This window comes from Vibrio sp. 9-16B-A1 (genome assembly GCF_056726165.1).
Window position 1 is genome coordinate 173,015 of sequence record NZ_JBSDZD010000010.1, and the last position, 55,417, is coordinate 228,431.

At 50.3% G+C, this 55,417-nt stretch carries 44 protein-coding genes; 22 read left to right on the plus strand and 22 right to left on the minus strand.

The genetic code is table 11. The features are described 5' to 3' along the window. Window positions 1-935 precede the first annotated feature (935 nt). The 8 genes from ACVB80_RS16710 to ACVB80_RS16745 all read right to left on the minus strand — a co-directional run bounded on the left by ACVB80_RS16710 (window position 936) and on the right by ACVB80_RS16745 (window position 12,418). On the minus strand, window positions 936-1,064 hold the full coding sequence (locus ACVB80_RS16710) for a hypothetical protein (RefSeq protein ID WP_481082422.1): 129 nt from the start codon (window positions 1,062-1,064) through the stop codon (window positions 936-938). Window positions 1,065-2,304: 1,240 nt separating this feature from the next. Beyond that, entirely contained in the window at window positions 2,305-5,799 is a 3,495-nt protein-coding gene (locus ACVB80_RS16715; RefSeq protein ID WP_481082423.1) for an EAL domain-containing protein, read from the minus strand. Between the two features lie 128 nt (window positions 5,800-5,927). Continuing rightward, the gene (locus tag ACVB80_RS16720) at window positions 5,928-7,034 is read right to left on the minus strand and encodes a response regulator (protein WP_481082424.1); all 1,107 of its coding nucleotides are present in this window, start codon (window positions 7,032-7,034) and stop codon (window positions 5,928-5,930) included. Then, window positions 7,031-10,159 (minus strand): response regulator, encoded by a 3,129-nt coding sequence (locus ACVB80_RS16725; RefSeq protein WP_481082425.1) that lies wholly within the window; start codon window positions 10,157-10,159, stop codon window positions 7,031-7,033. The genes ACVB80_RS16720 and ACVB80_RS16725 overlap by 4 nt, the downstream gene beginning before the upstream one ends. After that, the gene (locus ACVB80_RS16730) at window positions 10,152-10,742 is read right to left on the minus strand and encodes a SpoIIE family protein phosphatase (protein ID WP_481082426.1); all 591 of its coding nucleotides are present in this window, start codon (window positions 10,740-10,742) and stop codon (window positions 10,152-10,154) included. Before ACVB80_RS16730 ends, ACVB80_RS16725 begins: the two co-directional genes overlap by 8 nt. Further along, entirely contained in the window at window positions 10,739-11,176 is a 438-nt protein-coding gene (locus ACVB80_RS16735) for an anti-sigma regulatory factor (protein WP_481082427.1), read from the minus strand. Before ACVB80_RS16735 ends, ACVB80_RS16730 begins: the two co-directional genes overlap by 4 nt. Continuing rightward, complete coding sequence (locus ACVB80_RS16740) at window positions 11,166-11,522, minus strand: STAS domain-containing protein (protein WP_481082428.1); 357 nt, start codon at window positions 11,520-11,522, stop codon at window positions 11,166-11,168. The genes ACVB80_RS16735 and ACVB80_RS16740 overlap by 11 nt, the downstream gene beginning before the upstream one ends. Further along, the gene (locus ACVB80_RS16745; protein ID WP_481082429.1) at window positions 11,519-12,418 is read right to left on the minus strand and encodes a protoglobin domain-containing protein; all 900 of its coding nucleotides are present in this window, start codon (window positions 12,416-12,418) and stop codon (window positions 11,519-11,521) included. The genes ACVB80_RS16740 and ACVB80_RS16745 overlap by 4 nt, the downstream gene beginning before the upstream one ends. 460 nt (window positions 12,419-12,878) lie before the next feature. Between ACVB80_RS16745 and ACVB80_RS16750 the strand changes: the two genes are divergently transcribed. The 3 genes from ACVB80_RS16750 (at window position 12,879) to ACVB80_RS16760 (ending at window position 18,768) form a co-directional block, all read left to right on the plus strand. Next, window positions 12,879-14,438 (plus strand): methyl-accepting chemotaxis protein, encoded by a 1,560-nt coding sequence (locus ACVB80_RS16750; RefSeq protein WP_481082430.1) that lies wholly within the window; start codon window positions 12,879-12,881, stop codon window positions 14,436-14,438. 162 nt (window positions 14,439-14,600) lie between these two features. Beyond that, window positions 14,601-15,824 (plus strand): hypothetical protein, encoded by a 1,224-nt coding sequence (locus ACVB80_RS16755; protein ID WP_481082431.1) that lies wholly within the window; start codon window positions 14,601-14,603, stop codon window positions 15,822-15,824. A gap of 118 nt (window positions 15,825-15,942) precedes the next feature. After that, window positions 15,943-18,768, plus strand: a complete 2,826-nt coding sequence (locus ACVB80_RS16760) for an AMP-binding protein (RefSeq protein ID WP_481082432.1) — start codon at window positions 15,943-15,945, stop codon at window positions 18,766-18,768. Between the two features lies 1 nt (window position 18,769). Here the strand turns inward: ACVB80_RS16760 and lhgO are convergent, their stop codons facing one another. Continuing rightward, the gene (gene lhgO / locus ACVB80_RS16765) at window positions 18,770-19,978 is read right to left on the minus strand and encodes an L-2-hydroxyglutarate oxidase (RefSeq protein WP_481082433.1); all 1,209 of its coding nucleotides are present in this window, start codon (window positions 19,976-19,978) and stop codon (window positions 18,770-18,772) included. Window positions 19,979-20,058: 80 nt separating this feature from the next. Beyond that, window positions 20,059-20,454 (minus strand): (deoxy)nucleoside triphosphate pyrophosphohydrolase, encoded by a 396-nt coding sequence (locus ACVB80_RS16770; RefSeq protein ID WP_481082434.1) that lies wholly within the window; start codon window positions 20,452-20,454, stop codon window positions 20,059-20,061. Between the two features lie 203 nt (window positions 20,455-20,657). On the opposite strand from ACVB80_RS16770, the gene ACVB80_RS16775 reads away from it, so the two are divergent. Next, the gene (locus ACVB80_RS16775; RefSeq protein WP_481082435.1) at window positions 20,658-20,945 is read left to right on the plus strand and encodes a GIY-YIG nuclease family protein; all 288 of its coding nucleotides are present in this window, start codon (window positions 20,658-20,660) and stop codon (window positions 20,943-20,945) included. Between the two features lie 457 nt (window positions 20,946-21,402). Here the strand turns inward: ACVB80_RS16775 and ACVB80_RS16780 are convergent, their stop codons facing one another. From ACVB80_RS16780 to ACVB80_RS16810, 7 genes are all read right to left on the minus strand, one after another. Then, on the minus strand, window positions 21,403-22,290 hold the full coding sequence (locus tag ACVB80_RS16780) for a S1/P1 nuclease (RefSeq protein ID WP_481082436.1): 888 nt from the start codon (window positions 22,288-22,290) through the stop codon (window positions 21,403-21,405). Between the two features lie 183 nt (window positions 22,291-22,473). Then, complete coding sequence (locus ACVB80_RS16785) at window positions 22,474-23,286, minus strand: tetrahydrofolate dehydrogenase/cyclohydrolase catalytic domain-containing protein (protein ID WP_481082437.1); 813 nt, start codon at window positions 23,284-23,286, stop codon at window positions 22,474-22,476. 568 nt (window positions 23,287-23,854) lie between these two features. Continuing rightward, on the minus strand, window positions 23,855-25,816 hold the full coding sequence (locus tag ACVB80_RS16790; protein ID WP_481082438.1) for an EAL domain-containing protein: 1,962 nt from the start codon (window positions 25,814-25,816) through the stop codon (window positions 23,855-23,857). A gap of 179 nt (window positions 25,817-25,995) precedes the next feature. Beyond that, on the minus strand, window positions 25,996-26,610 hold the full coding sequence (locus tag ACVB80_RS16795) for a CDP-alcohol phosphatidyltransferase family protein (protein WP_481082439.1): 615 nt from the start codon (window positions 26,608-26,610) through the stop codon (window positions 25,996-25,998). Then, window positions 26,603-27,250, minus strand: coding sequence for an ATP-binding cassette domain-containing protein (locus ACVB80_RS16800; protein ID WP_481082440.1), 648 nt, complete (start codon window positions 27,248-27,250; stop codon window positions 26,603-26,605). The genes ACVB80_RS16795 and ACVB80_RS16800 overlap by 8 nt, the downstream gene beginning before the upstream one ends. Further along, the gene (locus ACVB80_RS16805) at window positions 27,216-28,943 is read right to left on the minus strand and encodes an ABC transporter permease (RefSeq protein ID WP_481082441.1); all 1,728 of its coding nucleotides are present in this window, start codon (window positions 28,941-28,943) and stop codon (window positions 27,216-27,218) included. The genes ACVB80_RS16800 and ACVB80_RS16805 overlap by 35 nt, the downstream gene beginning before the upstream one ends. A 27-nt stretch (window positions 28,944-28,970) precedes the next feature. Continuing rightward, complete coding sequence (locus tag ACVB80_RS16810) at window positions 28,971-30,134, minus strand: ABC transporter substrate-binding protein (protein ID WP_481082442.1); 1,164 nt, start codon at window positions 30,132-30,134, stop codon at window positions 28,971-28,973. 312 nt (window positions 30,135-30,446) lie between these two features. Between ACVB80_RS16810 and ACVB80_RS16815 the strand changes: the two genes are divergently transcribed. The 7 genes from ACVB80_RS16815 (at window position 30,447) to ACVB80_RS16845 (ending at window position 36,963) form a co-directional block, all read left to right on the plus strand. Then, complete coding sequence (locus ACVB80_RS16815) at window positions 30,447-31,268, plus strand: hypothetical protein (protein ID WP_481082443.1); 822 nt, start codon at window positions 30,447-30,449, stop codon at window positions 31,266-31,268. Between the two features lie 255 nt (window positions 31,269-31,523). Next, the gene (locus tag ACVB80_RS16820; RefSeq protein WP_481082444.1) at window positions 31,524-33,476 is read left to right on the plus strand and encodes a methyl-accepting chemotaxis protein; all 1,953 of its coding nucleotides are present in this window, start codon (window positions 31,524-31,526) and stop codon (window positions 33,474-33,476) included. Window positions 33,477-33,607: 131 nt separating this feature from the next. Beyond that, window positions 33,608-34,270 carry a DUF2726 domain-containing protein gene (locus ACVB80_RS16825; RefSeq protein ID WP_481082445.1) on the plus strand — a complete coding sequence of 221 codons (663 nt, stop codon included), beginning with the start codon at window positions 33,608-33,610 and terminating at the stop codon, window positions 34,268-34,270. A gap of 183 nt (window positions 34,271-34,453) precedes the next feature. Beyond that, window positions 34,454-35,083 (plus strand): chemotaxis protein, encoded by a 630-nt coding sequence (locus tag ACVB80_RS16830; RefSeq protein ID WP_481082446.1) that lies wholly within the window; start codon window positions 34,454-34,456, stop codon window positions 35,081-35,083. Continuing rightward, a complete protein-coding gene (locus tag ACVB80_RS16835) occupies window positions 35,061-35,798 on the plus strand; it encodes an oxygen-binding di-iron domain-containing protein (protein ID WP_481082447.1) in 738 nt (245 codons plus the stop codon). The genes ACVB80_RS16830 and ACVB80_RS16835 overlap by 23 nt, the downstream gene beginning before the upstream one ends. 47 nt (window positions 35,799-35,845) lie before the next feature. Next, window positions 35,846-36,472: a diguanylate cyclase domain-containing protein gene (locus tag ACVB80_RS16840; RefSeq protein WP_481082448.1), complete on the plus strand. Its 627-nt coding sequence runs from the start codon at window positions 35,846-35,848 to the stop codon at window positions 36,470-36,472. A gap of 173 nt (window positions 36,473-36,645) precedes the next feature. Beyond that, complete coding sequence (locus ACVB80_RS16845; protein ID WP_481082449.1) at window positions 36,646-36,963, plus strand: hypothetical protein; 318 nt, start codon at window positions 36,646-36,648, stop codon at window positions 36,961-36,963. 53 nt (window positions 36,964-37,016) lie between these two features. Here the strand turns inward: ACVB80_RS16845 and ACVB80_RS16850 are convergent, their stop codons facing one another. From ACVB80_RS16850 to ACVB80_RS16860, 3 genes are all read right to left on the minus strand, one after another. Next, window positions 37,017-37,847, minus strand: coding sequence for a DUF481 domain-containing protein (locus ACVB80_RS16850; protein ID WP_481082450.1), 831 nt, complete (start codon window positions 37,845-37,847; stop codon window positions 37,017-37,019). Window positions 37,848-38,027: 180 nt separating this feature from the next. Continuing rightward, window positions 38,028-39,356 carry an anaerobic C4-dicarboxylate transporter gene (locus ACVB80_RS16855; RefSeq protein WP_481082451.1) on the minus strand — a complete coding sequence of 443 codons (1,329 nt, stop codon included), beginning with the start codon at window positions 39,354-39,356 and terminating at the stop codon, window positions 38,028-38,030. A gap of 309 nt (window positions 39,357-39,665) precedes the next feature. Then, window positions 39,666-40,772, minus strand: a complete 1,107-nt coding sequence (locus ACVB80_RS16860; protein WP_481082452.1) for an HD-GYP domain-containing protein — start codon at window positions 40,770-40,772, stop codon at window positions 39,666-39,668. Between the two features lie 107 nt (window positions 40,773-40,879). Here ACVB80_RS16860 and ACVB80_RS16865 point away from each other — a divergent pair, with 107 nt between their 5' ends. Further along, window positions 40,880-44,860 carry a PAS domain-containing hybrid sensor histidine kinase/response regulator gene (locus ACVB80_RS16865; RefSeq protein ID WP_481082453.1) on the plus strand — a complete coding sequence of 1,327 codons (3,981 nt, stop codon included), beginning with the start codon at window positions 40,880-40,882 and terminating at the stop codon, window positions 44,858-44,860. A 72-nt stretch (window positions 44,861-44,932) separates the two neighbouring features. Here ACVB80_RS16865 and ACVB80_RS16870 read toward each other — a convergent pair whose 3' ends face one another. Further along, window positions 44,933-46,039, minus strand: a complete 1,107-nt coding sequence (locus ACVB80_RS16870) for a M20/M25/M40 family metallo-hydrolase (protein WP_481082454.1) — start codon at window positions 46,037-46,039, stop codon at window positions 44,933-44,935. Window positions 46,040-46,289: 250 nt separating this feature from the next. Between ACVB80_RS16870 and ACVB80_RS16875 the strand changes: the two genes are divergently transcribed. The 3 genes from ACVB80_RS16875 to ACVB80_RS16885 all read left to right on the plus strand — a co-directional run bounded on the left by ACVB80_RS16875 (window position 46,290) and on the right by ACVB80_RS16885 (window position 47,885). Beyond that, window positions 46,290-46,949: an SH3 domain-containing protein gene (locus tag ACVB80_RS16875; RefSeq protein ID WP_481082455.1), complete on the plus strand. Its 660-nt coding sequence runs from the start codon at window positions 46,290-46,292 to the stop codon at window positions 46,947-46,949. A gap of 171 nt (window positions 46,950-47,120) precedes the next feature. Next, on the plus strand, window positions 47,121-47,447 hold the full coding sequence (locus tag ACVB80_RS16880) for a hypothetical protein (RefSeq protein WP_481082456.1): 327 nt from the start codon (window positions 47,121-47,123) through the stop codon (window positions 47,445-47,447). A gap of 189 nt (window positions 47,448-47,636) precedes the next feature. After that, window positions 47,637-47,885 carry a hypothetical protein gene (locus tag ACVB80_RS16885; RefSeq protein WP_481082457.1) on the plus strand — a complete coding sequence of 83 codons (249 nt, stop codon included), beginning with the start codon at window positions 47,637-47,639 and terminating at the stop codon, window positions 47,883-47,885. A gap of 21 nt (window positions 47,886-47,906) precedes the next feature. Here ACVB80_RS16885 and ACVB80_RS16890 read toward each other — a convergent pair whose 3' ends face one another. Beyond that, window positions 47,907-48,434: a YcxB family protein gene (locus tag ACVB80_RS16890; protein ID WP_481082458.1), complete on the minus strand. Its 528-nt coding sequence runs from the start codon at window positions 48,432-48,434 to the stop codon at window positions 47,907-47,909. Window positions 48,435-48,610: 176 nt separating this feature from the next. On the opposite strand from ACVB80_RS16890, the gene ACVB80_RS16895 reads away from it, so the two are divergent. The 7 genes from ACVB80_RS16895 to ACVB80_RS16925 all read left to right on the plus strand — a co-directional run bounded on the left by ACVB80_RS16895 (window position 48,611) and on the right by ACVB80_RS16925 (window position 55,401). After that, on the plus strand, window positions 48,611-48,805 hold the full coding sequence (locus tag ACVB80_RS16895; RefSeq protein ID WP_481082459.1) for a hypothetical protein: 195 nt from the start codon (window positions 48,611-48,613) through the stop codon (window positions 48,803-48,805). 938 nt (window positions 48,806-49,743) lie between these two features. Then, window positions 49,744-50,145: a hypothetical protein gene (locus tag ACVB80_RS16900; RefSeq protein WP_481082460.1), complete on the plus strand. Its 402-nt coding sequence runs from the start codon at window positions 49,744-49,746 to the stop codon at window positions 50,143-50,145. Window positions 50,146-50,148: 3 nt separating this feature from the next. Continuing rightward, a complete protein-coding gene (locus ACVB80_RS16905) occupies window positions 50,149-50,694 on the plus strand; it encodes a hypothetical protein (RefSeq protein WP_481082461.1) in 546 nt (181 codons plus the stop codon). An 85-nt stretch (window positions 50,695-50,779) separates the two neighbouring features. Then, window positions 50,780-51,349, plus strand: coding sequence for a hypothetical protein (locus ACVB80_RS16910; protein ID WP_481082462.1), 570 nt, complete (start codon window positions 50,780-50,782; stop codon window positions 51,347-51,349). Window positions 51,350-51,824: 475 nt separating this feature from the next. Continuing rightward, window positions 51,825-52,316: a deoxycytidylate deaminase gene (locus ACVB80_RS16915; protein WP_481082463.1), complete on the plus strand. Its 492-nt coding sequence runs from the start codon at window positions 51,825-51,827 to the stop codon at window positions 52,314-52,316. Window positions 52,317-52,787: 471 nt separating this feature from the next. Beyond that, window positions 52,788-53,918: a radical SAM protein gene (locus ACVB80_RS16920; RefSeq protein ID WP_481082464.1), complete on the plus strand. Its 1,131-nt coding sequence runs from the start codon at window positions 52,788-52,790 to the stop codon at window positions 53,916-53,918. A gap of 371 nt (window positions 53,919-54,289) precedes the next feature. Beyond that, window positions 54,290-55,401, plus strand: a protein-coding gene (locus tag ACVB80_RS16925) for an IS3 family transposase (RefSeq protein WP_481081072.1) whose coding sequence is annotated in 2 segments (ribosomal slippage) — window positions 54,290-54,542 and window positions 54,542-55,401 — 1,113 coding nt in all. Because the reading frame shifts where the segments join, the coding sequence is not laid out codon by codon here. Window positions 55,402-55,417 lie beyond the last annotated feature (16 nt).

Below are 55,417 nucleotides of genomic sequence, written 5' to 3' on the forward strand. Positions count from 1 at the left end.
AGCATATTCCGTCTGCACTCGTTGCGGTTGTTATTGCAGCAATAATCAAAAAAGCTCCGTTGCTTCTAACCCAAATGTCTAAGTGGCTTACAATTCGTGAACTAAAAAGGCTCAAACGGAAGCGGTTTAACTACAGTGCGGTTATGTATGAGATCACAAAATCTCATGCACTAATGCTTTTATTTGCAATCTTGTGTATGACTTATATATATACTTATAGTCAAGTTCCAAAGTCGAGCACAACGTGGTTAGTTGTCGCTATAAAAACTAGTCCTTTGTACATAGTTGAAGTTATGTATCTTTTTCAACGTGAACATACAAAAGGCTTAGTCAAGTCAGTGGGTAAAATACGTACAACAAACCGATAGTTTGGCTTATAAGTGCTAGCCTTATTGTAGGAGGTTTTTGGATGAAGAAGTAGTTATTGTAGTCCTGTTCATTGGATTGTAGTCGCCAACTGAAACTGGCCACGTTGTTGTATTCCTGCTAGAGCAACCTCTCTGATTCATTGGGGGAGGCTACCGTAATATTGATGTGGGATGATCTGACTGTAATAACCAAAAATGTAGTCAGCGATCTTTTTCTTGGGCTCTGAAAAACACCGATATCTCAAATTGGGCACCCAATCTGATTTTAAGCGTCTGAAAAAGCGCTCCATTGGACTCTTATTCAAGTAATTATCACGGCGGCTTGTACTCTATTTTAAACAGCAATGTCAGACTGTCTGCCTGAACTTACGGCTGATATAGTGGCTACCTTGAGCACTGTGGAACATCACTCCTTTTGGCTTTCCAGTTGATAAGCAGCTTTTTTCAGCGCCTTGCTTGTTAGTTCACTATCAAGGGAATAGGACATAGTAAAGCCAATAGGTGTACGAGCAAATAGGAATAGAACAACGGCAAGGTAAGCACATCGGCTACCCATCCAAATATAAGTTACATTACCATACCAACCTGATTTGGCTCCGTGACTGCAAACTGACGGTCGAGTAAAATCGGGATCTCGACATACTCGCTTCCCTGCTTCTTGTGAAGCTGGCCGCTTGCTAGGCCAAGTTCCTTCATCAGCTTTCCTGCTAGGTAGCGCCCGATCTTGAAGCCTTTGCCGTAACAATACCCGCGATGTTCCGGACATGGGATATGAGATTGTTTTTCTCGTTGTTATTCCTGTGCAGTGCTACGGCAGGTGAATTTTGCCCTTGTTGTTAGTAGATCCTGAATCGCGCTTTACCTTTTGTGGGAGGGGGTGGTTATGGGGAGCGCATTCAGGATGACTGCTGGTAGGGTGTTGGTTTTATTGGGGTTTTCGGATCGTTGTGCGAGGTCCCGGATGGCGCCTGCCTGTGTGCGTGTGGTTTTGTTTTGTGGAGCGCCTCCGGGATGACGGCGGTTATTTTTTGTTTTATTACAATGGGATAGCTTCTGGGGCTGGTTCTTTTTCGCTGGTGTTTTTGTGTGGTGCTACCGCTTGGTGAGTTTTGCCCATGTGGTGAGTAGATCCTGAATCGCGCTTTACCTTTTGTGGGTGGGGTGGTTATGGGGAGCGCGTTCAGGATGACTGTTGGCAGGGTGTTGGTTTTATTGGGTTTTTCGGATCGTTGTGCGAGGTCCTGGATGGCGTTTGCCTGTGTGCGTGTGGTTGGGTTTTGTGGAACGCCTCCGGGATGATAGTGATAATATTTCTTTTATAACAATGGGTTAGTCTTTTTCCCTTGTTCTTTTTCGCTTGTGTTTTTGTGTGGTGCTACCGCTTGGTGGGTTTTGCCCTTGTGGTGAGTAGATCCTGAATCGCGCTTTATCTTTTGTGGGTGGGAGTGGTTATGGGGAGCGCGTTCAGGATGACTGTTGGTAGGGTGTTGGTTTTATTGGGGTTTTCGGGTCGTTGTGCGAGGTCCCGGATGGCGCCTGCCTGTGTGCGTGTGGTTTGGTTTTGTGGAGCGCTTCCGGGATGACGGTGGTTAATTTTTGTTTTATTACAATGGGTTAGTTTCTTGGGCTGGTTCTTTTTCGCTGGTGTTTTTGTGTGGTGCTACCGCTTGGTGAGTTTTGCCCTTGTTGTTAGTAGATCCTGAATCGCGCTTTACCTTTTGTGGGTGGGGTTGGTTATGGGGAGCGCGTTCAGGATGACTGTTGTTAGGGGGGTGGTTTTATTGGGTTTTCGGATCGTTGTACGAGGTCCCGGATGGCGCCTGCCTGTGTGCGTGTGGTTTAGTCTTGTGGAACTCCTCCGGGATGACTAGTTCATATTTTCAATAAATAACAAATGGTTATCTGGATTGTTGATAGCCCGGGTTTCAGGAAGCACCTAAAACTTACTCGCAATCTTCTCCGCAATTTGAGTGCCCTGGAGGTAGAGGGATTCGAACTCTTTTGGGGGGACGGGTTTGCCCATCAGGAAGCCCTGTACTATGTCGCAGTTTTCGCCGCTGAGGAATTTCCATTGGGCCATGGTTTCGACGCCTTCGGCGATGACGCACAGGCCCAGGCTGTGGCCGAGGGCGATGACGGCTTTGGCGATGGCGCTGTCTTCTTCGTTGGGGAGATCCTGAATGAAGCTGCGGTCGATTTTCAGGGTGCTGACGGGCAGGCGTTTTAAGTAGCTCAGGGATGAATAGCCGGTGCCGAAATCGTCGATGGCGATGGTGATGCCGAGGCGGCTGAAGGATTCGAGCAGGTGTATGCTCTTGCGGACTTCGTGCATGATGAAGCCCTCGGTGACTTCCAGCTCCAGTTTGGTGGCTGGCAGGCCGGTTTCGTCCAGGATGCGTTTGACTGATTCAAACAGGCCCGCGCGTTCCATCTGGATGCCGGAGAGGTTAACGGACACGCCTTCCATTTCATAGCCCGCTTTCAGCCAGTGTTTGGTCTGGCAGCAGACGGTTTTCAGTATCCATTCACCCAGCGGTACGATAAGGCCACTCTCTTCGGCGAGCGGGATGAAGCGGTCTGGTGAGATGAGGCCGTGTTCCGGGTGTCGCCATCTTACCAGGGCTTCTGCGGCTACCGGGTCGCCGGTCTTCACGTTGAACTGCGGCTGGTAGTGCATTTCAAACTCGCCCTGTTCCAGGCCTCTCAGCAGTTCGTTTTCGAGGCTCAGCCTTTCATCTGCGCTTTTACCCAGTTCAGCGGTGTAGAACTGATAGTTGTTGCGGCCGTGATCTTTGGCTTTGTAGAGCGCCGCGTCAGCGTGTTTGAGCAGCTCTTCGTAGGTATTACCATCTGCCGGGTAAACCGCAATGCCGATACTGACGCTGCTCATGACTTTCTGGTCCGGCAGATCCACAATGCGGGCCATGCCTTTAACGATCCGGCTGGCCAAAATGGCGACGGACTCGCAATCGTCAAAGCCTTCTGCGATTACCGAGAATTCATCACCGCCCATGCGGGCGAGGGTGTCGCTGTCCCGAACCAGGCTGTGCAGGCGGGAAGCGACGCCGACCAGTACGTCATCCCCGGCCTGGTGGCCAAGGCTGTCGTTGATGATTTTGAAGCGGTCGAGGTCAATCGCAAATACCGCTATCAGGCGTTTTTCACGGTGGGCGACACGCAGTACGTGTTCAAGCCGGTCGCGGAACAGCAGGCGGTTGGGCAGTTTGGTCAAAGGATCGTGATAGGCGAGGTAGTAAAGTTGTTCCTGAGACTGCTTCTGAGCGGTGATATCAGAGAAGACGGCCACATAGTGAGTCGGGTTTTGAGCCGCGTCGTAGACGGTGCTGATGTTGAGCCACTGTGGATAGGCTTCACCGCTTTTACGCCGGTTCCAGACTTCACCACGCCAGTCGCCGTTTTGCTGCAGCGCCTGCCACATTTCTTTGTAGAACTTCTCTTCATGGCGACCGGACTGGAGCAGGCTTGGGGTGTTGCCTAATGCTTCCTCGCTGGAGTAACCGGTGATCTCTTCAAAGGCTTTGTTAACCATGATGATGTATCCGTTCAGGTCGGTGATCATCATGCCTTCGCTGGTGCTGTGAAAGGCCATGGCCAGTTGTTTCAGTTCTTCTTCCGCGGCGACCCGTTCGGTAATGTCGGTTGAGATCTGGCAGCTGCCGAAGGGTTTGAACTGAGCCGTTAAAGGGAACACGGACGTCAGATAAGTGTGGAGCGTACCGTCATTGTGCATCACGCTGGACTCGCCTGGCCGCGGGTGTTCTCCTGCCAGTTCGTCTAATCTCGGGGAGGCGACAATGCGTTTGCCGGCCTCATCGGAGATAGCGATGAGGCTGGGGGAATAATCGACAATCGCGCGCAGGCGCACGTAGGCGTGGCTTAGAGTGCGAAGAATAGGCGCGGTCAGCAGCAGGAACATGATTATCACGACGATCAGGATGGTAAAGCTTAACGCCAGTGCAATCAGGCCGGAGCGGATATAGGGAGCCTGAATTTCGTCGAGGTCGATTTTGGCGACGATACCTGCGTCAAGAATACGCACCGGCTCATGAGCGGCGAGTACGGTTACTCCCCGGTAGTCAAGGCCGATAAGGGTGCCGGAGCGGCCGGCGAGGGCACGTCTCATTGGTTCGGCATCCGGAGATTGCCATGGAATGTTTTTGGTCTCCATCGAGACTGAGTGGCGCAGCCGGAGGAAGAATACTATGTCGTCACCCTGTCTTTCGGCAAAGGTAAACTCACCAGTGTGGCCGAATCCTTTGAGGTTTTCATGGGCGGCTTTGACCTGAGAAATAGTGCCTGCATGGCTTTGTTCTGTCGTCAGGCCGAGTTTCTTACGGTTGGTGAGGTCGAAGTGGGCGACACTCTCAATCAGTCTGGCACGGCTCTGGGCGATGTTGACCAGGCGTGATTTCTGGCCTTCGAGCGCAACATCGTAGAGGAACCAGAGTGAGACGGAACTGGTGAGAATAATGGCAACAAAGAGGACCGCGATCAGGGTGGCCATACGCAGGGTGAAACGGTTCTGATAGACACTGCCGATGCGGGATTTGTGCAGCTGTGCCAGAGTGATGGCGATCAGGAATATGACGATGGCTGAAAACAGCCCAATATTCAGCCAGCTCAGTTGGGCAATGGAGATATGTTCATCAGGTACCGTTCGCCATGACTCGCGGGTATCTTTGAACTCATCGGACAGCAGATAGGCCGTCATGGCGGTATTGATGCGTTCGTAGAGTTCGGGTTTTCGTTTACTGACGGCAATTGCTCTTTGAAGTACCTGGAGTGGTGCCCCCGCGCGGACTATCTGATTACTCAGGCCGGTTTTTGTGCTCAGGTATGTGGCGACTATTTCCGGCATGATGACGGCGTCAAGCTCTCCCCGCGCAAGGGCGTTCACGGCTTGTTCTTTGTCGTCATAGTTGATGAGGCTGAGCCCGGCCAGCAGGCTGGTTGCGGTGTTGTTCATTACCGCGCTGACCCGCTTATCATTGAGATCGGCAAGGCTTTCAATGCCGGTGGTGCCCTGCCGGACGTAGATGGCCAGGGTTATGGACTCATACGAAGGTGTGAACAGTACCTCTTCTGAACGTTCCGGTGTGATGCCAAGGCTTGGTATCAGGTCTGCTTTGCCGCTGAGCAGCATTTTCCATGCTGTCTGCCAGTTTTCTGCCGGGCGATAGGTAACGGTGAGCCCTGCAATTCGGGCGACTTCATTGAGCACTTCGATGGCATAGCCGTATGGTTCGCCTTCTGTAGTTAACTGATACTGGTGCGGGAACTGGCCGGGGAATACAGCAACGTAGATCTGGTTATCGGGTGCCTGTTCCGCCTGACTTTGAGCAACCGCAGGCAGGCCCGCTGTAAAAAAAAGCAGGCTGAGAACCAGGAGTGTCTTAACCGTTAAAGCCATAGTTTTTGTTCTCAGTTAACACTAAAGGCCAGAGCGGGTAATGCCTGGCTGTAACTTCAGTTTAGCAGATGCAACCAGAGGCACATTATTATTGGTGATTATCTGAATAAGGCCCAAACAGTCCCGTATCATGACGCAGAGCTCTGCGGCTCCTGATCATCATCCTGGTATTTCAGGGCAACTTGTTCGAACGCACTTTCCACCTCCATAAAGGCGGCGACAATCCCCGGGTCAAAGTGAGAACCCGCTCCTTCATTAATGATTGCAACGGCTTTGCTGTGGGAGAAGGGCGGTTTGTACACCCGCTTTGAGATAAGCGCATCGTAAACGTCTGCAACGGCCATCAGTCTGGCGCTGAGGGGGATTTGCTCTCCGGCCAGGCCCTGCGGGTAACCGCTTCCATCCCATTTTTCCTGATGGGCGTGGGCGATTTCTTTGGCAAAGGTTAAGAACTCGCTTTCAAAATCGATCGAGTTTTCAACCATTTCGATAACATCCCGTCCGAGGACGGTATGGGTTTTCATGATTTCAAATTCGTCGTCAGTCAGTTTGCCGGGTTTCAGAAGAACCTGGTCCGGAATGCCTACTTTTCCTATGTCATGCAAAGGCGCTGATTTGTATAGTGCTTCAATGATGTGGGCGGGCAGTTGCTCAGCATACTTGCTGGACTCAGCGAGGCAGCTCGCCAGCAGGCGCACATAGTGCTGGGTTCGGCGGATGTGGTTACCGGTTTCATTGTCCCGGGTTTCTGCCAGTGAGGCCATGGCGTTGATGGTGGCATCCTGCAGTTGCTCAAGTTCGTGGGTGCGTTCACGGACTTTTTGTTCCAGCAGCTGGTTTTGCTGTTCAACGGAGTCGAGGGCATTTTTCAGCCGAAGCTGGGTGGCGACCCGGGCAAGCAGGATAGGCGGGCTGATCGGTTTGAGGATGTAATCCACCGCGCCGGTATCAAAGCCTTTCTGTTCATCTTCAATTTCGGATTTGGCGGTCAGAAATATTACAGGGATGCCTGCGGTATCGGGGTTGGCTTTCAGCCGGCGGCAGACTTCATAACCGTCCATTTCCGGCATCATGATATCGAGCAGGACGATGTCGGGCTTTTGCGTCTCACAGTATTTCAGGGCCTGCGGTCCGCCGGTTGCGACCATCACTTTGTAATGGCTTTTCAGCAACCCGGAAAGGACTGCCCGGTTCTCAGTGTTGTCATCAACAATCAATACAACGGATTGGTTCATGCGGCACCTCCCTGGACCTTATTCAGATCCAGCGGGTAGAGGTTAATCGAGTTTTGCAGTGCGTCTGCTGCGGCCCCGAAATCGTAATCGTTGATCAGTCTCGCGCATTGCTCAAAGTCTTCGCTTTTCAGTACTGAACTGAGCGTGAGGTAGTGGGTTTCAAGGTAATCGACAGCACTGGCATCCAGCTCGTTGAGCAGATTGCTCAGGGTATGCAGGATGGTAAGCACTTCATCGGAGACTTCCTGTACACGGGCTTTACCTGGCGATGGCCGGTTCAGTGCGTGGCAGATCTGGTCAAACAGCAGTTTCAGGTAGGAGTCGAGCTCTTCAATGAGAGCACTAACGTCACTGTCATCAAGCTGTGCAGCCAGTTTGTATTCCAGCCGTGAAGCCAGGTCGGAGAGCCGGACTGCGCCAAGGTTCGAAGAAGCGCCTTTCAGGGTGTGCGCATTACGGATCGCCAGCTCCCGGTCCCGTTTATCCAGTGCGATTTCAAGCCGTTTTCTGAAGTCGTATTCTTTGTCCACAAACTGGGAAATCAGGCGGTGATAGAGCTTCTTGTTTCCGGCGAGGCGAAGCAGGCCGTTTTTGTAATCAAATGAGGGGATGTGCTCAAGTGACGTCGGTTTGGTCTCTTCCGGGCTGTCAGCAGTGACAGGATTAGTATCGGGTTTGGTCCGGCACCATTTTCTGATGGTGGCGAACAGGATTTCCGGGTTGATGGGTTTGGAGACATGGTCATTCATGCCCAGCTTCATGCAGCGTTCCCTTTCCTCGACCATGGCGTGTGCTGTCATAGCGATCAGGGGAAGGTCATCATAGGCCCGGTTAGCCCGGATGAGCTTACTGGCTTCATAACCGTCCATCACCGGCATCTGCAGATCCATAAAAATGATGTCAAACAGTCTACCGCTGTTACGGCTCTGCTCAAGTTGTTCAATGGCTTCCCTGCCATTATTTGCCACGGTGACATCAATGCCCTGTGTCTGCATCAGCTCACAGGCGATTTGTTGGTTGATTTCGTTGTCCTCTGTCAGCAGTACTTTAAGCCCACTGAGGGTTTGGTTGTTGTCACTCGGTGTTTCATCTTCTTCAGTGGTTTCTGTTCTGGCGGTTTTTGGTACCAGTGTGTCCATCAGCAGGTCGTAAAGATTTGACTGACCGACTGGTTTGGACAGATAACCGGATATACCGGCTTCCTGCGGTGCGTCCTGAATGTAGTCTTTGTCATAAGCGGTAACCATGATGATTTTTGGCTGCGCCTCTGGTGGCAGTGTTTCCCGGATGCGTATTGATGCTTCAATCCCGTTCATGGCCGGCATGTTCCAGTCCATGAACACCAGATCGACGGGCTGCCGGTTATTGGCAGACTGCTGTAAAAACTCCAGCGCCTGAGCACCGGATTTGGCAAAACGCGCTTTGTTTGGCAGGAAGCTGAGCAGGTCTTCCATTACCATCAGGGCATTTTCGTTATCGTCTACGACCAGGCAGCGAACATTGTTTATAACCTCCGGCACTGCGGCAGGAGCCCGGTCAAGGGCAGAGGCGTTATCCAGCCAGATGTTAAATGTGAACGTGCTGCCGACATCCGGCGCACTGGATACGGTGATGTCACCGCCCATGAGCTGAACCAGCCGGCGGGAAATAGACAGGCCAAGCCCGGTTCCACCGTATTTTCGGGTGGTACTGCCATCGGCCTGGGTAAAAGCATTGAACAGGGATTTGGTCTGGGTTTCATTCATGCCAATGCCCGTATCCTGAACGCTGATCTCCAGTTCGGTACGGTTGTTCATGCTGTTTCGCTGCGCGACCGTGACCGATATTTCACCGCTTTCGGTGAACTTAACCGCGTTGTTGACCAGGTTGATGATCACCTGACCAAGGCGCAGCGGGTCACCGGAGAGTCTGGCCGGCAGGCTGCGGGGAACGTGGAATATCAGTTCCAGGCCTTTCTCAAATGCTTTTTGTCCGGTCACCATAGATACGTTGTGAAAGACTTCATCGAGTGAGAAGTCGACCTGCTCAATCTCCAGTTTGCCGGCTTCAATTTTGCTGAAGTCGAGTATGTCGTTAATGATCCCGAGCAGCAGCGTGGCAGAGTTGTGGATTTTGGATACATAGTCATGCTGTTTTGGAGACAGGTCTGTTTTCAGCGCAAGATGAGACATGCCAATGATGGCGTTCATCGGAGTGCGGATCTCATGGCTCATGTTAGCCAGAAACATGGATTTGATTTCCACTGCTTCTTCCGCTTTTGCTTTTGCCTGACTGAGCTCGTTCTCGACGATTTTCCTGGACGTGACGTCCCGGAGAAACAGCGCAGCCTGACAGGTGCCCTGGAGCTCAAAAATGGTAATGCCGAGATCGACCGGCACGAGTACGCCATGGCGGGTATAGGTTTCTGCTTCATAGAAACGGCCGCTCACTTTGCTTTGATCTTTTATATCCAGAGGTGGGGTCAGCACTTCACGCAGCTCATCGTGTATTTTCATTTTAATGAGATCGCAGATGAGTTTTCCGCAGGCTTGGTCGTGGGAAAAGTCATAGACGGATTCGGCTGCCTTGTTCCACATAGTCACTGCACCATGCTTGTCTATAATGGCGACGCCAGTTGGCGCGCCGTCTATGATGGTTCTGGAGAGTTTTTCGCTGGAGCGAAGGGAAGCGGTTCGCGACTCTATTTCTTTCTCCAGCCCCTGCTGGTGCATTTCGAGCGCCTGATTTTTGTTGTGCAGTTCTTCCATCAGTTCGTCACGGCTTTTTTCAGTCAGGCGGCTGATAAGCTGGCTCTGTGCATCGGGTGTAACAGGAGCAGAGGCGGTGATGCGCCAGATAAAGCACTCTTCAGTGAGGGTCATTTCCGGGTGTTTGTGCATGATGCCCGGCAACGGACCGGCAGGCGGAGCGGTGATCACCACACCGGATGGAGATACCGCCACACTCAATGTGGCGCTGTTGTTATCGTTAAGCAGGTAATTGATCACTTCGCCGGCGTGAAATACAAATACGTCGAGCTCCAGCGATGAGCATCCGCAGCACCTGGCGATTTCGATCAGCTTGTAACGGGCGCTGATCACGCCGGTATCGCTGGCAAAGATAGTCAGATTGACGGTCTCAGTCATGGTTACACCTCACAACGATTACCGTGGCGTCATCATGGTGTTTGCCAAAATTATCAATCAGGAAGTTGGCGATTTCATCGACAGACTGATAGCTGAGTGACGGGGAGTCTGACAGGTTAATGTTTTCGCTGATACCGTCTGTCGTTAATACGATGACGTCACTGGCATTAAGGGGCGCTTCAAAAGGCCGAAGGGTAGGCAGCAGTTCACCGATAACGCCAGGCTGAGCATGAAAAGACTTCCAGCTGCCGTTGTTTTTTCGTATCAGGGTATTACCGACGGCGATTCCCCGCAGTAACTGGTGGTTGAGGTCGAGAAAGACCATGCTGACAGCAGCGCCGATCGAGCCTTTGAACTGCTGGTGAAGTTGTTCCATCATCCAGGTCAGGTCTGTACTGGCGTTCTGACTCAGCCAGGACTCCATCTGTCTGGCCAGTACCGATGCATTGTAACCGTGTCCAAGGGCATCAATGATGGTGATCAGTAATCCTTTATCCATTTCGACGATAACGCTGCCATCACCTGATACGGTTTCACCAAAGAATGGCCGGTTACGAATGGTGTAACTGAAATGTCCGTTCATTGCCATCTCCTTGCCGTAACGGTTGTGCCTTCACCCGGTGACGAGGAGATTTCAAATTCGTCCATCATGCGTTTCACACCGGGCAGGCCAAGGCCCAGGGATTTCCCGGTACTGTAAGAGTCTTTGAGCGCAAGGCTGATATCCTCGATACCCGGGCCGTTATCCCGTGAAATGATTTCCACGCCAATACGGTTATGGCCGGAGCACAGACCTGAAATTTCGATTGTACCGTTGCCCGCATACTTGATGATGTTACTGGCCAGCTCTGAAAAGGCGGTGGTCACTTCGCTGGCGGTGACTTCGGTCAGGTCCAGCTTTTTGCAAAAACAGTAGCAGAGCATCACTGCGTGCGTGGCATCGCTCTCACTGGCGATATAGAACATATCACGTGAGGTGTGATGTAAACGTTCGTGAGTGTGGCTTTCAGTCTTCATTGAGCTTCTCCAGCCCCTGTTCCAGGCTTGCCACGGAAACTACGCCTTCCAGATCGGCATCCACTTCAATCAGGCCAAATACGACGCCTGGCCGCATTCCGACAAATACGGCCTTTGCACCCATAACGGCAATCATCCGGGTTACGCCAATCAGTTTTTCAAAGCTGGCCTTGTCGAGGGTCTTTACGCCCGAAAGGTCGATAAGCACCCCCTGCAGCGCAGAGCGTTGAAGGTGGTCAAGCAGTTCATTGCTGAAAGAATCGAGAACCTGAGTGGTAAGGTCGACCTGTACCGAGGCTATCAGTACATTATTGAGCCGGTTAATGGCGATCTGATTCGTATTCATCGTAAGTCATTGACCTTCAAACCGACGGTACAAAATGCGTTTTCAAGCGCATCGCGTAACGTTGAACTGGTTCTGACTTCCCCAACATTGATGCCCAGCTGCACCATGGTTTGTGCTATCGCAGGGGAGACACCTGATACCAGGCAATCGCAGCCCATCAGTTTGGTGGCTTTGGTTATTTTGATGAAGTGGTTGGCAACAGCGGTATCAACGACAGCAACACCAGAGATGTCCATGATAAACACCCGGGCCCGGCTTTCGGCTATCTTGCTCAGCACCGCGGTCATGATGTCCTGGGCCCGTTTGGAATCGATGATCCCAACGATGGGCAGCATCAGGATGTCCTGCCATATCATGGTCACCGGGGTGGACATCGCCAGCAGGGCTTCGCTCTGTTCGGCGATACGGCGGTTGATGAGTGAAGAATAGGTTTCCACTACGATAGTGGTATCGAAATGCAGCAGTTTGGTAAAGGCGGTGACCAGAGAGCTGTATTCGTCACTGTAGAGACTGCCGTCATACAGCTTCTTGGTGAATATCACCATCGAGATGTTCATACCGGCAAAGTAAGTTGGCAGGCTCAGACCAACTCTTGCGTGAACCTCACCCACATCCTTTCGGGACTGAACGTACTTTTCGCTGATTTCTGCTTCAAAAAATGTAGACCAGTAGTGGGTCTGGGCGTTTTGTACCCGTTTGAGCTTCTGGGTATCACTGAAAAACTGCTTGTACTCGGGAATGTTTTCCATCCAGGTATAAAAATGCTCGACATACTGGTCAAGCTTCGGGGTGACCAGTTGACCAAATTTGCGGATCAGCGCCAGGTCGGCCTCTGTCAGATCATGCAACTGAAGAAGCGATTGAACATCGACAGGTATGTTTGATGAATTGGCCATGTCTGCAACTCTCCGGTTTGTGGCGTAATAAGATTCATTACTGTTTGTGTGGTTAAAAAAAAGCTGAACCAGCGATACATTAAATATAGTTGTTGTTGCCAAACATGCCTGGAATTGAGCAGGAAGCCGGTCCTGAAAAAGTAACAAAACGTATGAAATACTCGCCAAATTGTTGAGAACAATAACAAAAATTACCGGGAAGTCTTTTGGTGCGGTCTGAAACGTAAATAATCGCTTGAAAAAAGATATTAACCTTACAAGTAGTGCTTATATGGCAGTAAGTTACTGAATTCTCGTCGCTGTAATTCCATGCAGAAATCAGGGTTTATAAAAGAGTGTCGATTTATGTGTCGGGCCGGTTGTGAAGGCGGTTTATAAAGCCTATACCTTATATAAAACAGATATTCAGTTGGTCAGGCTTTTCAGGGTGTACCCGGTTAAATTAAAGGAAAGGTCCATTATGCGAGTTAATCAGCCTGTTACCCAAAAAGAAGTGAAGTACCCTCCAAGTTATAACCTGCTTTCGGTCACGACACCGGCCAGTCATATTACATACGCCAGCAAGGAGTTTTGTGAGGTGGCAGGATACACGCTCGATGAACTGAAAGGGCAGCCGCACAACATTGTCCGTCATCCGGATATGCCACCTGAAGCGTTTAAAGACATGTGGCGCGTTCTGAAGGAAGGCAGTTCATGGATGGGAATGGTAAAAAACCGCTGTAAGAATGGCGATCACTACTGGGTAGATGCGTTTGCGTCCCCGATTCGTGAAAACGGTAAAACAATCGAATATCAGTCAGTACGATTGTGTCCGTCCCGCGAAAACGTCGAGAGTGCGGAGAAAGTCTATGCGCAGATCCGGGCCGGAAAAACGCCCTGGCAGCTGAAAGTGCCCCGAACCCGTTTATGGCAGCGTATAGCGGTTGCCTTATTTGGTGCCGCTGTTCTTTCCAGCCTGTTCAATTCTCTGTTGAGTGGTGCAGGCGTTTGGCTGATGCTGTTGCTGGGCTCCGCCGCCGCGTATGTATTAACCCGGCGACTTGAAGCGGTTACAGTGCAGGCGCGTAAGGTGTTTGATAATCCGTTGATGGAACTGGTTTATACCCGGCATGTAGACGATATTTCCGAAATTCAGCTGGCGATGAAAATGAGGCAGTCAGAGCTGAACGCGGTGGTAGGACGGATCCAGGACTCGAATGAGCAGATCGGTATGTCTGCGAAAAATTCGTCTGAAAACTGTGATAAAACCGCCGGTAACCTGGAAGGTCAGACTCAGGAAACGGAGCAGGTGGCCGCCGCTGTCAATCAGATGAACTCTACCGCGTCCGAAATCGCACACAATGCTGCCAGTGCTTCCGATGCGACAGACCGGGCACAAACAGCCGCAAACGAGGGGCTGGACGCCGTTAAGCAAACTGTGGCATCGATTCAGATGCTGGCCACACAAATGGATGAAGCATCCGAAGTCTTTGAAAAGCTGGAAGAGCATGGCAAAACCATTGGGCAGGTTTTGACTGTTATTCAGGGCATTGCTGAGCAGACGAACTTGCTGGCACTGAATGCGGCTATTGAGGCGGCAAGGGCAGGAGAGCAGGGACGTGGTTTTGCGGTTGTAGCTGATGAAGTGCGTACGCTTGCGCAGCGCAGCCAGACGTCCACCGAGGAGATTCACTCTGTGATCAGCGAGATCCAGGCCAGTACTCAGCATGCGGTTGGTGCGATGCAGGAAGGGAATGAACTGACCCGGGTGTGTGTTGACAGCGCAGAGGTTTCCGGTGAAAAACTGCAGGCACTGATGGGTCAGGTCGAGGATATTTCAGACCGTAATTCGCAAATCGCGGCTGCGGTAGAAGAGATGGCCAGTGTGACTGAAGACATGAACTCCAGTGTTCAGTCGATCAGCGAAGTCTGCGCGGCGACCAACATACTCGCCAGTGATACCCGGGATGAATGTGGTGAACTGGTTGAGAACCTCGACTCTCAGGGAAAACTGGTGAAACAGTTCCGCCGGCTTGAATAACGGACGCGAGAAATATAATACTGTCTGGCAGTTTGCTGTTTTTCTGCCAGACAGGCTGCCTCAGCAGTCTGGCTAAGGACGGACAAAGGGTGACATGGCTCTGACAGAATCATCCGCATAAATGTGTCATGATTAATCTATAAGGAATTTCAGGGCTTATGGATGAACAAAGACACTATTCTCAATAATCTTCTCAATCCTGCGGAGCTTGAACGGCTCTACCGCAGCTCCCCCCGCGAGTTTGAAACCGCTTTTGAACAGAGCTTTAAGCAGATGCCGGAAAGCGAGACGCTTCAGGTCTGGAATGCGCGGCTGAGTTACCGCTCTGTACGAACGGTAATGCTGCTGCCGGTGCTGATTGCTACGTTACTTGCCGGGCTGTTTGTTCAGCTTCCGGAGGTCATTCCCGGTATCGAAAGCTGGTTCTGGGACCGTCTGCCACTGCTGGCGGTGTTTGCCCCGGTTATCGCGTATTTCTGTGGGTTCTCCCTGGCCGACAGGCGCGCAAGGTGGCTGGCGGCGGCACTGGTTGCTTGGCTGGTGTACATGGTGATGCTGCCGGAAGGGTATAGTTCGGATTCGGTGACCATGGCGCTGGTACACTCGCCGCTGGTTCTGATTTCGCTTACTGGCGTCAGCTTTATCGGTGCAAAGTGGCGTTGCCCCGGTGTACGGCTTAACTATATCCGTTACCTGGGGGAAGTCTGCATTTTGTCTGTGCTGATCCTGATTGGCGGGGTGATTCTGACCGGGCTGACCATTGGCCTGTTCGAGCTGCTCGGCTGGCGGATTGCAGACTGGTATCTGGAGCATATTGTTCCGGCTGGTCTGGTTTGTGCGCCGGTGATTGCGACCTATTTGTATGACCAGGTGCTGCAGCGCCAGAGCCGGTTTGCCAGTGTGCTGTCGAATGTGTTTGCTCCGTTGTTTCTGCTGACGGTAACGGTTTATCTGCTGGCGTTGATCATCGAAGGGGAAGATCCGTTTTCAGACCGGGATTTCCTTATTCTGCTCAACGGGCTGGTGCTGGTGGTATGGGCGATTACTGTGTTTGCCGTTGCGGGGAAAGGGGAAAACAAAACCAGGATGGACTGGCTTAACGTGGCACTGATTGTGGTGACGCTGATATTCAATGCCCTTGCGCTGTCTGCAATACTGTTCCGCTGGTATGAGCATGGCATGACGTACAACCGCATCATAGTGACCGGTGCGAATGCGCTGATGTTTGCTCATCTGGTCGTGATTTTGCGCAGCTATGCCGGGTATCTTGCTGGGCGGTCAGAGTACCGAAACCTGAGCGCGGCTGTGGCCGGATTCCTGCCTGTCTATTCGGGCTGGTCTGTGATTGTCACGTTTGTATTGCCGCTGCTGTTTGGGTTTGAGTAGAGCAGGTCAATACACCCAGAGACCGGGAGGATTAACTACACTTAACAGAAGTGCAGCGGCCGGTCAGGGAAAGTGAAGTGATAAGGCCGCAGGCGCCCGTAAAAAGGAGGGACCTGTTATGCCGGACAAACCATCCCGTCACAAACACGATGATCCTGAGCAAACTGCCCTGCAGGTGCTGGAGATGGTCAGCGGGCTTTATACTGAGCTTAATCAGCAGCACCAGGCGGGGCGAAAGGTTGAGCCAGACAGCGACTTTGACCATGATCTGGGCTTTGACAGCCTTGCCCGGGCTGAGCTGGTTATGCGGGCCGAGAAGGCCTTCGGCGTGTCTTTGCCTGAACAGACGCTGGCGCTGATCGCTACCCCGCGTGATTTGATCCGGGAGATCCTTGAAGCTGAACACGCAGTCAGCCGTGACGAGTTTGCGCAGTTTGCAGCGGATATAAAGCTGGATAAGGCGCAGTCCGCACCGGATAAAGTCAAAACCCTTCAGCAGCTGCTGGACTGGCATGCAGAAATGCACCCGGACAGGCCCTGTCTCTATGTATATCAAAACGCGGATAACATCGTTCCGGTCAGCTTTAGTGCCCTGCAGAAAAAAGCCCGGGAGATCGCTTCAGCGCTTCAGGCGCAGGATGTCGCTCCCGGCGATTGCGTGGCGATCATGCTGCCTACCTGTGAGGATTATTTTTACAGTTTCTTTGGCATTCTCTATGCGCGGGCCGTGCCTGTGCCTATCTATCCGCCAGCGCGGGCCTCGCAGATTGAAGACCATTTAAAGCGCCATGCCAATATTCTGAACAACGCGGACGCCCGGCTGCTTATTACTGTAGAACAGGCGAAGCCTCTGTCTCAGTTGCTCAGGATGCAGGTACCCGGGATCCGCGCAGTGGTCACCGCAGATGATTTACGCGGTGGCGGCAGTACCGAGAACGTGGGCGAAGCGCATCCCTCCGATATCGCCTTTATTCAATATACCTCTGGCAGTACCGGTCAGCCGAAAGGGGTGGCGCTGACTCATCATAACCTGTTGTCTAATGTGCGGGCGATGGGCGAAGTTGTAAAAGCATGCCCTGAGGATGTGTTTGTCAGCTGGTTGCCGGTTTATCACGATATGGGGCTTATCGGCGCCTGGTTTGGCAGTCTCTATCATGCTATTCCACTGGTGATCATGTCGCCGCTCCTGTTTCTCTCCAGACCTTCGCGCTGGCTGTGGGCGGTGCATCATCACCGCGGAACCCTGTCTCCTGCGCCAAACTTTGCCTATGAGCTGTGTATTAACAAGATTGAGGAGAGTGAGCTGGAGGGGCTGGATCTCAGCAGCTGGCGTTTGTGCTGGAACGGGGCGGAGCCAGTGAGCCCGTCGACTATTCGCCGGTTTACAGAGCGGTTTGAGAAATACGGATTTCGGCCGGAAACCATGTCGCCGGTTTTTGGCCTGGCAGAGTGCTCGGTAGGACTGACATTTCCGTCTGAGGTGAGGGTACCGAGAATAGAAAGGATCCAGCGGGAGGCGATGACGCGTTATGGCCGGGCACTGGAAGCCGGGCCGGATGATGAAGACGCGATTGAGATCCCCGGGCTGGGTCAGCCTTTGCCGGGTCATCAGATCCGGATTGTGGATGAGCTGGGCCGTGAACTGCCGGAGCGGGAAGAAGGCGGGCTGGAGTTTAAGGGACCATCGGCCACTCTGGGTTACTACCGTGACCCGGATAAAACAGAGGAGCTCTACCACGGTGACTGGCTCGATACCGGAGACCGGGCGTTTACCATTGATGGCGAGCTGTTTATTACCGGGCGGCGTAAAGACATCATTATCCGGGCCGGGCGAAATATCTATCCACACGAGCTGGAAGAGGCGGTGTGTAACATCGAAGGGATCCGTAAAGGGTGTGTAGCGGTGTTCGCCAGTACAGATGAGCAGTCCGGTACCGAGCGCCTGGTGGTGCTGGCCGAAACGCGCATTACCGACACCGCGAAACGAAAACAGCTCAGGAATCAGATTAAACATCTGTCGGTCGACCTGCTGGCAAGCCCGGCAGACGATGTGGTACTGAGCCCTCCACATACGATTCCAAAAACCTCCAGCGGTAAAATTCGCCGGGCTGCGTGCCGGGAGTTGTATGAAACCCACTCGCTCGGAGTACGTGAGCGGGCAGTGTGGTGGCAGGCAGTCAGGCTGATGGGAGCCGGATTATTGCCTCAGCTGAGGCGGTTCTGGCGCACAGCGCTGGATCTGGGTTATGCCGCCTGGATGTGGCTGGTGATGGGGATTCTCGCCCCGCTGGTATGGTGCCTGGTTGCCGCAGTGCCAAACCGTAACTGGTGCTGGGCCGTGACCCGTTTGGGTGCCCGCAGCCTGATTTGGCTGACCGGGACCCGGATGAAAGTCACCGGGCGGGAAAATCTGCCGGATAAAGACATTTCGTGCGTAATGGTGGCGAATCATGCCAGTTATCTTGATGGTATTGCACTGGTGGCATCGCTTCCGCTGCATTGCCATTTTGTGGCAAAAGCAGAGCTGCTTGGTAATCCGTTTGCGCGTATATTTCTCTCCAGGCTGGATACGGAATTTGTTGAGCGTTTTGATGTACAAAAAGGGCTGGTGGACGCCAAACGAATCGCCGGGACGGCAAAAAGCAGTCAGCCGCTGTTTCTGTTTCCTGAGGGAACGCTGCACAGGATGGCCGGGATCCATGAGTTCCACATGGGCGCATTTCTGGCCGCGTCAGAGGCTGGTATTCCTGTGATTCCCGTGACACTGCTGGGCACCCGTTCAAAGCTGCGCGGCAGCTCGCTTTTTCCGCGCAGGGGGGATATCAGTGTCAGCATCAGTCCACCACTGGAGCCGGAAGGCAGTGACTGGAACGCAGCACTGAAACTCAGAGATCAGGCCCGGGCGGAGATTCTGCGTAACAGCGGTGAGCCGGACCTGCGTTAAATCAGTCCGCTTCGGGCAGGCTGATCTGGCAGAGAATGTATTCGCCAATTGGCAGTGCAGACGTCGCAGCCGGTGAAGGCGCGTTACATACGTGCAGGCTGCGCGGACTGCGGGCAAACAGAAAATCATGTACCGGGGTGCCATCTTTCAGCACAGCCTGGGCGCGCACTCCGGCCGGGTAGGGTTTTAAGTCGTCAGTGTTGAGTGACGGGCAATATTTCTGTACCCGCTTCAGATAACCCGGTTTCCACAGGGCGTCCAGCCACTCTTTAAGGCCGGTCCGGATGTGTTTGCAGGTGACCCTCCAGAATCCCGGGTAACTAAGCATTTGTAAGGTGTCACGCAGGCTGAAATTGAACGTCTTATACCCTTCGCGTTTCCATCCCTGTACGGCATTCGGGCCAACGGTGACACTGCCATCAATCATCCGCGTCAGGTGTACGCCAAGAAAAGGCAGCTCAGGATCGGGGATGGGGTAGATGAGGTGTTTGACTATCTGGTTATGTTGTTCAGCCAGCCGGTAGTATTCACCCCGGTAAGGCACTATCTGGAAGTCAGTATCGATATTGAGCATCCGGCATAGCCGGTCTGCCATCAGACCACCACAGGTGATCACATACCGGGTTTTAAGGGCGAAGGATTGTCCGTCAGAGCGGCAGGTTAGTGTTACGTGGTCACTTTCTTCGGCTGCAGCCGTGACCTCAGTACGCAGACCCAGCTCTCCGCCACTTTGAGTGAAGTTTTGCGCCATTTGCCGGGTAATCCGGCCATAATCGACAATTCCGGTAGCATGGACTTTAATCGCGCCAAGCCCCTGAATATGAGGCTCTGCAAGGCGGAGCTGACTCTGGTCCCAAAGCTCAGCTGCAATACGGTTTTCCCGGCAGCGCTGATAGAGGGCGTGCATACGTTCAAGCTCGGTGGCATCGGTCGCCACCAGCAGTTTGCCGCAGGTTTCAACCGGGATGTTGTGCGCTTTGCAGAACGCTTTGGTCGCCTCCGCACCCCGACGGCAAAAATCGGCTTTCAGGCTGCCCGGCGGATAATAAACCCCGGCGTGTATGACTCCGCTGTTTCGCCCGGTCTGGTGGTGTGCCAGCCCGGTTTCCTTCTCCAGAAGCAGAACTCTTGCGTTTGGACGTTGCTGCTTGAGCTGCCATGCGGTCGATACGCCAACGATTCCGCCGCCGATGATGATGTAGTCATACATAGATAGAGCCTGCTGTGATGAACAATGCTCATTTCAATCTATCCTGTTGGCGGGGGAATTTCTGCTTCTGCGATCAGAAATTACGCCTTTTGCAACGCATCAACCGCAGGTATGTCTGCCGCAGCCCAGTCCAGCGTTTTCAGATCGCCTGCAGTCAGCCACTGGCTGTCGACATGCTCATGCAGTGTCAGCTCCCGGCACTGCACCTGGCAGACAAAGCAGTGCATGGTGATGTCAAAATCCGGGTAGTTATGCTCAACGGTGATCAGCAGGGAAGTGTCGGTTACCTGAATCGCCAGCTCTTCATCCAGCTCGCGGTGAATCGCGCTCTCAAGGCTCTCCCCAGGTTCAACCTTTCCGCCCGGGAACTCCCACTTGTAACTGGTATAGCTGAACTTAGCCTCACCGCGCTGAACGGCCAGGTAGTGCTCGTCGTTCTGGATGATCGCGGCGACGACTTCGACGTGTTTTTTCATTGTTTGATGGGGTGGTGGGTTTGGGGTGGGATTGTAGTGGTTTTACTTCCCGTATAACAGACAGAAATCACAGGTGTTGTATTGGAGCAGGTATGGCACTTCATTTGGAGGATGACCTGGACTGGAAATAATGGTTATACGTTCGCTTTGGCTGGCCAATTGTGCGATGACGCTAAATGAGGCGATTGCAGAGAGGTGCGAAAATGAGCCCTTGTTTATACATTCTGGCTAATGCGCGAAAAACGGTTTTCTACGTTGGTGTCACCAGCAATCTCATAAACCGGGTCTGGCAGCATAAGAACAAACAGGCCGATGGCTTTACCAGCAAATACAATGTTAATTGCCTGGTGTATTACGAACAGCACCATGATATGGCGTCAGCAATTCAACGGGAAAAAAGAATTAAGCGCTGGAGAAGGGAGTGGAAGGTTGAGCTGATAGAAGGCCAAAACCCGGATTGGGTCGATTTGTTTAGCCATATATCCTCTTGAACAAAAGCTATATACTCGTCATCCCGGCCCTGAGCCGGGACCTCACAAAGCGATCCGAAAACAGACGATGAGCACATGTCGGTCAGGCACTCATCCGCACGAGATCCCGGATAGCGCCCACCAACGAGTTTGTGAAAAGTTCAGTGGAGCGCTTCCGGGATGACGATTTCATTTATTAAGCCGAAAGATCTTACAACCTAAACTGCCCCAACAACCCATTAATCTCATTACCAATCTGATTCAGCTGCTCCGCAGAAGCAGTGGTTTCCTGAGACTGTTCCAGCGTGCGCTGTGAAATATCCGACATGTTGTTCACGTTCACACCGACTTCATCATCGGCAGTGGCCTGTTGTGATGCAGCAGCAGAAATCTGACCAATAGAGTCGTTGATCTGAGCAACAAACTGGTCGAGGGACGAAAAGAGTGCCCGCTAAACAAAGCGGGCACAGGAGAGGGATTATTTGAACGTGCTGTTCAGCATGTCTGCCAGGCGGTAACCGGCCAGAGACAGGCGCTGTTTGGTCAGCTCGGTGCCCTGCTGGTAGTAGGCCTGAGTTGGCTTGGCGTTAATGGTTACACTGTAACCATACTCCGCAGATTTGTAGCTTTCAGCCAGCCATGTATTGAAGTCACCGGTTTTGCCCAGTTCAGCTTTCGGGTAAGCCTGCTGAAGGGTTTGCGCAAAATCATGGATGTTTTGTGGCTCATCCAGCAGGCCCAGACCGCTGTCCCACAGGTGGTGCAGGTCTTTTTGTACTACGTCCAGGGTGTACAGGTTGCCGCCCAGGTTGTTGACGCACTGTTCTTCACTGGTGCTCTTGCTGGTTGTGTGCATTGGCTGGTGCGCGTCACCGGCGAAGTGTGCCAGGAACATCAGGTTGGCCGCCTGCGGCTGGTTTTGCAGCTCCTGATACAGAGTGGTGCCCACTTGTTTGATGTTTGGCTCGTGAACGAAGTTACAGCTGCTGTCAGCAGGGATGGTCTGGTTGATGTAGTGCCACGCGCCGGTTTCTTTCTCATCCCAGCGGTTCAGTGAAGCAGGGATGGTTTCTCCCATCTGTGCCCAGATTTTCTCTGCAGGCTCTTTGCGCACGTAATCAGGGGCCATCGCCACTTTTGCAAACAGGCTGGCACCTTCGAATGCGTTCATACGCTCCTGAATATCGGCTGGCAGGGCTTTGTAGGCTTTTTCCGCAAGGGTATCTGCCTGAGCTTTGGCTGCTGGTGTCAGGTTCTGATAAGCGATTTCAGCAACGGTGACGTGGCCCTGAGAGTTCCAGGCAAGAGCAAGTGAGGGAATAAGGGCGATGCCGGACACCGCCAGAGTCAGAGACTTTTTTAGCATAGTTATTTTCTGCATTCTTAGTTACATTTTGTTACAGGTTGGGCGGGTATTAAGCGCCTGTTTTAAGGTGAGGTCAAGGGGGCAGGCAAAGAAAAAGGTTTGATTGGTTACGTTTTCGCTCTTACAAATAAAAAAAGCGCCCTCCGGAAAGGAGGGCGCTTGTTAATCTTTGAGGAAAGACTATCAGGCCTGGTTGTACTCGATCAGCTTAACAGCGTTACTCAGTACGTGCAGGCAAGTCAGGCGGCCGACGCCTCCCGGTACCGGGGTGATTGCAGCTTCAGACTGGGTGTCTTCATGATGTTTGATGTCACCAACCAGTTTACCGTTGACGCGGTTAATACCCACATCGACCACCAGTTGCCCTTTACGGAACTGGGTGTTTTCCAGGGTACCGTGATAGCCGGTCGCCACGACGATCACGTCAAATTTCGCCCAGTCAACGTCCGCCATTTTTGAGCGGCTGTTGAAGCTGGCGACGGTGCTCTGGCGGTTGATCAGCTCAATTGCCAGTGGCTTACCGACGATGTTGCTGCGGCCAACAACGGCGACTTTCAGGCCGGCAAAGCCGTCTTTGCCAACGTGGTTTTCCATGATGTCAATTGCAGCCTGAACGGTACATGGCAGAACCGGCGCTTCGCCCAGAACCAGTTTGCCCAGAGCTTCAGAGCCGAAGCCATCAACATCAACTGATGCAGGCAGATCAGGCGCTTCCAGGCCATTTGGCAGCGGAAGCTGGAAAAGAATAGGGTGAGTGGCGCGTGCAGCCAGGCCATCAAGATCAGCCTGAGTGGTGCCTTCTTCCGGCAGTACGACATGGTGGCAAGGCAGTTCCAGCTGTTCGAACAGGCGGATTTTGTTGCGTACATAAACCTGGCTTGCCGGATCATCACCGACGGTAACAATGGTCAGTTCGACCGGAAGGTTTTGCTGTTCAATTGTGGCTTTTAACTCAGCGAGCTTGCTCTCAAGGAGGGTGTTAATTACTGCTTTCATCTTACTTACTTCTTTAAAAATCAATGCATTAAAATTCAATGCATGAGTCTGATGAGTGAACTTCTTAAAACAACGCGCCAGGGCGTGAAAAGAGAGGTCGCGCTTAGTTACTTCATCGGGCTTCCATGCTTTTCCTGATTGTACAGATACCAGTTATATCCGCAATGGCAAGGCAGGTCTATCTGAGAATTTTACACAGCCAAAATCTATTGATAACAGTGATATAAGGTGGGTGTAGTGTGGAGTTTACCTAATGCAGTGTGGTTTGTTTCAAACTTGTCATAAAAGGTTCATCTTAATGTGCTTGGTGTTTGTACGTGCTGCTCATAATATGATTAATACCGGTTCAGGTTTTGTACCGGGTATTACCAGGATGAAGCAAAACAATAAGGAGAAAGCCTGTGAGAGAAACTGAGATGATTCAGCCACAAGAGTTTGGTCTGATTAGCCGGACCTGTCTGTTTTCGATTGCTGCGATTGTGGGTGTCTTCACCCTGATTTGATGTTACAGGGAACGCCTTAACTGTGGCAGTTAAGGCCCCCTCTGCCTGATTCTTTTTCTTCTGTATTAACCTGCCACTAACTCTTCCGTTTCTCTTTTCAGATATTTTTGCTCAAACTTCACCGGTGCCACAGGCTGGCTGTACAGGTATCCCTGCAGATATTGATAACCAAGTGCGTGCAGATTGTCACGCTGGGTCTCTGTTTCCACTCCTTCTGCAATCACATTGATATTAAAGGACCGGCACATTGACAGCGTGGCTTTTACAATGGTGCAGCTGTTTTGCTGGCGATTACTGATAAAACTTTTATCCAGTTTCACCACTGTGAGCGGCAGTTCCTGCAGGACAGACAGGGATGAGTAACCGGTACCAAAGTCATCCAGATAGAGGTGGACGCCAGTGTCTGTGATTCGGTGAAGGATCTGATGTACCTCAGAGTAATGCTGCATCATGCACGATTCGGTCAGCTCAATAGCAAGCTGGTCGGTGGGAACCTGGTACTGATTCAGCAGTTCCGCGATTCGGTCAGCAAACTGCCCGGAAAGTTGCAACAGGGACACGTTAACACTGAGGATAAAAGGTTGTCTGAGGCAGTCCTGCCACCCTGCAAGTCGGGCGATGGCGTTTTGCAGTACCCAGTCGCCCAGTTTTGCAATACAGCCACACTCTTCAGCGATAGGGATGAACTCATCCGGCCGGACCTGACCAAGAACCGGGTCATTCCAGCGAAGCAGGGCTTCTGCGCCGCACAGGCGGTTGTTACAGCAGTCCCATATTGGCTGAAAATAGAGTTCAAACAGGTTGCTTTTCAGGGCTGCGCTCATGCGTTGGCGGATCTGCACTTTACGGTTGAGCTTGTCGGCAAGGGAGGCAGTGTAGAGCTCAAACCGGTTGCGGCCTTTGGCTTTGGCGTGGTGCATCGCCATGCTCGACTGTTTGAGCAGGGTATCCATATTGGCGCTGTCACGCGGAAAGCGGGTTGCGCCCATACTGCTGGTGACTGAAAGCGTACCGGTTTCATCAAGAGTAAAGTTTTGCAGCATCGCTTCGTGAATTCGGGTGAGCAGAGCGGGCTGCTCTTCCCCCCTGATATGCGGGGCTGCGATCACAAACTCATCACCACCAAAACGGGCGATAGGGCAGTTGTCGGGGACGACCCGGGTCAGACGGGAGCCCACCGCTTTAAGCAGGGCATCGCCGCTCATGTAGCCATAGGTGTCATTGATGGTTTTAAACTCATCCAGGTCCAGGAAAATCAGCTGGAAAGGGGTGCTGGACTGAATGAGGTCACACAGCGTATCAATCATGCCGCGCCGGTTAAGCAGCCCTGTCAGGTAGTCGTGGCTGGCGTTAAAGCGGGCATCGAACAGCTGTTTTTTACTGCTGGTGATGTCGGCAAGGTTGACCAGGATCTGTTCGTCATTGGGCAGCCAGGTCGCCGTCATATCAAAGTAGTATTGTGCGCCGCCCAGATAGGCGCTGAACTCCTGGCGGACTTTCTGTTCGACAGGCAGGATCCGGAGCAGCTTCTCTGCTGACTCACGGCAGCCGACGAATTTGCTTAGGTGGTAGTAATCGCTGCGAAACAGCATGTGAACCGCATTGCTGTAGCTTTCGAGCTTGCCGTATTTATCAAACAGCAGGCAGAGGTTACCGCCATTTGAAAACGCCAGCTCACGGCGCAGTTCATCTTCTTCAGACAGTACACTGACCAGCATCGCCATGCGTCCGTCGTCGAGCCGGACCCCGGAAAATTCACAGAGGGCACGTTTGGGCTTACGGTTAGGGGTGTAGTTCCACCAGGTCCGGACAGTTTTTTCCTGTTCAAACTGGCCGCGATAGTGGTTAAGTGTTGCGTCTACCGCTTTTGTCAGAGAGCCTTTGATGTTTCTTTCACGAAGGTGGTAAAGATCTTCAGCTTCCCAGAATTCGAGCGCACCTTTGTTTGCCTCGATGATCGCTTTTTTGTCGAAATCGTAAATCCAGATCGGGTTCGGCAGCAGCTCAAATGCCCTGAACTTTTCCATGGTACCTCTTGTCAGCATGTAATGGATTACATTGGGATTCAGAAAAGCACGCTATAATTGGGGCTATTCTATTTGCGTACCTTATAAGATTATGATTTATAAGGTACGGCTGACAGTAACAAAGAAAATTGTAAGCTTCTATAGCTAATTTGTTAAGTTCGTGAGCTTTTGAATGAATTTTAGTCAGGCAGGTTGAGGGTGTGATAACCGTTCCAAATCCGGGTGCCGGTGGTAAACCAGCAAAGGGTGCCGAACACCCAGCAAATGATGGCAAACCAGCCGGGAAACAGGCACATCAGTACGAAGCAGCCAATGGTCTCGGTTCCTTCGGTCAGACCACTCATGTAGTAGAGGGATTTGTTTTTGTAGACCGGATTTTCTATCCCGCGTTTACCGGCCATGACCGCAAAAGCAAGAAAGCTGGATCCGGTGCCGATAAAAGCGAAAATCAGGAATGCACCAGCCACTGCATTAGAGTCTGGATCGGCCAGTACAAAGCCAAATGGCACCAGTGAATAGAACAGAAAATCAAGGCTGATATCGAGAAAGCCCCCGGCATCAGTGATCCCCTGACGCCTTGCGAGGGCACCGTCCAGGCCATCGGCAATCCGGTTAAGGGCAATGAAGAGCAGTGCCAGCGTATAGTTCTGCCAGATAAGAGCCGGGAGACTGAACAATCCGATAACAAATCCGGCCACGGTTACCTGGTTTGCGGTCAGGCCCAGCCTGTCGAGACCCGCAGCGGCAAGCGCAAGCGGAGCGCGTATTACTTTAATCGCGTAGCGGTCAAGCATTGGCCGTCTCCCATGGCCAGTTAAGAACCTGACCATCAGCCGGAATATCGTCCTGGTCGTGGGTAACCAGCAGGGCGGGGATATTCGCCGACCTCAGCTGCTGTTCTACCCAGTCACGGAACTGGCTGCGCAGATCTTTGTCGAGTTTGCTGAAAGGTTCGTCCAGCAGCGCCAATTCAGGTCGTGCCAGCAGCATTCGCGTCAGGCTGATACGGGCGCGCTGGCCGCCGGAGATTTGGTCCGGGTATGACTGAGCAAGGCTGGTCAGGCCGATGCTGGACAGGGCGGTCATTGCCTGTTCGCGGCGCTGCTCGCCTTTGACAGTGTTTGGCAGGGCAAAAGCCAGGTTTTGCCAGACATTCAGATGAGGGAACAGCAGGTCATCCTGAAACAGGATCCCGACTTTACGCAGATGAGCCGGTTTGGTGTCAATGCGCGTGCCAGACAGGGAAACCGTACCCTGCATGGTGAACTCATCGCTCAGGTGGCCGGCGATGGCATCAAGCAGGGTTGATTTACCACAGCCACTTGGGCCCATCAGCGTCAGGATCCGGCCCTGCTCAACGGTGACATTCAGATCAGTAAAAAGTGCCTCGCCATCGCGTTTACGGATGGTGAGGTTTTCCAGGCAAAGACTCATGTGAAGCAGTCCCTTGAGTTTGAATACGGCGCTGGCGGCTGATGCGGGCAGCGACCAGTGCAAATGAGAAAAAAAGTAATGGTAACAGAGCCTGCCACAGAGCATAAATAGCGGTAACCCGCCGGTCGTATCCGCTGGCGAGCGCGACTGCTTCTGTGGTCAGGGTCGATACCCGGCCCGCGCCAAGCATCAGGGTCGGCAGATATTGCGCAAGGCTCACGCTGGCACCAATCGCCCAGCCAAACACCAGTGCCGGCATCATCAGCGGCAGCTTGACAGAAAACCAGGCCCGGAGCGGGGATTTGCCCAGGCTGGAAGCCACGCGGATATAGCCATTGTCAAAGCTGCGCCATGGGCCATCCAGAGCGAGGTAAACAAACGGAAAGGCGAAAAACACGTGTGACCAGATCACCAGGGTCATGTAGCTGCCCTGGGTCAGGGCCAGACTGGCAACCTGAATACCAAACAGCAGTGAGAGCTGAGGAACCAGCATCGGAATGGCGATGACATAATCGGGCAGGGACAAACGGTGTCGTAACCGGTACTCATGTGCGATCACCGCTGCAATGAGCGTCAGAAAGGCGGTTGTCAGGGCGATAAGCAGGCTGGTTTCTAAGACAGACAGAATCGCGTGCCATTCATCCTGCCAGAACTGACCGGTATAACGTCCGGGCAGCAGATCCGGGAAACGCCAGCGCCTGGCAATACTCCACAGCATCATTACCGGCAGGATGATGAAACTGGTGGCAAACACCAGGCCGTACAGCCATCGGCCTTTGTTCTGCAGCAGTGAAGATTTGCTGCGGTTTTCTGATATCAAACAGCTGCCTGAGTATTGCCAGGATGTAAAGCGGCGGCAGAGCAGGGACTCAGTCCCCCAGACCACAAGGAGCAGCAGGCTGGTTATACCAAACAAAAATACAGCGCCAGCGGCGGCCCGGGGCAGCAGCGAGAGTTCAGGATCATTAAACCATTGCCATACCTGAACGGCCAGGGTGGGCGGATTAGTGGGGCCCAGGATGAGTGCCATGTCTACCACACCGGCGCTGTAAGCGATAACAGCAAACAGGGGAAAACGTATTTTGCGCAGCCAGAGCGGAAAAATGCATTTCCACCATGCAGCGGATGGGGAGTACCCCAGAGAAGCGCTGACTTTGAGTACTTTTTCTGTTTTCAGTTGCTGCAGAACCGGAATGCTCATCAGCAAAAGAAAAGGCAGTTCTTTTAAAGCCAGCGCAAGGGTGAGTCCGGCAGCGTAAGGGTCCTGAACCAAAAGCGGGAGATCAGATCCTGTCTGTACTGACGGGACGATAAGTTCAGCGAACCTGGCTCCCAGACCGGTTGGCGAAAACAGAAAAGCAAAGCCGATGGCAAAGGCAACGTGTGGCATTGCCAGCAGCGGAGAGAGGGTGTACTCAATGGCTTTCCAGAACCGGCTGTTCCAGCAGTTTTTGAGGATGATAAACGCCATCACGCAGGACAGAATACAGCTCAGCAGCGCAGAGCTGAACGTCAGCATCACAGAAGACGGAAAACCGCTCCAGCTCAGGGCCTGAGTAAAGCCCTGGCCAGAGAATCCGGTCAGTCCGATGACCGGAACATAACCGAGAGCAGCGGGTAACACGCCGGCAATGCCGGGTACAACGGGGAGAATACATGCCAGTATCACCAGCAGGTACAACATTCTCAACATGGTCTAACTCTCTGCTCTGTACATATATCAATTGCTCCCGTATCGCTTAAGCCATTCTTTTTCCAGTGCACTTTGCCAGCCTGGATGTGGTTCAGAGATGGATTTGAACTGTCCGGTTTTGGCGGCACTGCCGCTGAGATGTTTTTTACTCAGCACTGAAGGATCACCCCAGATGCTCAGATCCCCTTTGCGTGACTGAGCTTCCGGGCTGAGCAGGAAGTTAATCGCGACCTGGGCGCCGGCTTTGGCAGTAGCGTTAGACGGAATGGCCAGGAAGTGAATATTGGACAGCGCGCCCTGGTCCAGTGCATATACCCGGGTGGTTTCAGCCAGAGTGCCGTTCGCCTGAGCAGAATAGACGTAGTTTGGGTTGAACGTCACGGTCAGATCCAGCTGACCATCGTCAAGCAGGGCTGCCATTTGAGATGAACCGTTCGGAAACTGTTTGCCCTGACGCCAGGCGACTTTATGGAACTGGTCCAGATAATCCCACAATGGTTTGGTGACCAGTTTAAACGTCTCCGGATCGGCTGGTTTTTGCAGCGCGGCATCGTTGTTGACCAGTTCAATCAGCAGGGACTTAAGGAAACTGGTGCCATGAAATTCAGGCGGACGTGGGTAGCTCAGGCGTCCAGGGAAGGCTTTAGCGTAGCTGAGCATTTCAGCAAATGAACGTGGTGGATTGTTCAGTTTCTGGTGATCATAAATAAACACCAGCTGCCCCACACCCCACGGCGCTTCCAGACCATCGGTTGGTACTGAAAAGTCGGTTTCAACCGGAAGGGACTTATCCACCAGCGGCCAGTTTGGCAGATCGTACACAAACGGTCCGTACAGCAGTTCATTTTCCTTCATGGATTTGAAGTTTTCGCCGTTGATCCAGACCATATCCACGCTGCCGCCTTCAGTTCGTCCTGCGGTCTTTTCTGCCAGCAGACGTGCACTGGTTTCGGCAATGTCCGTTACTTTTACGTGGCGAAGTGTGACATTGTAACGTGATTTGAGCTGTTTACCGGCCCACTGGATATAGCGGTTAATCTCCTGGCTTCCGCCCCAGGCATGAAAGTAGACCGTCTGGCCCTGCGCCTGTTGCACCGTTGTATTCCATTGTTCCGGTGATTGTCCGGAAGGTGCGGCGATAACGCTTTGGCACCCAAGTACCAGTCCGATAGTACACAGTAGTTTTTTCATGGATTGTTCCGTTCTCTGATTATCCGGTTCCTGAAGTGTGACAGGCCTGGCGGCACATTATAGTTCCGAACAGCCAGGATGTACTTCAGTTTGTTGTTTTCATTCTGATTATAGGACGATAGCCCCATATAACCTCTATTACCAGGACCGGGAGGCCGGGCAAAAACTTGCAAGGTTATAAAATCTTTCCAACACTTTGGGTATGCCTGTGCTTTCAGGTGAGCAGAAATACGACAAACAGACCGGTTGGCAGGCAATCTAAATCCATACGCACATGCGTTGGAAGATGGATCGTTTCACCAGGGAGTCGTGATGACCAGGATTGAAAAACTTTGCACAGCCTGGATACTGGGGCTATGTATTATTATGCTGAGCCCGGTAACCAAAGCTCAGGATGACCCGGCAACCATGACGTTGACCTTACCGGCTTACGTCGATAATACGCACCTCTATTTTCATGATCTGCTGACTCAGTCTCTGGCAGAGATTGGTATCGAGCTCGAAATCGTTACGCTTTCCCGTCATCTTCCATACAAACGTCTTATCGACATGCTGAACAAAGGCACCATTTCCGCTATCTGGATGCTTGAAAATCATGATCGGGACTCCCGCTACCAGAAAGTGGATGTCAACCTGACCAACGGTCTGATTGGTAAGCGGGTGTTTTTCATTCCAAAAGGTGCGCAGTCTTTGTATGACGGCATTGAAACCCTTGACGACCTCAGAAACACGGGTTTCCGCGCGGGCCTGGGTGATAACTGGTTTGATGCAAAGGTTTGGGAAGCCAATGAGCTGCCATTTTACGCCAAGGACGGAGACTGGCGTCCGCTGTACGACATGCTCAGTACCCAGGGTGGGGTGAACTATTTCCCACGCGGCGTGAATGAAATCAGTGCAGAAGCCTCGCTTAATCCCCATCTGGATATTGAGCAGAATCTGATGCTGGTTTATGAGCGCGACTTTGTATTCTATTTCAACAATGAGCAGCAAACCGGGTTGATAGAAAAAGCGCTTGAACGGGCCCTGGATAAAGGGCTGATAGATAAGCTGATCGAAAAGCACTGGAATGGGCAGTTGAAAGGACTCAACCTTGAAAATCGCAAAGCGATCAGGCTGATTACGCCTGAGGAGTAACGATGAAGGCACTTCACCGGTGGATGTTGTTTTGGTCGTTGCTGTTTTCTGCTGCAGTACACAGTGAAACGGTTTATCTGACCTCTCTCTACTGGCCGCCTTACTCTGGTTACAGTCTGCCGCAGCAGGGGGCAACGGTGCAGGTAGTGCGTGAGGCCAGCTGTTCCTGCCGAATAATGGTTCCTGTCTGGGGAAGCACTCTGACGGGTAACTGCTATTGTTATATTTGTCAGTCAGTTTTATGAGACAGTCAGTATGAATATAAAGTCAAAACTTATGATGGCTCTGGTTGCAGCGACGGTTGTTCCGGTATTAGTCGTGTCGGCAGTAGTTGTATCCAAAGTACGCACCCAGGCGCTGGAACAGTTTGAACAACGCAGTGCCGGTGAGATGTCCCAGGTCGATAATGCGCTGTCTGTTTATATGCAGGGCATTGAGCAAAATGTTCAGTTACTGGCGCAAAGCTATGAACTGAAGGCGGTCGACGCCAGCATCACTCAGTACATGGAGAGTGAGTCGGTTGAAATGACTCCGGATCAAAACGGTCAGGTGGAGCGCGAAGCGTTCCGCGCGCTGCGGGAAATGGGGGAGTCCCATGCCGGTTACGCGTATGTGTATATGGGCACCGTTGATGGTGGTTATATTCAGTGGCCAAAAGGGAAAAACACCGACAGATACGATCCACGCCAACGCCCCTGGTATCAGAAAGCGAAGTCCAGCCCGGGTTCAGTGGGCCGAACCAATGCTTACTACTGGGCTCCGGATGATGCCACCATTGTGAGTAATGTACTGACCTACAAAGGTAATGGTCTGGATGGTGTGGTCGCCATTGATGTGTCACTGAAAACCCTGACCGACATAGTGAAGAAAATCCGTTTCGGAGAAACCGGTTACCTGATGCTGGTAGAGGGCTCGGGGAATGTATTGGTGGATGCGGCGAACGAAGCGCACAACTTCAAGCCGATTAACGATTTGGGCGGTGCTTATCAGACACTGGCGGCAACCAATGGCGGTATGGTTGAAGTAGAAATCAGCGGTACGACTTATCTGGCTAATGTGCTGATTTCACCGAAACTGGGATGGAAATTTATTGGTCTTATTGATAAGTCTGAAGTCATGGCGGCCAGCAGCAGTTTGATTAATTACATGATTGTCATTGCTATGGTATTGGCGGCTATTTTCATTGCTGGCGCGGTGGCCTTAGCACAGCTTATTGCACGCCCGCTGAATCTGGTCTCCAGTGGTCTTAAAGAGATTGCCTGTGGTGAAGGGGATTTGACTAAAGAGCTGAAAATCCGCTCCAGCGATGAAACCGGTGAGCTGGCTAAGTATTTCAATGAGTTTTTGAAAGCGATCCGTAACCTGGTCAATGAGATTGGCCTTGCTGGGGAGTCAATGCGTGAGTCATCAGGCCGTGCAGGCACTGTGTCTCAGGATCTGGCCGAGGTCTCTACCCGACAGTATCAGGCAGTGGATATGGTCTCTACGGCGTTTAACGAGATGGTAGCGACTGCCAATGAAGTCGCGACTTTATGTACTTCAGCGGCCGGAGCGGCAAATGAGAGTCAGGAGCTGGTGAATCAGGGACAGGCCGATATTGCCAATGCGGTGCAGAGCGTGAATCAGCTGGCTGATTTCCTCCAGGTATCATCAGAGACCATCGGATCACTGGAAAGTGACAGCCAGGAAATCACACTGATCCTTGAGACCATTCAGGGTATTGCGGAGCAAACCAACCTGCTGGCACTTAACGCAGCCATAGAGGCGGCCAGGGCTGGCGAACAGGGTCGTGGCTTTGCGGTGGTCGCGGATGAAGTCCGGGCACTGGCAAAACGTACACAGGATTCCACTGAGGAGATCAATACCCTGGTACTGAGACTGCAGAACCGCACCAAACAGGTTTCCGAGCAGATGGCGAGCAGTTTGTCCGCTTCTCAGGATACGGTTCAGGTGACGGAATCGGTCAATGAGCGTTTCCAGGGGATTTTTGAATCTGTTTCGTCAATTCACGATATGAACACGCAGATCGCAACGGCAACCGAGCAGCAGCACCTGGTGGCAGAAGAGATCAACCGAAATATTCAGCAGGTGAACGAAGATACCCAGAAGGTGGACGGTGTGGCCCAGAAGGCTCAGCTGAATGCGGCGTCGCTCAATGATGCAGCTGATGAACTGAATAAACTGGTGAACAAGTTTAAGACGGAGTAACCCCGGTTTTAACTCAGAACTGTGAAGCCGCATTCAGCGGCTTCACTTTTTTAAAGCGCTGCATCTGTTCACTTTTTTCTTTATCGCTATAATTCAGATAGTTGTTGTCTGACTAAGGACTCATTAATTTTATGCAAAGCGTTGCGATTTTGTTGGCGGTACTGGTGGCGGTGTTTGTTATTTACATGCGCTACTTTGCCAAACGCTATGAGCCGGTGACCTATCCGTACAAAAAGGTCGACAGGCTGCTCACCCAGTCTGAAAGTGCCTTCTACAATGCGCTGCTGGCTGCGCTGGATGATAAGGCGGTAGTGTTTCCAAAAATGCACATGGCGGATGTGGTTACTCCGCCACCGATGAAAAATCAGAAAAAATGGCTGGCCGCGTTTAACCGTATTGCCCGTAAACATCTTGATTTTGTGGTGTGTCGTCCGGGTTCTCTGGAGGTGTTGTGCATTATCGAATTTGATGATGGCTCAACTCTGGATAAGACCAAAGCTGAGCGTCAGAAACTGCTGATGCATGTGTGTAAAACATCCGGGATCCCGCTGGTGGGGGCCAACTCGAAATACAGTTATCAGGTTGGGCGTTTGCGCCGGGTGCTATCTGAGTATGTGGTAGACCTGAACATCGAACCGGAAGTGCGTTTTTGCAAGGAGTGCGGCAGTCCTATGGTGCTGCGTTTTGCCAGCCATGGTGAGTTTAAGGGGCGGCGGTACTTCTGTTGCAGCCGCGCGCCAACCTGCCGTTATGTGGAAGAGTTCAACGAAGACACTCAGATCAACTGGTCATAACCGGTCTGATACCAGGAAACGGAGCCGCGGCTCCGTTTTTTTTGTGCCCATTTCCCTGTTTTTGCGAACTTTTTCTGGCGGAAACCGGAAAACCAGCAGTGCTGGACTATAGTTAAATCAATTGCCGCAGTTCGTGGCGGACGTTTTGATAACAACAGGTTAGTTGGCTGGCAGGGAAAGTCTATGAATGACAGAAGGGTATTTGTTACCGCTGCTCAGGTCGCCGCTGAGTTAAATAAAGGTATGGTGATAGCGAGGCGCCTGCTGCTGATCGCCAGTAATGCCAGGGCATTGGCTCTGCGTGCCGGTGAGAGCGCCGCCGGGTTTCGTCCTATCACGGATTCGATTGATGATTTGGTCCGTACTACGCTGGAGTCCTCGCAGATCATCAACACCAAGGCTCAGGCACTGAGCCGGATTGCTACCGCTGAAAGCCGTTCTGCTCAGGCGCTGGAGAAAATCAACAGGGTCTATGAGAACGCATCGGAGGCGAAGTATCTCTCGTCTATTGACCGTGCCAAAGAGGAAATTATGCACGGCTATCAGCAGCAGGCCGGGGAGTTTCGCCGTGAGGCCAAGATTCTCAATGAAATGCTTAAAGAGCTCTACAGCGAACTCCGGACCGCACAGATCATTTCAACCATGCTGAGCGTGGAAGCGTCCCAGGCCGGAGAGGTCTACCAGGACCAGCTCAACAGCATCGCCACCAGCGTGGCTCAGTCTGCCCAGGCGATTCAGTCTCATGTATCCAAATCTCTTAAGCTGTTTTCTGAACTGACAAGGACGGTATATGCAAACAAAAGTTCTGTATAACAAAGGCGCGCACCGTTGGCTGGTCTTTGGCCGGGATCCGGATAAGCCGGAGAAAATCATTGATACCAATCAGTACATGATTGTGAACCGCAATGAGTCGATTTTACTCGACCCGGGCGGTATTGAGCTGTTTTCGGCCATGCTTGGCAGCGTGGTCAAAGAAGTTCCGGTAGAGAATATCACTCATCTTTTTGCCTCCCATCAGGACCCGGATATTATCTCGTCTCTTGGCCTTTGGGACCAGGCCCTCAATGAGGGCACAAAGCTGCATTCACCCTGGTTGTGGGAAGGGTTTATCCGTCACTTTGGGATGGACAAAATAGACTTTGATCCTATCCCGGATGAAGGAAAGAGCATCATGGTCGCGGGTACGGAGATCCAGTTTATCCCGGCCCATTACATGCACTCGTCGGGTAACTTTTCAGTTTACGATCCTCAGGCAAAAATCCTGATGTCGGGGGATGTGGGTGCTGCTCTGGATGCGCCCGATGCCCCTATGTTTGTACCGGATTTTGATGAACATATCCCGAAAATGGAGTATTTCCACCGCCGCTGGATGCCATCAAACCGTGCCAAGCAGTGCTGGATTGATCAGGTAAGCCGGCTGGATATTGATTTGCTCTGTCCGCAGCACGGTGGAATATTCAAAGGCGACGATGTGAAACGCTTTTTGGATTGGCTCGATAAGCTGGATGTAGGCATTGCCGTTAAATAACGACGCAGTCCTTCTTTTTGTGAATTTCTTTAATCGTCATTCTGGCGGTGACGTGGCGTATCGTTGCTCCGCTCAAAGAGCTGGCGGGCTTTATGAACAATGACGTGGGTAACCTGTCGCTCGATAAGGTGCCATGTGTTGAACGTGATGATGAAATAGGTCAGCTGGCGAGGGCGCATACGTCACTGATGATCAAAGTGAAGACCCAGATCCGCCTTTTAAAGAAAAAATCCGATACTGATACCCTGACCAGACTCGGCTCCCGATATCTCTATTCTGTAGTGGCTGAAAAGCGCTGGGCTGACGCGCTGTGCAGCGGTTCTCCGGTGGGGCTGCTGATCATCGATATCGATAATTTTAAGCCGTACAATGACAGCTATGGCCACACCTCCGGGGATGAGGCAATCAAGCAGGTAGCCGGGGTAATTCGCCAGGTTGTTACGCCGTTTGGTCAGGCATTTCGCATTGGTGGTGAAGAGTTTGTTGGTTTGCTGATTGACTGCGATGAGCAGAAGGTTAATTTGCTGGCAGAGCAGATTCGTAAGCAGATATTTGACCTGGGGATTCGTCATGTAAAAAAACGAACCTTATGCGAGGGTTACCGTATCCATAGGGGTAACCAGCATGTCACCGGTGCAGTACCGACGCAGCCGCTCCGCCCGTTGTTACTATGATGCCTTTGAAAGGGCGGACACCTGCCTGTATCAGGCCAAGCATTCAGGCCGAAACAGGGTCTCTGGTGTGATCCTGAGTCAGGATTGTGTCAATTCATAATCAACCCCGATTGATCAAGGTTGTTCTATATAGTACCTTTGTCTCATCTTAATTGAATCTGCCGGAGCATGTGATGAGCTTTAATACCTGTTTCTTTTCTCAGCGTGACAACTGGGTTGCGGAACAGGCGCAGAATGGATGCGTGCGTCTTTTTGATTTTTGTCTGGATTTTGGATTTAAGTACGACAACCTGATCGGAGCCGGTATCCTTCAACGCAGCAGGCGTGACGAAGGCAGCCGTTTTCTGGATTTCGCCCTGACTGAAAAAGGCGAGAGTTTTGTAAACTGCCAGTTTGATACCTTTATGGTAAAGAGCGATAAAGTTCATGAACTGGCTGCGTATGTGGAAGAGTTCTTTCTTTCGCGCTTTATTGTGAGCAGTGCAGACTAAGACCGGCAAGCGCCGGTCTTTGAGTATGTGTACCGGATGTTGTGCGACAGGTGTCAGAACTGGTAGTTCAGCGTCAGCATCGGGCCGTAAAACTGGAAGTTGACGTCGAGATCGCCGGAAGCCCCGCCATAATCAATCCCAATTTCGTAATAAGTGACAGAGCCGGTTGTGCTCAGGTTCTCTGTGAAGTTATACGTCACGCCAAAGCTGGTATCGATAAGCAGTCCTTTGATTTCCTGATATTTGATATAGAAAAACTGTGAGTGGGCTGTAATGGACCAGTCATCATTAAACTTGTAACTGCCGAGCAGGCCAAAGTTGGGTAACGGTGCGGTTACGTCCTGGAAAATCGGGTTACCAATATCATAAATTTTTTCATCATCATCTAACCGGCCATCAATGGCCCCGGTAAATCCGACTTCGATTTTCATCAGGTGGAGGCCGCCGATGACTTCAATATCCCAGTCTTCGTCGTCAAAAAATTTGTAGCCATAGGCTAAGCGGGCGAGGTCGATGTTGAGGGTTGAGGTGATCTGGCCACCAACCTGCGCTTCGTAGATCTTATCGTCCCATTCGATCCTGAATGGTTTGCTCAGTGCTCCAACGGTGGCTTCCCGGTGAAGCCTGCGCCAGTCGAGATACATAGCGTGTTTGTCATTGAAGCGATAAGCAACCTGGAGATAAGGCAGAAGCTCCTGTTCTTTCAGATCCAGATCGGTCTCAAAATCGAGCTCTTTATCGATGCCTGTAATTGGCTCGTAAACGCCAATGCTGGTATTAGCTTTTGAAAGAAACCCGCCCACAGCCACTTCAAATTCCCCCGCACCGGCTCCTGCTGGCAGCAGCGCAGCGGTCAACAGCAGGGGATAATAACTCATTTTCATCCGGCCCATCCTTTGGCTGATTTTAATTTCATTTCAGTTAATTATAAGCAGCTGTTATGGATGTGGCTATGAGGTGAAACAGTGAGAGAGGCGGGAGGGATCACATTACAGACAAATGCGTAAAGGTATTGATTGTAAAGCAGGATAAGAAAACAGCGCCCGGAGGCGCTGTTATGAAGATTAACCGATAATCATCTGTCCGAGCACGTAGCCAAGACAGCAGGCACCGATCACGCCGATAAGACCAACGGACATGAAGGAGTGGTTGAAGTACCACTTACCGATTTTGGTGGTTCCTGAAGTATCGAAGTTCACTGTTGCGATATCAGACGGGTAGTTCGGGATAAAGAAGTAACCGTATACCGCAGGCATGATACCGATCAGCAGCGCCGGATCCAGGCCCAGACCCAGACCAACCGGCAGCATCATACGTGCTGTGGCTGCCTGAGAGTTTACCACTACCGATACGATGAACAAGGCAAGTGCGAAGGTCCATGGATACATGGTTACCATCTCAACGATACCTGAGCGGAACTGAGGCATAGCGTACTTGAAGTAGGTGTCCGACATCCAGGCGATACCGAAGATAGCGATAGCTGCCACCATACCGGACTTGAATACCACGCCGTCAGGCACGTCACGCGGGTCAGTTTTGGTTGCCAGCAGGATCACACCACCAAACGCCAGCATCATCATCTGAATGATGACAGACATCTTGATAGGCTTCTCACCGTCTACGATGGTGCGGATTTCCGGCACCATCGCGATCACAACGATAGCCAGAATGGCAGAGATAAAGATAAGCACAGAGTTACGCGCAGACGTTGGCAGTACTTCATCCAGTGAAGTTGCGGTTGTGCTTTCGATTTTCTCGCGCCATACCGGATCAGCCAGACGTGCCTGGTACTCTGGATCTTCATCCAGTTCTTTACCACGACGGATGCTGTAAAGAGACATCAGCAGCGTACCGAACAGGGTTGCCGGTACTGTTACCATCAGGATAGACAGCAGAGTGATTTCGTGGTTGATATCAGAAAGCTGCGCCAGGTAGTAAACTACTGCGGCAGAGATAGGCGATGCGGTGATTGCAATCTGTGATGCAACGGAAGCGGCCGCCATCGGACGTTCCGGACGAATACCGTTTTTAAGCGCGACGTCACCAATGATCGGCATAATGGAGTATACCGCATGACCGGTACCCAGCAGGAAGGTCATGGTGTAGGTAACAAAAGGAGCGATCAGTGTTACGCGGCGTGGATTGGAACGCAGCAGACGTTCTGCGACCTGAAGCATGTACTTCAGACCACCGGCGGCTTCGAGTATCGAAGCACAGGTCACTACGGCCAGAATGATCAGCATTACGGTAATTGGCGGAGAGGTCGGAGGCATCTTGAAAATAAATACTTCCACCACCAGACCAATACCGGATACCACACCCAGACCAATACCGCCGAAGCGGGAGCCGATATAGAGCATCAGCAGGAGGAACAGGAATTCAAAATAGAGCATGCACATATCCTTGTTTAATATACGTTGCTACTATTTTCCCGCTTATTGCATACAAATAAATTTGCCCTGTTCACATTTTATTGCGCTTTGTGTCTGAATGTTTCTGAATCTGAACCCTGTCACGTCTGCAGCTGCGAAAGTTATCAGTATATACTCCTGATGTAAGTAAGCTGTAAGAAATCCTTGGTGGATTTTGATGGATTAATTTCGGTAAACCAGTCTGGGTGCCAGGTCGTACCTGTCAGCCTTATTAATTTCTGTCAATTCAAGTGATTATCTGAGCACTGAAAGGAGAGAAAGAGGGCGTGATCAGCCCTCATCACCGTAGAGGTTGGCTATCTGGATAAACATCATTTCCTGCTTCAGGAAGGCATCGATGACGTCCGGGTCAAAGTGCTCTCCGGAGCCGGTCAGAATGATAATTTTGGCTTCTTCATGGGAGATGGGATCTTTGTAGATCCGGCGGCATCGCAGTGCATCGTAGACATCGGCCACCGCCATCAGGCGGGCGGAAAGGGGGATTTCAACTTTACTCAGTCCATTGGGATAACCCATCCCGTTCCACTTCTCATGGTGGTAACAGGCGATTTCTTTTGCCACTGAAATCAGCTCATTTTTGGTGCCGGATAACTGCTCGGCACGTTCGAGCGCTTTAAACCCCAGCGTGGTGTGGTTCTTCATGATCTCAAATTCTGTGGTCGTCAGCTTTCCCTGCTTAAGCAGAATGGAATCGGCGATACCAACTTTGCCGATGTCATGCAGTGGCGCGGCTTTAAACAGGGTGTCGATGGCCTGTGGGGTCAAAAGGTCTTTGTATTTAGGCATGGTCGCCATGTGCTCGGCGAGTAACTTCACATAGTGTTGGGTGCGCAGGATATGGCGGCCGGTTTCAGGGTCACGGGTTTCAGCCAGGCTGGCAAGGGCGAATACGACTGCGTCCTGCATTTTATCCAGCTCTCTGGAGCGTTTTATCACCTCTTTTTCAAGGTAACCGTTCTGGTCTTTAAGAATGTCTTTGGAGCGTTTGTTCTGGAGATGAGTCTGCACCCGTGAGCGAAGCAGGGGAATGCTGATGGGCTTGTGCAGATAGTCAGCAGCGCCCAGTTCAAAGCCGAGTTTTTCATTTTCCAGTGAGTCTTTACCGGTCAGAAACATCACCGGGATATGCTGGGTTTCCGGATTGCTCTTCACGTGTCTTATTACGTCATAGCCGGACATTTCCGGCATTACGATATCGAGCAGGATCAGATCGACAGAAAACTGCTTAAGGATATGAAGCGCCATCATGCCGGATTTGGCCGCTTTGATGTGGTAACGGTCGACCAGTCCCTGGGCCATAAAGGCCAGGTTATCCGGTGAGTCGTCAACGAGCAGTACGGTGCAGTCTTCCAGATTTTCTACATGACTGAGAGGCATAGGCGTGTCCACAAAAATAGAGGGGTTTTCTACTTGTTTCTTATCTCATCTCTAACTATAGCTAATAAAGGGATCTTGTCGCAGGCAGATTAAGGGGGGGATGAAAAATGGGCTCAATTCGAACATGGTTTTCGCTGCTGTTTATGGTGATGGGGATATGCTCGCTGGTGATCTCTTCTGTCACGACCCAATCAACCAAACTACGGGAAGAAAATCGTGTTCAGATGGAGACTCTGTATCAGTTTTCGTCATTATCTCAACAGCTTAAACAGAGCTTTGATCTTCTGACTCAATACGGAAGGGCGTATGCCTCAACCGGCGATGAGCGATGGGAAACGATGTTTAACCGGGTGATGAAAGTACGCAACGGTCAGCTTTCTGTTCCGGACAAAGCAGAGTACGAGTTCTGGGATAAGGCCGCTGACAACATGTTTTTTGGTAACGGTGAGAAGTTGTTTGGGCCAGCCGGGCCATCCCTTATGGATCAGATCCGGGACTCGGGTATTGAACAGGCCGAGTTTCTCGATATGAAAGCGGCGCTGTTGCTGGCAGATGAACTGGAAGACATTGAAAATGAAGCTTTTCTGGCGGTAAAAGGATACCGCCTTGATGACAGCGGGCTGGAGCAGTTTACCGGTACGCCGGATCTCGAATATGCCCGTAAGCTGATGTATGGAAAGCGTTATGCCGACGAGAAAGCCGGATTGATGCGTGCGATAGGCTCTGCCCATAGTGCCATCGTGAATCGCATTCAGTCAGACATTGACAGTACTAAGGCTTCAGAGGAACATTTTCTTTCGCTGTACGAGTTATGTATGACGATTTTGCTGGCCTCTATTCTGATCTCATTCATTCTGATGTGGCGTTTCTATATCAGTCCGCTGAGTCAGCTGTTGCAGACGGTGGTTCATCAGGTAAAAGAGCAAAACTATGCCTTTACCATAGAGCAGAAAGCCTATGCCGAAGTGAAGAAGTTCATCGACAGCCTCAACGTGGTCTTCCACCATATTGGCGAGCAGCTGAGTCAGAACACCCTGGTAAAAGACTTCAACATTGTGCTGCGTACCAGTAAGTCAACAGAGCACCTGTGCCGGGGTGTGACCCAGTTTCTGCTCCATCAGTTTCCGGTGCAGCAGGTTGGTATTTCCATCTATCAGGACAGCAAACTGATCCGTATTGCCGGAGCCGGGTTCGAAGAGGGGGCAGCATCGGTGCTGACCGAGCCGAGTACCACTCAGCTTAATGTGCTGTTGTCCGGCACGCCTTACTGCATGAAAGAGCTGAGTGGTAACTATACTGTTCCGCTTAACGGCGGCGCACTGTCACTTAACGAGCTCTATTATTTCCCGCTGTGCGTTAATGGCCAGCCCGTGGCGCTGCTTGAAATTGGCACATCTGTCGAGCTGACTCCGCGTCAGTATGAGTGGCTGACTGATATGCTTGATGATTTGTCGGTCAGTATTCAGCTGAGTCAGAATGTTGAGCTGCAGCGCAAGGCAGAGCAGAAAGTGCTGGATCAGTCCCAGCTCAATCAGGAAATTCTCAATGCGACGCCAAATCCTATGTATTGCCTGTCCGGTACCGGTCAGTATCTGACGGTGAATGCCAAATTCAACGAGCTGACGGGACACAAAACCGAAGATATCGTGGGCAAAACGCCGGTTGATCTCTTCAGCGGGCAGTCGGCGTCGGATATGTTCGACAAAGTGCATCAGGAGCTGTTTGAGAAGCAGGGCAGCCGGAGCTATGAAGTCTCCCTGTATGATAATGAGCATCACTCGCGGGATATGCTGGTGTGTGAGGCGACGTTCTGTAACAGCGCGGGGCGGGTATCGGGCATTGTTGGCATACTGCTGGATCTGACCGAGCGTAAACAGATGGAAGCCGAGCTGCGTCGTGCTAAAGAGATGGCCGATGCCATGAGCCAGGCAAAAGGGGACTTCCTTGCCAATATGAGCCACGAGATCCGCACGCCGATGAACGCCATTTTGGGTATGGTTCACCTTGCACTGAATACGGATCTGGATTCAACCCAGCGTAAATATCTCTCGCGGGTGAATGAGTCTGCCAAGAACCTGCTGGGGATCATCAACGATATTCTCGACTTCTCCAAAATTGAGGCGGGTAAACTGAGCGTTGAATCGATAGATTTCAGTCTGGATGAAGTGTTCGATAACCTGACCAATGTGATCTCCTTCCGCGCCCAGGAGAAGAATCTGGAGTTCCTGCTCGATGTGGATCCAAACGTGCCGGTCGGGCTGATTGGCGATCCGCTGCGCCTTGGCCAGGTGCTGGTCAACCTGTGTGGTAACTCGGTTAAGTTTACCGACAAGGGGGAAATTGTCGTGTCAGCCTGTGTGGACAAACTGACTGATGATGAAGTGGTGCTTAAGTTCTCGGTTCGGGATACCGGTATTGGCATCGCGAAAGAGAAAATTGACGATCTGTTTAACGCCTTTTCTCAGGCGGATACCAGTATTACCCGCCAGTTCGGCGGCACCGGCCTTGGCCTGAGCATCAGTAAGCAGCTTGTTGGTCTGATGGGGGGCGAGCTGAATGTGACCAGCGCGGTAGGCACCGGCACCACCTTCACCTTTACCGTCACCTGTGGCCTGCAGGAAGCCAAAATGCGGGATATTTCCAAGCCGGTTCACGGATTGTCTGATAAATACGCCCTGATCGTTGATGATAACGAGTCTGCGCGCCGCATCATGATCTCCCTGCTGTCTGCGATGAACTTTAAAACCAAAGCGGTCAGCAACGGTTTTGAAGCCCTGGATGAACTGCGGGTGAACACATTCGATATGCTGTTTGTTGACTGGAACATGCCAGGCATGAACGGAATGGAAATGCTGCAGACGGTTGAGCGCGAATCCCTTTCTCCGGGCTCGAAGAAGTTCCTCGTCACCGCGTATGGCCGGGAGATCTCCCTTGAAAACGAAAGCGGGCGGCTGGTAGATGCGCTGATCGTTAAACCGGTTAATCCTTCCAATCTGCTCGATGCCATTATGGACAGCTACGGTATTGACCATATCTCCCATGAGTCGGTACGGATTGATGACACCAAACCGGAATTTGATGGCCAGGTACTGCTGCTGGTGGAAGATAACGAAATCAATCAGGAAGTGGTGGTCGGGCTCCTCAAGGGCACGAAACTGGACGTTCTCACCGCTGGAAACGGCCAGGAGGCGCTGGAGGCGATGCGGACCAACGCCGTCGATATTGTTCTGATGGATATGCAGATGCCGGTCATGGATGGTATTACCGCCACCAGGAAAATCCGCGAGGAGCCTCAGTGGAAAGATGTGCCGATTATTGCCCTGACGGCCAACGCGATGCAAAGCGATGTGAAAAAGTGCACCGATGCAGGCATGAACGATCACATTGCCAAGCCAATCGAAGTGCAGTACCTCTATCGGCTTTTGACTAAATACATTAAGGCTTCAGGTACTGCGACTGCAGCTCCGCCACCGGCTGCTTCAGATGACCCCGATGTTCCGAAGCTGACAGGGATAAACGTGGCCGAAGCCATTGTAAATACCGGCGGTAATCAGGAGAACTATCTGCATATTCTGGCCCATTTTGCCGAGATGCAGCAGACCGAACTGGTGAAATTCAGTCAGGTTCTGGCAGAGCAGGACTGGGAAACCGCAGGCCGTATCGCACATACACTAAAAGGTGCTTCAGCCAATCTGGGCGTAACGCGCCTGACTCAGCTGGCGGTCAAAATAGAGAAATCACTTGAGCGGCAGGATCCGGATGTATCTGCTGAGCTTGAACAATGTAATCAGGTGCTCGATACCCTGCAGCAGGAACTGGAGATGCTGGAGCAGTCATCCGCACCGGAGCCGGAGCAGACCGCTGATGCTGATTGTGATGAGTACGCTATGTATCGTGAGCTGGTCACCCTTGTGAATCAGTACGATGTGGGAGCGATTGAGGTGATTCAGAAAGCGGCCGGTTGCAAACTCTGGACGCCGGCGCAAAAACAGGAGCTGATAGAAGCGATAGAGGGGTTTGAGTTTGAAGCGGCGAAAGAACTGTTGTCCCGTTACCCTAAACCTGAGCCGGAAGAGGACACGGCATAACCGTAACAGATAAAAACAAAGCCAGTTAGCGGACTAACTGGCTTTTCTTTCGCTCAAATGAAAGCAGGGGACTTAGTGAGTCAGGTGCTGCTTCATAAAGCGGGTGATGTTCACCATGTCTTCGATTGCGATGAACTCTTCAGTGGTGTGAACCTTAGCCATACCGGTAGACAGGTTAACTGTCTTCAGGCCTTTGCTGTTGAAGATGTTTGCATCGCTGCCGCCACCGGTTGATTTGGTTTTTGGCTCGATACCAATGGCTTCAAAGCTCTGCTTGATGCTGGCTACGTGCGCGTCATCGTCAGAGATCTTATAAGCGTTGTAAGCACGTGACGAGATGATTTCAACTTCAGCGCCATGCTTGTCAGCGGCTGCGCGGAAGGTCTCTTCCATGTGAGCAACCTGCTTAGCCAGTTTTTCATCATCCAGAGAGCGCGCTTCTGCTTCGATGAACATTTCTGGCATTACGATGTTGGTCGCCTGACCACCACGTACCACACCGATGTTTGCGGTGGTTTCTTCGTCAATACGTGACAGTGTCATGTTGGAGATGGCGTCAGAAGCCACAACCATGGCATTGATGCCTTCTTCCGGTGCCAGACCCGCGTGAGCCGGACGACCTTTGATGGTTACTTTGATGTTCTGCTGGCCAGGAGCAGAAGTGATGATAGTACCGATAGGGCCGCCTGAGTCCAGAACGATAGCGCTGTTTGACTCGATGTGCTCCATTTCGAAGTTCTGAGAGCCGTGCAGGCCGCCTTCTTCGTGAACGGTGAACGCCACTTCGATAGTTTTGTGCTCGCTGCCTTCTTCCTGAATGGTTTTAACCGCTTCGATCAGAGCTGAAATGCCAGATTTATCATCGCCACCCAGGATGGTGTTACCTTTAGAGCGAATGATGCCATCTTCGATGATTGGCTCAATGCCGTTACCTGGGGTAACTGTATCCATGTGGGCGCTGACCAGAACGCTGCCTTCCAGTGAGCCTTTCAGTTTGCCGTAAACGTTGAAACCGTTAGAAACGGCTTCTGGCACAGCCAGCTTTTTCACTTCAAAGCCCAGGTTGCCCAGTTGCTCTGCAATTTCCTGGCTCATCGCCAGTTCGTTTCGTGATTCGCTGTCGATACGGACAAGTTGAGTGAAGTGCTCAACCAGACGTTGTTCGTTAATCTGAGTCATGGTAATTCCACTGTTACGTTAGTTTGCTCCAAATATACCGTTATAAAATGGGGGATGATTCCGTTCAGATCAACTATATTCTGAATATCATCCTGATCTTGTAACAGATGATGAACGTTTATTCTGCTGCTGGTAATAATGTGGTTGTTTTTGATGCTCGTGGCAAATATATACTAACCGCCGGTTCACAAAATGCCGGGAAGGTGCCATGCTCAGAGTATCAGGCCCTTTCTCTGCTTTTGGTATATTAATGAAGAAGATACTCATTCTGTTGGTCATTCTTGCTCTGGCCGGTGGTGGCGCGTACTACTATTTTTTCATGATGCAGCCTGCAACAGTCCCGGTTGAGGAGATGCCTGAAGAGGAAGAAGAGATTGCACCAGCCACAGAAAGCCTGATACCAGAGCTGAAACCAGACCCGGGTTTGAAGCCGGGCACCTATATCGTCAACTCATCCAGTCTTAATGTTCGCTTTGGCCCGTCTTCTGATGCGACGATTGCCAGGGTGCTGGATATTGGCGACAAAGTAGAGGTTATTGAGTCCCAAAAAGGCTGGGCGCGGATCAGTGAATACCATGAGTTCATTGACGGAGAGAAAGCTCAGTGGGTATCAGAAGACTTTCTTGGGACCGAACTGCCGGATAACTACGACGAGGTACGCTCGGCCCGGCTGGAGATTCAAATCAAGAAATCAGATGATTTCATTCTCTACCGGGATGTGTTCCTGAAAGAGTCACAAAAGCTGATAGACCAGGGCGAGTGCTCCAACCGCGATTTCGAACAAACCCGGGGCTGGCTGAAATCGCGCAATTACGCGGATGAGCCGGTTTATTACACCTATTGCGGCGGGCTGGAAAGGGAGCACAAAATCTATCTCAATGTGGCCAAATCGCAGATATTTCGTCCATAGGTACTGCCTTTATGGCCTCCGGTCTGGCGTTTGTTCCGGGCGGTAATGTATATTTAGTACAATGTTCGAATTAGTGCTTGATGTTGCAAAGCATCATGCTAAATTGGAGTTATAACTCAGCTATTGCTGTGTGTTATCAATCAGGTATTTTTTCCCACAAAGGAATGTTGTATGTACTCTTATCAAAATGACTTACTGCGTCTGCAGTCTCTGACAGACAGCATCTTTGCTAACGAATCGCAGTCCTCACAAGTTCACCTTCAGTTGGTCAACCTGGCCGGTGAAATCTCCCGCAAGGCAAAGGACACTTACATTACCGGTAAACTCAGCCACCTTCGCCTTGATACAGAGCAGGTAGCCAAAGGCGAGTATAAACCAGGTAAAGATAAGGCACTGCTGGCCAAAAACGTTGATGTATATCTGCGCATGATCGAGCGCCAGTTCCAGTACCGCATGAAGCAGTTCCTGGCGCAGATAGAAGAAGAGTTGGCTGCCTGACGCAGCGCCACTTTATATTGATTTTTCAGAAGCGGGGATCAGTCCCCGTTTTTTTTCATTTTGAATCTGTAGCTGAGGAATGTCTCAGTTTATAAATTCAGTAGTCGCATACATGCATATCTGATGTCAGAATGATCCCAACCTTACGTCACTTTCAATTACCTGTCTTTCGTATCGTAAGGAAATCGTATGAGCCCATCCTGCTTTAAACAATTCTGCCCGCACTGCGGCGAACAAACCGATCACAAAGAATTGATCCGCCAGAAACCCTCCAAATACGGCACCAGCCGTAAAGAGCAGTTTAAAGCCTTTCTGGAAGGTTTCCTTTCAGGCCGAGCCAGCCCGGCCGGCGCATCGCTGGATCTCATCGACCGCTATGTCGTTTGTCAGAAATGCGGCAAAAAGAGGCTGCAGAATGAAGGGGAGGAGTTCAGGTAAAGGTCAGCCTGAGCGAACATTTCAGGCCCGCACCTCAGACAAATCACCGGTGTGATGCTGACAAATGAAGTCATAAAACTCATCCGGTGATGCCAGCTTATCTTCCGGGAAAATCAGTATAAAGGTACTGTCGATATACAGTATGATCATTCCCTGTTCCCGGCGTACCTTTCTGATGACCTTCCACGCGTAACTGGCACTTGCACCGTCAGTAACCGCTGAAATTCCAGAATCGGTAAACTCGTATTCACTGGTGCCGAGTATTACGCCTGTTTCATCGGGCTCCATAATCCTGCGTATTCTGTAAACCTGCCATTGATTGTATGCCACCAGAAGAGAGGCGAGGATCAATACGAAAACAGCGGTCGGGATGTGAAACTTATTTGAACTGAAAAACACGCTAAACAAAGCAATGGCAACCAGAAAGCTCCCGGCAAAACTAATCAGGAACTCTTTGCTCCCGGAAGAGAGTGATCGCTGGGCGTCCTTAATAATGAATACCTGAGCTTTTCGCCAGTCCTTTATATCCAGCTGAATCTGCATTTTCATGATGCCTCCTCAGAGCGTGATGACTCATTAGTAATAGTAGTGTGGATGCATATTTTTTGCCTGAAGGGAAATAGGTTAAGTGGGAGAGGGGTGATTCTTAACGCCTTAATATGACACTCAAGGCTCTGAGGCATTCGCTAGCTGGGTCGGGTACCAACCAGCGGTTTCTGAGCATTATGTTTAGGTCACCTTTCTCCATCGTAAACAGACCTTTGCCTGCTGTTACCCCGCTCCTTGTAGATGAAGTTGAAGCAACCATCACCCTGTCCGGTGCCGGCAAGTTTAAAGCCGTAGTGGCCCGCTGGCATGACGGTGACGCAGCTCAGACCGAAACAATCCGAATCGGAGAACCAGAGGGCAGGGCAAAGTAGCTCAACGCCAACTACCCGGATGAAGCTGCAGCACTGGCAGCGGCAGAAATGCATAACCTCTAGCGAGCCGAGTACACCCTGGAAATTGATGAGTTTCTTTTCGTTCCAGGCCTGATGGTTGAGCGTAACATCAGGTTAAGTGGCCATCACCATCCGCAGTTTAATGGTGAATGGATGTGCGAGCGTGTTACCGAGAGGCTTGATGAGAACGGACATGTGCTGAGTGGGAGGTTTGTGGCGCCGAGAAACAAAGCGAAGGAAATACCCAGCCTGAACACTGCCAGCTCTAGCGCTTAGCTATGAGCAATCTATTCACTCATCACAAACTCCTGCCAAAATACACGGTTATATGTAGAGGAAGCACTCGATGCTGTGGTTATATACAGTGGTGTAAAAAGACGCTAATTAACTAGACATACAGGACATATCCGCCATCTTGATGTGCAATCTATTGCTTTTAGATCTAAGTCACAAAATTCCCAAATATGCAGCTGTAAAATCGCGACCTCTGTAAAGGAGATAGGTGGCATTGACATAGGTGAGATCTTCGACATCTTGCCGTAGATCAAGTGTTAGCTTATTGGAGGTATATTGGAAGTTTTAGACAAATATGCAAATGTACAGGATCATGATTACGACCCTGAATGGGTGAAAATTGTTCCAGATTACGAGGTGTCACTAAAAGAATACCTCGACTTTGCATATGTAGATTTTAGCGGTGGGGATAGTCGCAGTTACATTAACTCGCTCTCAAATGCGAAGAAAGCTATGCACCTACAAACTGAGACTCTAGCTGACTATTTTTCATGGGTGAGTTTTCTAAACAACGCGAGTAAATAAGCTAAGAAAATCTCGGTTCAATTCTTGCGATTTGCTTGATAAATATCAAGGTCTGACCCCGGGCACGTTTAGAAATATCGTATTTATAAGGAATGAAAATGACTAATAGACTTAACTTGTCACTTCCTGTTGTTGTTGATGTAAATATATACGAGAGGCGTCTGGTTCAGGCGATTAAAGATGCCATCTTGACCTTCGAAAATGAATTCATTCCTCGAATGGCTCAGATATGTACTCAATATGATATGAGAGCTGACTATTGTGAAGGGAGTTTGGATGTTGAGAGCATTTTGTTTGAAAATCTTGATACGAATGATGATGACGAGCTTGTCTTAGATATCACAGGTAACGCAGAAGTTACATATGATTGGTATGCTCATTATGGTTGTAAAGATATGTGTGGTGGTGATCAGGTTAGTGATCGTTGGGAGTTTCATTTGCAAGACGGTGAATTAGATTTTTCACTGGAAATTCCAGAAGAGCGTCATGATGAGTTCTAGTCTATGATAACAGAAAAAGCATTGAATATATCATCAGTAACCATAGCAATTTGTGCCGTTTGTATATCAATATGGCAAGGTTGGGAAACAAGGAAGCACAACATGCTATCTGTAAAACCTGTTCTTGTATCGGCACCTAGGCTTCCAGGAATTAGAGGTGAAAATGGTGTTTTCATTTCAAATCAAGGAGGAGGCCCTGCATTCATTAAAAGTGTCACGCTAAAAGCAAATGGGAAGACTTTTGATTTAACAAAGAATAGCTGGCCAGAAGTCTATAAACATCTTGAGATGAAACAATTGTGCTATTTTGAAAGCTGGTTACCTGTAGGTTCAATTTTAAGAAATGGACAGGAAATTAAGTTATTAGCTCCAACAAGTAGTCCTATAAAGCCAGATTGTCCAGTTGAATTCCTGAAGTTACTATCGGTATCAGAACTAGACCTCTCTCTACAGTATGAGTCACTCTACGAAGACTCTTTTACCTATACTCAGCGAATCGGAATGAGTAAAGAAGACATAAAAACATACAGTAGACTTATAGGATATTAATACATAAGAAGTATGGGGTCTTTATTGTTAGCGCAATAGATGAAAATAAGAGTCCAGTTGAAAAATACTGAATAAAGGTTTGATAATGAAAAGAGTCTTTTTGCCCTTGTTGCTTGCTTCTGTTAGTTCTAATGCTGCCGATATAAATAACGACATTAAGTCATTCTGCAAAAATAAGTGGTCTGACGATTATCAAATGCAAGCTCACTGTATAGACAAAATCAGTGAAGGATGGATGAAAATATCTAGATTAGCTGAACAGCATCCAGAAGGTACTGAACAGAATAAACTTATAAATAACTGTTGGGTTAAGTGGTACCCTCAGTTAGATATGGTTGCGTACTGTTCTGACAAACAATTATCAGCTTACAATAAAGTTACCGATTCATCAGCATCTCAGGTAAGTGACACTGAAAAGGATATCAGGATTCACTGTAAGAGTAAGTGGTCGGATGATTATGAAATGCAGAAATTTTGCATTAAAAATCAATTTAAAGGATGGAAAGCAGTTGTAAAAAAGGTAGAGAACTACGCTAAGGATAGTGAAGAATATGAGATTGTCTCACGATGCTCGAACAAATGGTATCCACAGCTAGACATGGTCGACTATTGTTCTAGGAAGCAGCTATCAGCTTACAATTCTTTGAGTAAATAAAAATATAGCAAGGCAATCAAGGGTGACGCTTTATAGCAGGCGTCTTTGGTATGTAGTTCAGTTTGCTTCGTTAGTTCAGCAAATAGCATAGGGTCAGATCTTTCTATTTACTTAGTAAATAGAAAGATCTGACCCCGAGAAAATGCTATTTATTATGTGGTGGCTGATATTTTGTTTATCTGGATTATTGCGTGCGGCTTCACTATTTTAGTGTGCGAGCATGTCATATGAAATATTAATTGAGGTGTTAAAATGGAACTTAAAGAAGCTCTCAATCTCGACTCGAATCTGCTTCTGAAGCAAACGAGTCATAGATCTAAAGGGTCAATGGCAGAGACTGATCTGTACACATATGATGTTTTGGACAAACAAGGAAACTGTGTTGGTAAGGTTGAGTATCATGACCATACGTCCGTACGAGGATTTAATAGAAGTCAATATGTAGAGTACAAAAATTCTTTAGGCGAGGTGATTCTTGAAAAAAGTTGGTAAGTCAAAGTGGGTAATGTCTGAGGAACCTATGGCAAAATGGGATATTCGATTTTGCAAGTTAGCCAGACACGTTTCATCGTGGTCAAAAGATCCTAACGCGAAAGTCGGTGCCGTACTTTTCTCCAAAAAAGGTGGAGATATCACAATAGGTTATAATGGATTTCCATTTGGCGTTGAAGACAGTGTGGAGAGACTTAAAGATAAAAGTAAAAAGTTGGACCTTGTTGTACACGCAGAGGTAAATGCGTTAATTGCAGCTGGTAGCAGGGCTCGGGGAGCAACATTATTCGTATGGGGAAAACCTATATGTTCTCGCTGTGCGGGCCCTATAATTCAAGCTGGTGTAAAAAGAGTTGTAGCTCTTAGACCGGGAAATTCTGAATCTGCATGGGACCAGAGCGGCCAAATAGCTCACGAAATGTTCCGTGAAGCTGGTATTACAGTTGATTTTTACCAGTATAATGGTGGGATATAGTGTCAAGTATACCGTTGAATAGTACTGGCCTACCTAAAAGTATTCTAAATCTGGATTAATTTACGGCTAATCTGAAAATTATAGGGTTAAGTCTGACATTTGTTTAGCAAGTATCAAGACTTGACCCTGAGTTATTTTCAGTTGTTTAGGTTCGGTGTCAGCGTCATTGATACCTTAATTTGCTGTTATGTGACTTACGATTAGTTAAAGACGATTAAAATAAGAAGTATAGGAGTAACTAAAGATCTATGTATGATGTCTATTGTATTAGTGCAGGGCAATTGACAGTAAAGAAAGACGCAAACATAGTTAATAAAAAAAAACAACTATCTGAATTATGGGCTTTTATCTTTAGCGTCGATTATTAAACGAACCGGACTGTCTCCTATCCAACTACATGGACACTTTTCATCACCAAGAGGTTTTACTGATTACTGTATAGCGCTTGGTATTGTAAACACAAAGTATCCGGTGTTTATTTCCATTCCAAGTTTTTATGCGATTGGTTGGGTAAACGAATTTACCCATATACTAAAAACAGAACTGAAGATTAAAGATATAATCATTGGTGGTCGTTGGGTTATTGATGGCGAAGCTCATCAATTGGAAAGGCTACTTCCATACGTCGATAAAATAGTTGATGGTTTAGGTGAAAATCAAATTGCAATGTTATTGGGAAGACAAGTTGAACATATTTCTAGTTATGTGCCGCTTCAGTATGACTTGGTTGATAAAAGGGAGCTTTATCAACCGAGCATCGAAGTTTCACGGGGTTGCGGAATGAAATGCGACTTTTGCCAGGAACGCTATGAGAGGTTGCAACCATTGAAATCGCCTACGGTAATCTCATCAGAAGCAGCAGAGATTCTGTTTATTGATGATTTAACTCCTATGTCGCCATACTTCGAAGCATCAATGTTTAAACCAACACTTCCATGGCTCAATGAGTTGGCTGAACAAAGGGAATTTTACTCGCAGAATTATCAGTGGAGAGCTGAGTCTCGAGCAGATACATTTCCACTTAACCAGGTTTCGTCACTGTCAAATGCAGGAATGAAAGTGTTAGACCTTGGCTTAGAAAGTGCGAGTCCTACTCAGATTGAAAGAATGGGTAAGTCTAAAACACCAGAGCGTTATTTGTCTCGAGCTTCTATGCTCCTTGAGAACGCCTGTGAGGCTGGTATTGATGTTAAAGTTAACGTTCTGCTTTATGCGGGTGAGTCGCATAAGACAATAGATGAAACATATAAATGGCTCGATAAACACAGACAATATATAAAAGGTGTCTCCGTTGGTCCTGTTTTAGCTTTTGGTTGGGAAAATAAAAAATCAGATTTTATCAAAAGTTTGCGCTCATTAGGTGCTACTGTAGAAGAGAGTGTATCGTTTACAGGGGTCACAAGTTTCAATTTGAGCTCATCGATAAATCACTCCGATTCACTACGAATATCTAGAGAAATATCTAGAGATTTCATGACAGCTAGGGATTATTTTGATTTGAAATCTTTTTCATATTTTCCACGTGATTATTCATACAGCGATTTTATTCTGGACATTAAGACTGAGAATGGTAACTATCCATTTGATGTTAGTGAAGTGTAGGCAAAATCGTCATGTAATAAACAACTATGGCCTCATGAGATTTCTTGTTATCCCATGACTCTCATCACCTTCGAAACAACTTCCTGCTGATCCTCCGTTAGCCCTGAAAACAGGGCTAACAATCCACAAACTCACGAAACATAGTGCACCGCCTGCCAGACAGTTGAATGAAGTAAGTCAGTACTGTGACCACTTTACCCAGGTAAACAAAAAGTATCTGAGCCGCAAGTTCTCGTATTACAGAGATGCAGTTGGGGTAAAACGCAGTCTTCCGCCTGAGTGCCGGCCAACATTTTGTAACCCTCCCCAAAAAACTGGTCACTAGTAATTAGAGCTTTTCCGTTTACACTGAAACAAACGGAGAACGCATGATGAAGAAATCACGCTACACAGAGACACAAATCGTCAGGATCCTCAAGGAAGTGGAAGCAGGCCGAAAGGTCAATGAAGTTTGCCGTGAATATGGCATCTCTGATGCGACTTACTACAACTGGAAATCCAAGTATGGTGGTATGGAAGCATCGGATGTGAAACGCCTGAAAGAGCTTGAAGATGAGAATCGAAGGCTCAAACAGATGTTTGCTGATCTCAGCCTTGAGCATCGCATTGTCAAAGACATTCTGGAAAAAAAGCTCTAAAGCCAGCGGTTAAACGGGAACTGGTCGATTATGTTCGCAAACAGTTCCAAACCAGCCTGAGAATGGCCTGCCGCGCAGTTGGCATCAGTGATTCGGTATATCGCTACCGGCCAGATCCTCACCGGGATGATGAGGTGATAGCCAAACTTCAGGAAGTAACTGAGCGGTATCCTGCATACGGATTTGGCAAGGTATTTGCCGTGCTCAGGCGTTGGGGGCATGCATGGAACCATAAACGGGTTCATCGTGTTTACTGTTCTCTGAAACTGAACATGCGCCGCAAGGGCAAAAAACGCTTACCCAAGCGCGAGCCCGCGCCCCTGATATGCCCGGACTGGGTCAACAGCTGTTGGTCTATCGACTTTATGAGTGACTCACTGAACTGTGGCAGACGCTTTCGCACATTCAATGTCGTGGATGACTTCAACCGTGAAGTACTCGCGATTGAAGTGGACCTGAATCTGCCCGCTCCACGGGTGATACGGGTTCTCGAACGTATCATTGCCTGGAGAGGCTATCCCGGAAAACTGCGAATGGACAATGGGCCAGAGTTTATCTCAACCGCTTTGGCTGAATGGGCAGAAAAAAACAAGGTGGAACTTGAGTTCATTCGGCCAGGAAAGCCCACAGAAAACTCGTATATCGAGCGTTTTAACCGGACGTACCGGACAGAAGTTCTGGACATGTATGTGTTCAAAACACTGAGTGAAGTCCGGGAACTGACGGAAAACTGGATGAGGGAGTACAACGATGAACGCCCTCATGAATCACTGAATGATCTGACTCCCTGGGAGTATTTAGCAAGGCATGAAAACAGGAAAACCTCTAATTTAGAATGCCACTAAAACAGGGAGGGTTACA

Excerpts from the sequence above, each read along its gene's own strand:
- ACVB80_RS16710 (WP_481082422.1), bottom strand. The coding sequence starts at position 1,064 with ATGAAGGAACTTGGCCTAGCAAGCGGCCAGCTTCACAAGAAGCAGGGA.
- ACVB80_RS16715 (WP_481082423.1), bottom strand. The coding sequence starts at position 5,799 with ATGGCTTTAACGGTTAAGACACTCCTGGTTCTCAGCCTGCTTTTTTTT.
- ACVB80_RS16720 (WP_481082424.1), bottom strand. The coding sequence starts at position 7,034 with ATGAACCAATCCGTTGTATTGATTGTTGATGACAACACTGAGAACCGG.
- ACVB80_RS16725 (WP_481082425.1), bottom strand. The coding sequence starts at position 10,159 with ATGACTGAGACCGTCAATCTGACTATCTTTGCCAGCGATACCGGCGTG.
- ACVB80_RS16730 (WP_481082426.1), bottom strand. The coding sequence starts at position 10,742 with ATGAACGGACATTTCAGTTACACCATTCGTAACCGGCCATTCTTTGGT.
- ACVB80_RS16735 (WP_481082427.1), bottom strand. The coding sequence starts at position 11,176 with ATGAAGACTGAAAGCCACACTCACGAACGTTTACATCACACCTCACGT.
- ACVB80_RS16740 (WP_481082428.1), bottom strand. The coding sequence starts at position 11,522 with ATGAATACGAATCAGATCGCCATTAACCGGCTCAATAATGTACTGATA.
- ACVB80_RS16745 (WP_481082429.1), bottom strand. The coding sequence starts at position 12,418 with ATGGCCAATTCATCAAACATACCTGTCGATGTTCAATCGCTTCTTCAG.
- ACVB80_RS16750 (WP_481082430.1), top strand. The coding sequence starts at position 12,879 with ATGCGAGTTAATCAGCCTGTTACCCAAAAAGAAGTGAAGTACCCTCCA.
- ACVB80_RS16755 (WP_481082431.1), top strand. The coding sequence starts at position 14,601 with ATGAACAAAGACACTATTCTCAATAATCTTCTCAATCCTGCGGAGCTT.
- ACVB80_RS16760 (WP_481082432.1), top strand. The coding sequence starts at position 15,943 with ATGCCGGACAAACCATCCCGTCACAAACACGATGATCCTGAGCAAACT.
- lhgO (WP_481082433.1), bottom strand. The coding sequence starts at position 19,978 with ATGTATGACTACATCATCATCGGCGGCGGAATCGTTGGCGTATCGACC.
- ACVB80_RS16770 (WP_481082434.1), bottom strand. The coding sequence starts at position 20,454 with ATGAAAAAACACGTCGAAGTCGTCGCCGCGATCATCCAGAACGACGAG.
- ACVB80_RS16775 (WP_481082435.1), top strand. The coding sequence starts at position 20,658 with ATGAGCCCTTGTTTATACATTCTGGCTAATGCGCGAAAAACGGTTTTC.
- ACVB80_RS16780 (WP_481082436.1), bottom strand. The coding sequence starts at position 22,290 with ATGCTAAAAAAGTCTCTGACTCTGGCGGTGTCCGGCATCGCCCTTATT.
- ACVB80_RS16785 (WP_481082437.1), bottom strand. The coding sequence starts at position 23,286 with ATGAAAGCAGTAATTAACACCCTCCTTGAGAGCAAGCTCGCTGAGTTA.
- ACVB80_RS16790 (WP_481082438.1), bottom strand. The coding sequence starts at position 25,816 with ATGGAAAAGTTCAGGGCATTTGAGCTGCTGCCGAACCCGATCTGGATT.
- ACVB80_RS16795 (WP_481082439.1), bottom strand. The coding sequence starts at position 26,610 with ATGCTTGACCGCTACGCGATTAAAGTAATACGCGCTCCGCTTGCGCTT.
- ACVB80_RS16800 (WP_481082440.1), bottom strand. The coding sequence starts at position 27,250 with ATGAGTCTTTGCCTGGAAAACCTCACCATCCGTAAACGCGATGGCGAG.
- ACVB80_RS16805 (WP_481082441.1), bottom strand. The coding sequence starts at position 28,943 with ATGTTGAGAATGTTGTACCTGCTGGTGATACTGGCATGTATTCTCCCC.
- ACVB80_RS16810 (WP_481082442.1), bottom strand. The coding sequence starts at position 30,134 with ATGAAAAAACTACTGTGTACTATCGGACTGGTACTTGGGTGCCAAAGC.
- ACVB80_RS16815 (WP_481082443.1), top strand. The coding sequence starts at position 30,447 with ATGACCAGGATTGAAAAACTTTGCACAGCCTGGATACTGGGGCTATGT.
- ACVB80_RS16820 (WP_481082444.1), top strand. The coding sequence starts at position 31,524 with ATGAATATAAAGTCAAAACTTATGATGGCTCTGGTTGCAGCGACGGTT.
- ACVB80_RS16825 (WP_481082445.1), top strand. The coding sequence starts at position 33,608 with ATGCAAAGCGTTGCGATTTTGTTGGCGGTACTGGTGGCGGTGTTTGTT.
- ACVB80_RS16830 (WP_481082446.1), top strand. The coding sequence starts at position 34,454 with ATGAATGACAGAAGGGTATTTGTTACCGCTGCTCAGGTCGCCGCTGAG.
- ACVB80_RS16835 (WP_481082447.1), top strand. The coding sequence starts at position 35,061 with ATGCAAACAAAAGTTCTGTATAACAAAGGCGCGCACCGTTGGCTGGTC.
- ACVB80_RS16845 (WP_481082449.1), top strand. The coding sequence starts at position 36,646 with ATGAGCTTTAATACCTGTTTCTTTTCTCAGCGTGACAACTGGGTTGCG.
- ACVB80_RS16850 (WP_481082450.1), bottom strand. The coding sequence starts at position 37,847 with ATGAAAATGAGTTATTATCCCCTGCTGTTGACCGCTGCGCTGCTGCCA.
- ACVB80_RS16855 (WP_481082451.1), bottom strand. The coding sequence starts at position 39,356 with ATGCTCTATTTTGAATTCCTGTTCCTCCTGCTGATGCTCTATATCGGC.
- ACVB80_RS16860 (WP_481082452.1), bottom strand. The coding sequence starts at position 40,772 with ATGCCTCTCAGTCATGTAGAAAATCTGGAAGACTGCACCGTACTGCTC.
- ACVB80_RS16865 (WP_481082453.1), top strand. The coding sequence starts at position 40,880 with ATGGGCTCAATTCGAACATGGTTTTCGCTGCTGTTTATGGTGATGGGG.
- ACVB80_RS16870 (WP_481082454.1), bottom strand. The coding sequence starts at position 46,039 with ATGACTCAGATTAACGAACAACGTCTGGTTGAGCACTTCACTCAACTT.
- ACVB80_RS16875 (WP_481082455.1), top strand. The coding sequence starts at position 46,290 with ATGAAGAAGATACTCATTCTGTTGGTCATTCTTGCTCTGGCCGGTGGT.
- ACVB80_RS16880 (WP_481082456.1), top strand. The coding sequence starts at position 47,121 with ATGTACTCTTATCAAAATGACTTACTGCGTCTGCAGTCTCTGACAGAC.
- ACVB80_RS16885 (WP_481082457.1), top strand. The coding sequence starts at position 47,637 with ATGAGCCCATCCTGCTTTAAACAATTCTGCCCGCACTGCGGCGAACAA.
- ACVB80_RS16890 (WP_481082458.1), bottom strand. The coding sequence starts at position 48,434 with ATGAAAATGCAGATTCAGCTGGATATAAAGGACTGGCGAAAAGCTCAG.
- ACVB80_RS16895 (WP_481082459.1), top strand. The coding sequence starts at position 48,611 with ATGTTTAGGTCACCTTTCTCCATCGTAAACAGACCTTTGCCTGCTGTT.
- ACVB80_RS16900 (WP_481082460.1), top strand. The coding sequence starts at position 49,744 with ATGACTAATAGACTTAACTTGTCACTTCCTGTTGTTGTTGATGTAAAT.
- ACVB80_RS16905 (WP_481082461.1), top strand. The coding sequence starts at position 50,149 with ATGATAACAGAAAAAGCATTGAATATATCATCAGTAACCATAGCAATT.
- ACVB80_RS16910 (WP_481082462.1), top strand. The coding sequence starts at position 50,780 with ATGAAAAGAGTCTTTTTGCCCTTGTTGCTTGCTTCTGTTAGTTCTAAT.